This is a genomic window from Brachybacterium sp. EE-P12, from assembly GCF_003711805.1.
Classification (GTDB): Bacteria; Actinomycetota; Actinomycetes; order Actinomycetales; family Dermabacteraceae; genus Brachybacterium.
In genome coordinates this window covers 56,586-111,272 of sequence record NZ_QXCP01000009.1, presented here as the reverse complement: position 1 = coordinate 111,272, position 54,687 = coordinate 56,586, and the positions used below count along the sequence as shown (strand labels likewise).

Genomic DNA, 54,687 nt, shown 5'->3' with positions numbered 1-54,687 from the left:
GCGCGGATCGTGCGCAACCGCGCCAAGATCCGCGCGGCGATCACCAACGCGAACGCGACCCTCGCCCTGCGGGACAGGGGCGGGCTCGCCGACTTCGTGTGGTCCTTCCAGCCGGAGCGGACCCCGCGCCCCCGCACGCCCGCCGAGGTGCCCACCACCTCCCCGGAGTCCCTGGCCCTGTCGAAGGCGCTGCGGAAGGAGGGCTTCGCCTTCGTGGGGCCCACGACGATGCACGCCCTCATGGAGGCGGTGGGGATCATCGACACGCACCTGCTCGACTCGCACCGCCGCGGCAGCTCCGGCGTGTGGAGCTGATGGGGGACACCGCCGGCCTCGCCCGGCTGCGGGTGGACGCCTGCGGCGCCTTCGACCACGCCGCCGCCCTCGCGACCCTCGCCGCGCACGCCGTCGAGGGACTGCACCGCCTGGATCTCGCCGCAGGGACGTTCACCCGCCGGGTCGACGTGGACGGCGCGGAGCACCTGGTCACCGTGCACCTCGACGCAGGCGGGGCGAGCCTCGCCACCCCGTCGCAGGACCCGGCCGTGCACGCGGCGCTGCGGAGCCTCGTCACGCACTGGTTCGACCTCGAGGCGGACCTCGCCCCGGTCGATGCCCGCCTCGGCGCGGACCCGCTCTTCGCCGTGCAGGTGCGGGAGCGGCCGGGCCTGCGGATCACCCGCTTCCGTCAGCCCTTCGATGCCGTGATCTGCACCGTGCTCGGCCAGCAGGTCTCCCTCGCCGCCGGGAGGCTGTTCGCCGCCCGGCTCGTCGCCGCCTACGGCTCGGAGCCGACGGCCGACGGCACGAAGGCGACGGCGGACGGTGCGGAGCTGATGCCCGGCGGCGAGTCGCTGCGCGCCTTCCCGAGCCCGGCCGTGCTCGCCGCGGTGCCGACGAAGGAGCTGCGGGACGTGGTGGGCCTGACCGGCTCCCGCGCCCGCACGGTCCATGAGGCGGCGGTGCTGTGCGCGGAGCACGGCGGGGGAGCGGAGCTGCCGGAGCGCGCGGCCCTGGCCGGGGTGCACAGCATCGGCACCTGGACCCTGGACCACCTGGCGCTGCGCGCCGGCACCGACACCGATGCCTTCCCCGCGAGCGATGCCGTGCTGCGCCGCACCCTCACAGCGCTCGCCCCGGACGCGGGCTCCGAGCGGATCGCGTCCTGGAGCCCGTATCGGGGCTATGCCGCAGCGCGGCTGTGGGCCTTCGGACTCTGAACCGCGCTCGTCCGCGCCGCCGTCGGTGGGGGGGCAGACCGCAGCGGTCAGGCCTGCGCGCCCCGGATCAGGTCGGAGGCGCGCTCGCCGATCAGCATCGTCGTGATGTTCGGGTTCACGGCCACCAGCTGCGGCATCACCGAGCCGTCCACGACCCGCAGGCCGCTGACGCCCTTGACCCGCAGCTGCGGGTCCAGCGGCGACATCTCGTCGTCGGCCGCGCCCATGCGCACCGTCCCCGCCGGGTGGTAGACGGTGTTGTGGGTCTTCGAGACGTAGTCGGCGATCTCCTCGTCGCTCTGGACATCCTCGCCCGGGAACAGCTCCCGGCCCCGGTAGGCGTCCATCCCGGACTGGGCGACGATCTCGCGGGCCTTGCGGATCCCCGCCACCGCCACGCGCATGTCGTGCCCGTCCTCGTCGGTGAAGTAGCGCGGGTCGACCTTCGGCTTGTCGCGATAGTCGATCGAGCGCAGCCGCACCGTGCCGCGCGAGCGGGCGTGGGTGACGTTCGGCGTCAGCGCGAAGGACTCCGGGGAGGTGGGGTAGCCCTGGCGGCGGGTGTGCATGTCGAAGGGCACCGAGCCGTAGTGCATCATCAGGTCCGGCAGGTCCAGGCCCTCCTCGGTGGGGGTGAAGATCCCGATCTCCCACCACTGGGTGGACTCGCGGGTCATCGGCTGGGTCGACTCCCAGGAGATGACGGCCTCGGGGTGGTCCTGCAGGTTCGAGCCGACGCCGGGGGAGTCCACCCGCACCTCGATCCCGATCTCGCGCAGATGGTCCGCGGGGCCGATCCCGGAGAGCATCAGCAGCTTCGGCGAGTCGATCGCCCCCGCGGAGAGGATGACCTCTCGGCGGGCGTGCATGATCGAGGAGCGGTCGAAGGCGTTGTCGATGTACTCCACGCCCGTGGCCCGCTGCTCCTCGTCGAAGAGCACCTGCATGACCTGATGGCCGGTGAGGACGTGGAGGTTCTCCCGGTCGCGGATCGGGTGGAGGTAGGAGACGGAGGAGGAGGCGCGGGTGCCGTCGGCCTGACGGTTCACCTGGAACCAGTTCGCTCCGTTGACGACGGTGGCGAAGTCGTTGAAGCGGGCGCGGGGGATGCCGGCCTGCTCGCACGCGTCCAGCAGGGCGATGCCCAGCTTGTCGTCGGCCGGGGCGTCCATCAGCTCGACGGGGCCGGCGCTGCCGTGCCCGGCGCCCTCGCGGTCGCGGTTGTTCTCGAGCCGCTCGATGAGGGGCAGCATGTCCTTCGAGCCCCAGCCCTCGGCGCCGAGGCGCTCCCACAGGTCCATGTCCTCCGCCGGCGGGTGGAAGGCGATGCAGGAGTTGTGGGAGGAGCAGCCGCCGAGCACCTTCGCGCGCGCATGGCGCATGAAGGAGTTGCCGTTCTCCTGCGGCTCGATCGGGTAGTCCCAGTCCAGCCCGGACTCGAGCAGCTCGGGCCAGCGCTTCAGCTGCAGCACCTCGTCGTGGTCGAGGTCGTGGGGGCCCGCCTCGAGCAGGGCCACCTCGAGGCTCGGGTCCTCGCTCAGCCGTGCCGCGACGACGGCCCCGGCGGAGCCGCCGCCGACCACGATGTAGTCGTACTCGGCGATGGGGTTCTCGGACGTGAGGTCCTGGCTGGTCATCTCTCCTGCTTCCTGCTCGAGGGGTGGGTCGGTGCGCACGGCGGGGTGCGCGAGGGGTCGGTGCGCACGGCGGCGCGTCGCACGGTCAGTCCTTGCGGGGGAACCAGCCCGAGACGGTCGGCTCGGTGTTCTGGTAGATGTGCTTGGCCTCGGTGTACTCCTCGAGACCGGTGGCGCCGAGCTCGCGGCCGATCCCCGACATCTTGAATCCGCCCCACTCCGCCTGCGGGAGGTAGGGGTGGTAGTCGTTGATCCAGATCGTGCCGTGGCGCAGCGCGCGGGAGACCCGGTTCGCGGTGCCCGCGTCGGAGGTCCACACCGCGCCGGCCAGGCCGTACTCGGTGTGGTTCGCGATCTCGATCGCCTCCTGCTCGGTCGCGAAGGTCTCCACCGTGATCACCGGGCCGAAGCCCTCCTCGATCACGGCGGGGTTCTCGCGGGTGCAGCGGTCCAGCACCGTCGGGGCGTAGAAGAAGCCCTGCTCGTGCTCGGGACCGCCCCAGTGCCCGCCGGTGCGCAGGCGCGCCCCGGCCTCGACGCCGCGCTTCACGTAGTCGGTGACCTTGTCGCGGTGGGCCTTCGAGATCAGCGGGCCGGTCTCGGCCTGCTCGTCGAAGGGGCCGCCCATGACGATGCCCTCGGCGCGGGCGACGAGGTCGTCGACGAACCGCTCGGCGATCGACTCGTGCACGATCAGGCGCGTCCCGGCCGAGCACACCAGGCCCGAGTCGAGGAAGCCGGCGTTCAGCGCGTTGTCGAGCGCGGCCTCGTAGTCCGCGTCGGCGAAGACGACGTTGGGGTTCTTCCCGCCGAGCTCGAGGGCGACCTTCTTGATGCTCGTCGCCGCGGACTCGGCGATCTTCCGCCCGGTGACCAGTCCGCCGGTGAAGGAGACCAGGTCGATCTGAGGATGCGAGGACAGGGGAGCGCCGACGGTGCCGCCGTCGCCGAGGACGAGGTTCGCCACGCCCTTCGGGAGCCCGAGCTCCTCGAGCACCTCCATCATGAGGATGGTGGTGTGCGGGGTGAGCTCGGCGGGTTTGATCACGAAGGCGTTCCCGGCCGCGAGGGCGGGGGCGATCTTCCACGCGGCCTGCAGCAGCGGGAAGTTCCAGGGCGTGATCATGCCGCACACGCCGACCGGCTCGCGGACCACGCGGGAGATCACCGAGGCGTCGCCCGCATCGACCAGACGGCCCGGATCCTGGTCGGCGATCTTCCCGAAGTGGCGGAAGCACGAGGCGATGTCGTCCATGTCGCCCTCGGCCTCGACCAGGCGCTTGCCGGTGTCCTTCGCCTCGGCGCGGGCGAACTCGTCCTTGCGCTCGGCGAGCCGGTCGGCGACGCGCAGCAGGAAGTCCCCGCGCTGCCCGGCCGGGACGTCGGCCCACTCGCGGCGCTCGAAGGCGGCGCGGGCGGCGAGGATCGCGCGCTCGACGTCCTGGGCCCCCGCCTCGGAGACGACGCCGACCTCGGAGCCGTCGGCGGGGCAGAGGATGGTGCGGGTCTCGCCGGTGGAGGACGGCACCCAGGCACCGTCGATGAACAGGGTCGCGGGGCTCTCAGTCATGGCTCTCCTCGGTCTGGTCCTGCACGAGCCCGCCGTCGGGGCGGGCGTCGGTCGTCTCGGGGTCGACGTGATCGGCGTCGTCCCAGGTGTCCGGGGCGGTGACCGGGATCGTGCCGGTCGCGGTGCCGATCTCGTCGCTCATGGTCAGGTACATGATGTGCGCATCGTAGGCGTCCAGGACATCGCTGATGACCTGGTCCTTCGTATACCCCATGATGTCTCGTCCGCGCGAGCCGGTGCGGGAGAAGATCTCGATGCGGTAGTACACGTCCCGCACGGTGGAGAGGTTCGCGGCGAAGCTCGGCACCGAGTAGGCGACGGGGTAGGCCTGGTACTTGAAGTCCTCCGCGTCGGGGAAGGAGACGACCAGGTCGATGAACGGTACGCCGTGATCGGGATGGGCGCCGCGTTGGCAGGCGACGTCGGCCCCGAGGCTGCGCAGCTCGGAGGCGACCTCCTCCACCGCCGGGGTCGCGACCTGCTGGACGAAGGCCCGCGCCCGCGTCTCGTCGGCGTAGGACATGCGGCGCTGGAGGCGCTGCCGCCACGGGAAGCGGTCCTGGGCCTCGCCCCCGCGCACGCGCGAGGTGAGCATCCCCGGGAGCGCGGCGGTGCGGGCGTCGAGGTCCATCTGCTCGGTGCGCAGCACCTTCCACAGGCTGAACATCACCAGGTACACCAGGATCGACAGCGGCAGGCCCACCACCACGGTCGCGGCCTGGAGGGTGTAGACCCCGTCGATGAACAGCATCGCCAGGGTCAGTGCACCGGTGATCACGGCCCACACGATCCGCAGCCACGGCGGGCCGTCGGAATCGGTGGTGGACGCCTTCGAGGTCATGTTCGCCATCACCAGCGAGCCGGAGTCCGCGGAGGTGACGTAGAAGAACAGGCCCGTGATCACGGCGAGGGAGACGGTGAAGACCGCCCCCGGGTAGTGCTCGAGCAGGTTGAAGAAGCCGGACTCCGGCTGGTTCACGGCGAGGTCGAGGAAATCCCCGTCGGCCGCGAAGCTCAGCGCCGCGTTCCCGAAGATCGAGACCCAAAGCAGGATGAACGAGAACGGGATCAGCAGCACGCCGACGACGAACTGGCGCAGGGTGCGGCCGCGCGAGATGCGGGCCAGGAACAGGCTCACGAAGGGCGCCCACGCGATCCACCACGCCCAGAAGAACAGCGTCCAGTCCGCCATCCACTGGTCCGAGGGGTACTCGGCCGTGCCGTCGGTGTAGGCGAAGGTGTTCATCATCATCCCGGGGAAGCGGGAGAAGAAGTCGCCGATGTTCTGGACGAGGGCGTTGAGCAGCTGGTGGGTCTGCCCGCTGAAGAGCACCCACAGCATGAGCAGGATCGCCAGCAGCACGTTCAGCTCGGAGAGGCGGCGGATGCCCTTGTCCACCCCGGAGACGGTCGAGATGATCGTGATCAGCACGGCCAGGCCCATCAGCGCGACCTGCACCCCGATCGAGGAGGGGATGCCGAACAGCGCGGTGAGACCGAAGTTCAGGAAGACCACGCCGATGCCGAGGGAGACGGAGATCCCGAAGATCGTCCCGATCGTCGCGCCGATCTCCGCGGCATGGCCCACCGCGCCGTGGATGCGCCGCCCGAAGATCGGCGCGAGCGCCGACCGGATCGACAGCGGCAGGTGGTAGCGATAGGCGAACAGGCCGAAGGCCATGCCCATCAGGGCGTACATCGCCCAGCCCGGGATGCCGTAGTGGAAGATCGTCCAGATCGTCGCCATCCGCGCGGCCTCGTCGGAGCCGGCGGGTGCATCGGGCGGGGTCAGCAGGTTCGTGGCCGGGCCCGAGATGCCGAAGAACATCAGGTCCACGCCGATCCCGGCCGCGAACAGCATCGCCGCCCAGGTGAAGAGGTTGTACTTCGGGATCGAGTGGTCCGGGCCCATCCGGGTGCGGCCCACGCGGGAGAACGCGACCATCAGCACGAAGACGACCACGATCGTGGCGGTGGTGACGTAGTACCAGCCGAAGTTCGTCGCGATCCAGCCCATCGAGCCGAAGATCGCGGTCTCGGCGGCATCCGGCCAGATCGCCGCGAAGAGCACGAAGGCGATGATGATCGCCGAGGTGCCGATGAAGACGGGCCGATTGACGCGGGAGTGCGCGGGCCGAGCACCTCCCTCCTTCAACGGGCTGGGGGCGGGCGGGGCCTCGGCCATCACGATCCTCTCGGTCGACGCTCGGGACAGGGCCGGCCGCTGCACGGCAGGCCCACGGGGGAGATCCGGCTCGGCGAGCGAGGAGCGCTGTCCTGGTCGCCGACCGCGTTCGACATTAGGAACAGGGTGTCGGATCCTCCAGTCGTCCGCGTGTTTCGTGAGGAAAGTGTCACCCGGCTGCGCACGATTGCCAGGAACGTCCCGGAAGCGCGCTGACCTGCGCGGGCGTCAGGGCCGCCCGGTCCACGGCCCGGCGGGGCTCAGCCGGCGGCGGCCTCGAGCCGGGCGATGTCGAGCTTGGTCTGCGTCATCAGCTCCTTCGTCACCGCCTCGGCGTGCGGGCCGGCGAGCAGCTCCTCCAGCCGCCGCGGGATCACCTGCCAGGACAGCCCGAAGCGGTCACGGCACCAGCCGCACTGCGACTCCGCGCCGCCGTCGGTGATCAGCGCCGACCACAGACGATCGACCTCCTCCTGCGTGTCGACGGTGAGCATGATGGAGACCGCCTCGGACAGGGTGAAGTACGGGCCGCCGTTCAGCAGCGTGTAGGGCACGCCGCCGAGGACCAGGTCGACGGTGAGCGGCTGCCCGGTCATGTCGGGTCCGTCGGGCGGGCCGCCGCCCTTCTCGTAGCGGGTGGTGTTCAGGATGCGGGAATCGGGGACGAGGGAGACGTAGAACTCGGCGGCCTCCTCGATGCGGCCGTCGAACCAGAGACACGTGCCGACTGCAGTCATCGTGCGGTCCTCCTGCTCGGGGCGGGCCCGGCGGCCCGTCGTGCGCCCACGGTAGGGCGCGGCGTGGACGCCGATGTGTCCGATCCTGCGCACCTCGGGGGACGGCCCCTCCTCGACGCGGTGACAGGGCTACCGTGCACGGCATGGGCATCCACATGGAGAACGTCGGCATCGCCGTGCGCGACCTCGAGGAGGCGATCGCCTTCTTCACCGATCTGGGCCTGATCGTGCTGGGCACCGATACCGTGCAGGGCCAGTGGGCGGACACCGCCGTGGGCCTGGACGGCCACCACGTCCGGATCGCGATGCTGGGGGCGCCCGACGGGAGCGGTCGCCTGGAGCTGTTCGAGCAGCTCCACCCCGAGGCGCTCGAGACCTCCCCGACGCTCCCGCACGAGATCGGGATGCACCGTGTCGCCTTCCGGGTCGAGGACCTCGATGCCGCGCTCGAGACCGCCTCCCGCCACGGCTGCCATCCGCTGCGGGGCGTGGCGACCTACGAGGACGCGTACCGCCTGACCTACCTGCGCGGGCCCTCCGGGATCCTGGTCATGCTCGCCGAGGAGCTGGGCTCCAGCCCAGCAGCGGGCCCAGCCGCGTCGCCAGATCGGTGAGGATCTGCACGTAGTCCTCGTGGGTGAAGCTGAACGGGAGCGCGAAGGCGACCTCGTCGACCTCGCGGAAGCCCGCATGCGCCCACAGCTGCTCGGCGATCTCCTCGCTCGTGCCCACGATGTCCGGGGCGAACAGCATCCTGCGCGGACCCTGCGGGGTGCGGGTGCGGGGGAGGCGCTCGGCGACGTAGGCGCGGTAGCGCTCCGCCTGCGCGGCGGAGGCCGAGTCCGTGGGGATCACGACCAGGCCCTGGGAGGCGCGGGCACCGCCTGCGGCGCGGAAGGCACGGATCTGGGCGGCCTGGATCGCAGCGAAGTCCGGCTCCTCGCCCGGGCCGGGGAAGATCACGCTCGAGGAGAGCAGATGCAGCCCGTTCTGCCCGGCCCAGACCGCGGAGTCGAGGGAGCCCGCCCCGTACCAGAGCCGGTCCCGCAGTCCGGGGGAGTGGGGCTCGACGCGTGCGGAGAACTCCTCGACCACGCCCTGCTTCCCCTCGAGCTCCCGCACCCGCTCCCCGGCGAGGTGACGGGCCAGGCGCTCTACCCGGGCCTTGGAGAAGTCCTCGGCCTCGGCGGTGTGCGGGTACAGGGCGTCCTTGACGGTGTCGTACTGCATCGGGGTGCCGACGCTGACGCCGGGGTTGATGCGGCCGCCGGAGAGCACGTCCACGGTCGCGAGGTCCTCCGCGAGGCGCAGCGGGTTCTCCCAGCCCAGGGGCGTCACCGCGGTGCCGAGCTCGATGCGGGAGGTGCGCTGGCTCGCCGCCGCCATCACCGCGACGGGGGAGGAGATCCCGAACTGCAGGTGGCGGTGGCGCAGCCAGGCGCTGTCGAACCCCAGCTCCTCGCCCAGCTCGATCAGCGACAGCGTCGACTCGTGGCCCGGCGCCGGATCGGCGGGATCGAACAGGCCGATGGTGAGGAAGCCGAGGCGGCGCAGGGGACGGGGGCGATCAGGCATCGAGGGACCTTCCGGAGCGGGGCGACGAGCGCGGCGCGGGCGCCGTCATCCTAGTCCGCGCCGGCCCGCGGTCCGGGCCGTGCTCAGCGCCGGTCGAGGACCCGCTCGAGCGGGATCGTGCCGTCCTGCCACGGGGTCAGCGCCCACGCCACGAGGTACGCGCCCACGCCGAGGACCGGCAGCAGGAAGGAGACCAGCACGAGCGCGCGCATGATCCACACGTCGAGCCCGGTGAGGTCGGCGAGGCCGCCGGCGATGCCGCCGACCAGGCGCTGGGGACCGCGGCGGAAGCGGAAGCCGCGGAGTGTCGCGAAGAAGGTGTTCATGGGGACGAGGCTAGGCGGGCACGGGGCGGGCGGCACTGGTGCTGGCCCCCGGAATCCGCGCGGGGGAACCCGTCGGACGCGTCCTGTCCCGTCGCGCCGCACCCGGCCTGCTGCTATTCGCCTGCGGGCAGATCCTCCTCGCGCAGCCTCGGCTCGACCCGCTTGTCCGGGTGGTAGCCCGCTTTGTCGGCGAAGAAGGCGCGGATGCGGTCCATGTCCGCGCGCACGTCGTCGGTGACCTCCATGACCGGGCCGAGCCCGCTGGTCATCGTGGTGCGGTCCACGAACCCGAGGGTGAGCGGCAGGCCCGTCGCGCGCGCGATCCGGTGCAATCCGGACTTCCAGCGGGTGTGCGGCCCGCGGGTGCCGTCCGGGGTGATCACCAGGCCGAACACGGTGCCGGTGCGTATCAGGGCGATGACCTCCTCGACCACGCGGGCCGGGTCGCGGCGGTCCACCGGGATCCCGCCGAGGGCGCGCATCACGGGCCCCTTCCAGCCGGTGAACAGGTCGTGCTTGCCCAGCCAGCGCAGCTTCACCCGCAGCCGCCAGGCGATCGCCAGCATGAACACGAAGTCCCAGTTGGAGGTGTGGGGTGCGCCGACGAAGATCGTGGGCCGGTCCGGGGCGCGCTCGACGACGAGCCTCCACGGGCCCAGGGCCCAGAAGGCACGTGCGAGGAGCTGACGGATCATGGGCCGACAGTACGTGCCGGAGGGCTCCGCCCGGTGCTCATTCGCCTCGCGGCGGCCGCCGGGTCTGCTTGAGCTCGGCGCGGCGGCGCTTGGCGGCGAGACGACGGCGCCGGGAACCGGCCGTCGGCCGGGTCGCCCGGCGCGGGATCTCGGGGGCGACCGCCTCGCGCAGCAGGGCGGCGAGCCGCTCCCGCGCGGCCCGACGGTTCTGCCGCTGGGAGCGCTGCTCGGAGGCGGCGACCGTGAGCACCGTGCCCGCGGTGCGCGGGGCGAGCCGCGCCAGGACGCGGGCGCGCTGGATCTCGTCCAGGGCGGTGGTGGTGGCCAGGTCCAGGCTCAGCTGCACGCGGGAGTCGGCGGTGTTCACCCCCTGACCGCCCGGCCCGGAGGAGCGGGAGAACTGCTCGTCGAGCTCCGCGGCGGGAACGCGCAGGCCGTGGGGCGCTCCCGGGCCGGGATCCACTCGCAGGTCGTCCATGCCCCCAGTGTGCCGCGCCGGGGGTCTGGTCGTGGGGCCGAGGACAGGGCACGATGGCGGCATGGCTGATCCGAAGCAGACCCTGACCCCCGAGCAGATCGCCGACGCCGGGCTCACCGGCTGGCGCCATGAGGGCGAGACCCTCACCGCACGCTTCGCCACGGGCGACTTCGCGACCGGGCTCGCGTTCGTCAACCGCATCGGCGTCTCCGCCGAGGCGGCGAACCACCACCCCGACATCCTGCTGACCTATCCGGAGGTCACCGTGACCCTCTCGAGCCATGACGTGGGCGGGGTGACCTCCCGCGACCTCGCCCTCGCTGGGACCGTCAGCGCCCACGCGGAGGAGCTCGGCGTGGAGTCGGCCAGCGCATGATCGAGAACTCGAAGCTCACCGTCATCGGGGCCGGCGCGGTCGGCTCCAGCGTCGCCTACGCCGCGCTCATCCGCGGCTCCGCCCGCCACGTGGCCCTCTACGACATCGACGCCGCGAAGACCGAGGCCGAGGTGCTCGACCTCGCCCACGGCACCCTGTTCACCCGCGCCAGCGACATCATCGGCGGCTCCGACATCGGCGTCGCCGAGGGCTCCCACGTCGTGGTCGTCACCGCCGGCGCGAAGCAGAGGCCCGGCCAGACCCGCATCGAGCTCGCCGCGACCAACGCGCGGATCGTCGGCTCCATCGTGCGGGACGTGCTCGAGGTCGCCCCGAACGCGATCATCGTCATCGTCACGAACCCCTGCGACGTGCTCACGATGCTCGCGCACGAGGCCTCCGGCCTGCCGGCCGAACGGGTGTTCGCCTCCGGCACGGTGCTGGACACCTCCCGCCTGCGCTGGGAGATCGCCCGACGGACCGGCGTGGCACCCACCTCCGTCCATGCCCAGATCGTCGGCGAGCACGGCGACACCGAGTTCCCGCTGTGGTCCGAGGCCCGCATCAGCACCGTCCCGATCCTCGACTGGCGCGGCGAGGACGGCGCGGAGATGTTCACCCTCGAAGAGCTCGACCGGATCGCGGTGGACGTGCGTGAGGCCGCCTACAAGGTCATCCAGGGCAAGGGCGCGACGAACTACGCGATCGGCCTCTCCAGCGCCCGCATCGTCGAGGCCATCCTCGGCGACGAGAACGCGGTGCTGAACGTGTCCTCGGTGCTGCAGGACTTCCACGGCATCGACGGCGTGGCGCTGTCGGTGCCGAGCATCGTGAGGGCCTCGGGCGTTCACCCGATCCGCGAGACCCCCTTCGACGAGGCGGAGCTCGAGAAGCTGCGCTCGAGCGCCGCCGCGCTCGAGGAGGTCGCCGCGGGGCTGCGGGGCTGACGCCGCTGCGGTCAGGGGCGGCCCAGGAGCGTCAACACGAGGGCGGTCGCCGAGTCGGCGGAGCTCGCGTCGTGGAGGATCGGCTCGGGTGAGGCGACGCCGACGATCCATGCTGCGCAGCCGTCGGCCGCCGCCCTCGCGACCACGACATCGCCTTCGGGACGGTGGATGCGCAGCAGCGGGCGATGAGGATGCAGCGTCGTCCGGGACGCGATGTCGGGGCGCTCCTCGATGAGCGCATGCCGGATGCGGTCGCACTCGAGCCAGTCGCCGAAGGCGGAGGTCATGTCCTGGGTGAAGCGCATGGAAGGTCCTTCCGACGGGGCTCGGTCATGCCGGGGCCGACGGCGAGCGGGGTGGTGAGGGTGCGCGGGCGGCGGCGGGCCGGTTCGCGGTGTCCGGGCTCAGCTGGTCGCGATGGTCCAGGCGCCGGGCCGTTGTCGTCCACGGACCACAGGGCGACGTTGCTCGAGCCGTCGTGGGTGACGTGCGCATAGAACACGTCCTCGCCGAGCGGGTCGAGGATCACCACCTCGGAGCCGGTGCCGGAGAAGGACTGCGGCTCGACGGGCTCCGGCTCGGGCTCGGGGGTCGGCTCCGACTCGGAAGGGCCTTCGGTGCTCTCGGGCGATGCCGCTGCCGATCCGGTGGGCTCGGATGTGCCGGAGCCGGCGTCGTCCGGCCCTGCGTCCGAAGCCTCGGCTGCGACCTCGGACGTCGCGGCCTGCTCGTCGGTCGAGGCCTCGGGCACGACGCCGCACGCGCCGAGCAGAGCGAGCGCGGCGAGGGCGCTCGTCAGCCCGCCGGCCGAACGCCAAGGGGACCAACGGCGGATCGCGGTCGGGGACGGCAGGGAGGTGGTGCGCATGTCTGCTACTTCGCTGGGCCGGAAGGTGTCCGAGCATGTGGCGCACGCGCTCGGCCGACACCCCGCACCCTTTCCCGCCCTCGCTGTCGCAGGACGAGCTGCTCTTCGACGCGCGACAGATCGCCGCGTGGCTGGAGGCGACGGGCAAGGGCAACAACCCCGCGGCGCCTCACTCCGCCGCTGGCCACGGACGAGCTCGCGTTCTACGACGTCGTCTCCCAGAACCCCTCGGCCGTGGATGTGATGGGGGACGACACCCTCGCCCAGATCGCCCGGGAGCTCGTGGCCACCATGCGCCGCGACATCCGCACCGACTGGACCGTGCGCGACGACGTCAAGGCCAAGCTCCGCTCCTCCATCAAACGCCTCCTGCGCAAGTACAAGTACCCGCCGGACCAGCAGAGCGAGGCGATCGTGAACGTCATGCACCAGATGGAGTCGCTCGCGCCCCGGTACGCGGAGGAGCTGCGGGTCGCCTCGGCCTGACAGCGCGTGGCAGGCCCCGGTCCCTCCGGTGACGGCATCGTCCACAGGGGTCCGTCCGTGGACGGTGCGCCCCTCTACCATGGCATCACGGGCACAGCGTCGAGAGAGACCAGGACGGGAGGTCGCGCCGTGACGGTCCATGTGGATGTCGCTCCGACGATCCTCGAGTGGGCGGTCGAACGCGCCGGCTGGGACGAGGAGACTGCGGAGCGGAGGTTCCCTCAGCTCACCGAGTGGCGTGCCGGGACTCGCCGGCCGACGGTGAAGCAGCTGGAGCATTTCGCGAAGGCCACTCATGCGCCGTTCGGGCAGCTCTTCCTCTCCGCTCCGCCGGAGGAGCCGCTCCCGGTGCCCGACATGCGCACCCTGCGCGGCACAGGGATCACCCGGCCATCCGCGGACCTCCTCGATACGATCTACCAGTGCCAGACGCGACAGGGCTGGTTCCGTGACCACGCCCTGGAGAACGGGATGGAACCCGTCGCATACGTCGGCACGGCGACGACCGGGGACGACCCGGCCGCCATCGCGCAGAGGATGCGGGAGGTTCTCGGCGTCGACCCGAGGACCGAGCCTCCGGCCCCGAGCTGGAGGGCGGCGTTCCGCCTGCTGTCCGACCGCATCGAGGCGAGCGGGACGCTCGTGATGGTCAACGGTGTGGTGGGGTCCAACACTCACCGTGCGCTGCGTCCTGAGGAGTTCCGCGGCTTCACCCTGGCAGACGACCTGGCCCCGGTGGTGTTCGTCAACGGGGCGGACAGCAAGTCCGCACAGATCTTCACGCTCCTGCACGAGTTCGCGCACGTCTGGCTCGGCGGCAGCGCGCTCTCCGACGTCCTGCCCGGCGAGGATGGTGGTCATCCTGAGGAACGGTGGTGCAATGCCGTCGCCGCCGAGGCGCTGATGCCGCTCGAGAGCGTGCGTTCCGAGTTCCGAGGTGACCTCTCCGACGAGGGGCTCGACGCCCTGGCGCGTCGTTTCACCGTCAGCACGCTCGTGGTCCTGCGGCGGCTCGCCGACGCCGAACTGGTCCCATGGGACGGCTACCGGGAGCTGTACGCACAGCAGGAGGAGCGCGTCCTAGCGCTCTTCACCGAGGCGAAGGAGAACCGTTCCGGCGGCGGGAACTTCTACAACGTCCAGTCGCAACGCCTCAGCAGGCAGTTCACCCGCGCCGTGGTCGCGAGTGCTCGCGAGGGCGGGACCAGCTACCGCGATGCTTATAAGCTCCTCGGCACGAAGAAGCACAGCACCTTCGAGGAGCTCGCTGAACGGGTCGGGAACGGCTGATGCATCTCGTCGATGCGAACATCCTGATCGATGCGAAGAACAGGTACTACGCGTTCGACATCGCGCCCGGATTCTGGGCATGGCTCGAGCAGGCCCACCGGTCGGGTGAGCTGATCAGCATCGGTGCTGTCCGTGACGAGCTCCTCCAGGGAGACGATGAGCTCGCGGAGTGGGCTCGTGGGCACCCTGACTTCTTCCTCCCGGTCGATCAGCTCACGGTCCAGCACTTCCGCCCGCTCAGCGAATGGGCACGGCACCAGGACTACCGGCAGTCCGCTCTGAACGATTTCTCGAGCGACCGAGCAGACTACCTCCTGATCGCCCACGCCATCGGGCACGGAGACACGGTGATCACCAACGAGCAGCCGAGTCCACTCTCGAAGAAGTGAGTGAAGATCCCGGACGCCTGCGCTGCCATGGGAGTCGCGACCGCTGACATCTTCACAGTGCTCAGGAGGACAGGAGCTGCGCTCCATCTCCGATCTTCCACGGACGGGGAGTCTCGTGCCACGACCCGAGCGCCGACGATCCCCGGTCTCGACTGACATCGGATCTGGGCAGGTGAGCGCCCGCTCGTGACCCGCGGGTCTGTACGTCGGCCAGGCGACCGGCTAGGGTGCCGTGATCTGGCAGGACCCCGGAACACGACGACGTGCGGAGGACCTCATGAACCCCCAACCCCTCACCCTCTCCGCCGGAAGCCTCACCGCGGTCGGGGTGATCGTGGTGATCGCCCTGATCGCGATCGCGATGGCGCTGCGCTTCCGCACCGAGGTGCTGCGCGCTCGCACCGGGACCGAGGCGATGAACGAGGTCGCAGGCGCCGTGCAGGAGGGGGCGGCCGCCTACCTGCGCCGTCAGCTGCGCACCCTCGGCGTGTTCGCCGTGATCGCCTTCCTGCTGCTGCTCCTGCTGCCCACGCACGGCGCCGAGGGGACCGCAGGCTTGCTGCTGCGCGGCGCCCGCTCGGTCGCCTTCCTCGTCGGTGCCGCGTTCTCGGGCCTGATCGGCTATCTCGGGATGTGGCTCGCGGTGCGCGCCAACGTGCGGGTCGCCGCCGCCGCGCACGAGACCGGCCGCGACCCCGCAATGCTCATCGCCGTGCGCACCGGTGCCTGCGTGGGCATGGCGACGATCGGTTTCGGCCTGCTCGGCGCGGGCGCGGTGGTGCTGATCTTCCGCGGGAACGCCGCGCTCGTGCTCGAGGGCTTCGGCTTCGGCGCCGCGATGGTCGCGATGTTCATGCGCGTCGGCGGCGGGATCTTCACCAAGGCGGCCGACGTCGGCGCCGACCTCGTGGGCAAGGTCGAGCAGAACATCCCCGAGGACGACCCCCGCAACGCCGCCACCATCGCCGACAACGTGGGCGACAACGTCGGGGACTGCGCCGGCATGGCCGCGGACCTCTTCGAGTCCTACGCCGTCACCCTGGTCGCCGCCCTGATCCTGGGCCGCGCCGCGCTCGGCGAGGCCGGGATGGTCTACCCGCTGATCGTCCCCGCCAACGGCGTGATCACCGCCCTGATCGGCCTCTACCTGATCCGCCCGCGCAGCGGCGTCAGCGCGCTGACCTCCATCCGCCGCTCCTTCCTGCTCTCCGCGGTGATCTCCGCCGTGATGTGCACGATCGCCGCCTTCGTGCACCTGCCCGGCAGCTTTGCCGCGCTCGGGATCCAGGACGCGGGCGCCGCGATCGACGACCCGCGCATCGTCGCCGCCGGCGCCGTCGCGATCGGCATCGCCCTCGGCGTCGCGATCCTCTACCTCACCGGCTACTACACCAGCACCGAGGACCGGCCCGTGCGACAGGTCGCCGCGACCTCCCGCACGGGCGCCGCGACCGTGGTCCTCTCCGGCTTCGCCCTCGGCCTCGAGTCCGCCGTGTTCACGGCGCTCGTGATCGCCGCGGCCGTGTTCGGGGCGTTCCTGCTCGGCGGCGCCGGCGTGACGGGCCTGTTCGCGATCGCGCTCGCCGGCTGCGGCCTGCTGACCACCGTCGGCGTGATCGTCGCGATGGACACCTTCGGCCCGGTCACCGACAACGCCCAGGGCATCGCCGAGATGTCCGGGGACGTGGACGGCGAGGGCGCGCAGGTGCTCACCGAGCTCGACGCCGTCGGCAACACCACCAAGGCGATCACCAAGGGCATCGCGATCGCCACCGCCGTGCTCGCCGCGACCGCCCTGTTCGGCTCCTACACCGACGCGATCCGCGACGTGCTCGGGGACCGCTACCAGGACTTCCTCGCCCACTCGGTGGTCTTCTCCCCGCAGACCCTCGTCGGCGTGATCATCGGCGCGGCCGTCGTGTTCCTGTTCTCCGGCCTCGCGATCAGCGCCGTGGGCCGTGCGGCCGGGGCCGTGGTCTACGAGGTGCGGCGCCAGTTCCGCGAGATCACCGGGATCATGGAGGGCACCGCCAAGCCCCAGTACGGCAAGGTCGTCGACATCGTCACCCGCGACTCGCTGCGGGAGCTGGCCACGCCCGGCCTGCTCGCGGTCGCCGCACCGATCGCCGTCGGCTTCGGGCTCGGTGCCCCGGCCCTGGCCGGCTATCTCGCCGGCGCCATCGCCGCAGGCGTGCTCATGGCGATCCTGCTCGCGAACTCCGGCGGGGCCTGGGACAACGCGAAGAAGCTCGTGGAGGACGGGCACCACGGCGGCAAGGGCTCTGACGCCCACGAGGCCACGATCACCGGTGACACCGTCGGCGATCCGTTCAAGGACACCGCCGGCCCGTCGATCAACCCGCTGATCAAGGTGATGAACCTGGTCGCGGTGCTGATCGCCCCCGCCGTGGTGGGGATGAGCGCGCTCAGCGGCCAGGCCGATCCGCTGCGCTATGCGATCGCCGCCGTGGCCGTCGCTGCGATCGCGGTGGCCGTCGTGATCTCGATCCGCCGCGGCGTGGTGCTCGAGACCGACGACGAGCCCAGCACCGTCGACGCGCAGGGCGGCTGAGCCACGCGCGCTGAGACACACGCGCCGAGACGCCTCGGCCCGGCGTTCAGCCCGCGAGGGGACAGGGCTCGAGAGCCTCGAGCGCGAGTCGCGCCGCCTCGACAGGGGAGGAGGCCTCGCGCAGCACCGGGTCCAGGGAGCTGGCGACGCCGACGAGCCAGCCGCCCTCGCCGTCCGCCTCCTCGACGCGCGCCACGATCACCGGACCGCTCCCGCCACGAAGGACGCGCAGCAGCGGGCGCTCGGGGTCGAGCAGCAGCTCCCCCTCGAGCTCAGGCCGCTCCGCGAGGAGCGCGCGGCGGATCTGCTCTCGCTCGAGCCAGTCGCCGAAGGCGACTGCGAGGTCACGGGTGAACTGCATGGAGGATCCTTCCTCGGAAACCGGGGTCCGCAAGGACCCGGCGGGCGACGGCGGGGAACAGCCCGACCGCTCGGTAAGCGGCCTCATGGCAATTCTCGGACAGTGGTCCGACATCGGGGAGGGGGTTCGCTCCACCTCACATCGCAGAAGTGTGGTACTGAGACGCGATTCACGCGTGTGCGCGATCAGCAGGCGATGTCGCCCTCCACGAGCCCCTTGAAGCGGCTGCGATGGAACACCATCGCCCGGGCGGCCGGCGAGCTGTCGATCGCGAGCACCTCGAGCAGGGCCAGGTCGTGGTCGCCGGCGCGCATCTCGTCGTGCACCCGCACCGTCATCCAGGCCGGGGCGTCCTGCAGCACCAGCGCACCGCCCTCGTCGACCTCCACGTCGAGGCCCTCGAAGCGGCGGTCCCGGTCCGGGCCCGCGAGCTGCCGGGTGACGGCGCGCTGGCGGTCGCCGAGCACCGTCACGCCGAGGTGGCCGTGCGCGCGCAGCGCGGGCCAGGTGCGGGAGCTGTGCTGCACCGCGACCGAGACCAGCGGCGGGGCCAGGGATACCCCGACGGTGAAGGTCGAGGCCACGAGCCCGTGACGGATCCCGTCGATCTCGGCGGCGATCAGCACCACTCCCTGCGGGACATGGGAGAAGGCCTCACGGAGCGCGGTGTCGGTCAGCATGCTCCCGACTCTAGGTCTCGCGCCCCGCACACGCACGGCCGGGCCCGGTTTCTGGGACCCGACCGTCACGCAGCGTCATAGAAGCAGGTCAGCCCTCCGGCACCGCTTCGCTCATCGCGCTGATCTGGAAGGTCGCCCCCTCGGGGTCGGCGATGGTCGTGATCCTGCCGAAGGGGGAGTCGATCGGTCCGTCCAGCACGCTCCCGCCCAGCGCCCGCACCTTCTCCAGCGCGCCCTCGGTGCTTTCGACGCCGAAGTACACGCGCCAGCCCATCGCCTCCTCGGGCATCATCCCGGCCGCATCGCACAGGCCCCAGCTCGCGCTCTCGGGGCCCCCGTTCGTGGCGTAGCGGAAGCCGCCCTCGTCGCCGTCCATCTCCTCGGCCATCGGCACGAGCTGGGCGTCGAACACCGAGGTGTAGAAGGCGGAGGCGTCCTCGTAGCGGTGGGTCATGAGCTCGAACCAGACGGGGGAGCCGGGGGCGCCGGTGAACTCGAAGCCCTCGAGCTCGCGCGGCTGCCACATGCCGATCGCGGCGCCGACGGAGTCCACCGCGACGGCCATCCGGCCCGAGTCGCCGATGTCGTCGGCGGGGACGACGACGCCCCCGCCCGACGCGAGGGCCTTCGCCACCCGGGCGTCGACGTCCTCGACGGTGAGGTACACGCCCCACTCCGAGGACAGGGGAGTGCCTTCGGGGCAGGTCATCCCCGCCACCGACATCGCACCTCCCACGAGCTTCCCGTCGCTGCGGACGAGGTGGTAGCCGCCGAACTCCTCGCCGAGGTCCTCGAGCTCCCAGCCGAACAGTCCGGTGTAGAAGGGGGCCACCGCGGAGACGTCCTGCGCGGCGAGGTCGAGCCAGGCGGTGCTGCCGATCGGGCGGTTCATGGTTCCTCCTGCTGTCGTGGTCCCCGTCGCGGTCGTGGGGCCGGTCGTCGGCGGGGGTCGCCGCGGTGGCGCCGGCCGGGGAGGGCCGGGGCTCTCACGCTAGGCGCGCGGCGGCGGGCAGGTGTGTCCGATCCTGCGCTCTCAGGCGCGGCACAGCGACGGCAGCGCGGAGAGCATGGGCATGGCGCCGTCCAGCGTGGAGGTGCCGAAGTGCAGCGTGACCTCGGCCGGGCCCGTCAGCGGACGGGGGTGCGCCGCGACCATCGGGGCGCGCGGGGCGAGCATGTCCTGCGGATCGGCGCTCGGCGGCACCGCGTAGCCGAGCAGGAAGGGCGCGCCCTCGCACAGCGGCAGGTCGACGTGATCCACGCCCGTCACGAGCACTCCCGAGGCCGGCAGCCCGATGGGGGCGGGCCAGGGGTACCAGCCCACCCAGATCGAGGGGTCCCCGCGCCGGTCGGCGCCCTCGGGCAGCACCAGGGACGCGCGGACGCCGACGGGGTGCGGGCGCAGCAGCGCGAAGGGGCGCGGGGGTCGGTCCGCGACGGTCTGCGCGAGGCGGCGGAGCTGACCGGGTGCCACGCCGACGGTGCTGCGGAAGCGTCGGCTGAAGCTCGACAGCGAGTCGAAGCCCACCGCGCACGCCACGTCGATCACCGGGTCCTCGTCCGCGAGCAGTAGATCCTTCGCGCGCGCGATCCGCAGCGCGATCAGGTACTGGCCGGGCCCGATCCCGAGCCGTGCGCTGAACATCCGCGAGAAGTGGAAAGGGCTGTAGCCGGCGTGGTCGGCGAGGTCCGAGACCTGCAGCGAGGGTGCCTGCTCCCGGGCGAGGTCGACCACGGAGGCGAGAGCGTCCTCCGTCAGCCGAGATGTGGTCGCGGTCACGTCGACCAGTGTACGGAGGCGGCCGCGGGGTCGCCTCCATCGGCGCGGATCAGTCCTCGAGGACCGCCGCCCTCGGCTTCGAGCCGCGCAGGAAGAAGGCGCCGATCATGCCCGCCGCCGCGATCCCCGCGGAGACGACGAAGGCGACGTTCACGCCGTGGATCGCGCCGGAGGGGCCGTGGGTGGCCGGATCCAGCGCCGCCATGGTCATCACCGTGACCAGCACCGCGGTGCCGACGGAGGCGGCGATCTGGCGCATCGTGTTGTTCACCGCGGAGCCGTGGGGGATCAGCCGCTGCGGCAGCTGGTTCAGCGCCGCCGTGGTCACGGGCATGATCACCATCGCGGTGCCCAGCATCCGCACCGCGTTGACGATCGCGATGTACCAGAACGAGGTGTCCACGCTCAGGCGCGCCAGCAGCAGGCTCATCGCGGACAGCAGCGCGAAGCCGAGCACCGCGAGCACCCGCGCCCCGAAGCGGTCGAAGATCCGCCCGGTCACCGGCGACATCAGCCCCATCACGATCGCTCCCGGCAGGAGCACCAGACCGGACTCCATCGCGGAGAAGTCGCTCATGTTCTGCATGAACAGCGGGATCATCAGCATCCCGCCGATCATCGCCATGAACACCAGCATGCCCAGCACGGTGCCGAGGGTGAACATGCCGTTGCCCAGGATCCGCAGCTCCAGCAGCGGGTCCTCGAGACGCAGCTGCCGGCGCACGAACCACACCAGCGCCACGGCGCCCACGCCCAGCGGCGCGAGCACCTCCGGGCTGCCCCAGCCCGTGGAGCCGGCGGTGCTGAATCCGAACAGCAGCCCGCCGAACGCGAAGGTCGACAGGATCAGCGAGGGGACGTCCAGGTGCGGGTCGGTCTGCTCGGTGACGTTCTTCAGCGTGAGGTGGGCGAAGACCAGGGCGCCGATCGCGATCGGCAGCATCATCACGAACAGCACCCGCCAGGACCAGTGGTCCACGATGAAGCCCGACAGGGTGGGGCCGATCGCGGGGGCGAAGGAGATCACGAGCCCGAAGGTGCCCATGGCGGTGCCGCGACGGTCGATCGGGAAGATCGCGAAGAGGATCGTCTGCATCAGCGGCATGATCATGCCGCCGCTCGCGGCCTGGACCACGCGGCCCGCCAGCAGCACCGGGTAGACCGGTGCGACGGCGCAGATGATCGTCCCGAGCGCGAAGATCCCCATCGCCGCGAAGAACATCGTGCGGGTCGAGAACTTCTGGATCAGGAACGCCGTGGCCGGGATCATGATCCCGTTGACCAGCATGAACAGGGTGGTGACCCACTGGGCGGCGTTCGCGGTGATGCCGAAGTCCGCCATGAAGGCGGGCAGCGCCGTGTTCAGCAGGGTCTGGTTCAGGATGATCACGAACGCGCCCGCGAGCAGCACCGCCATCACGATGTTCGGGTTCGCGTCGACCGGGGCCGAGCCCCCGGAGCCTGTCGTCCTGCTGTTCCTCTCGCCGTTCACGGCGGGCACCTCACTCGTCTCGATCGCCACCTGGCCCCTCTCTGCTCGTCCGGCGCGAGGCTCTGCGCGCACGGCTCTGGCCGTGCGGCGTCCTCGGCCACCCCACGACAGTAGGTTGAAAGTTGCAGTCAGTGCAAGGTCGTGAGGGCGAGGCGAACGCCTCATCCGCTCCGGGAATCGCCTGTCCGGCGCACAATGGATCGGTGCCTGCTTCCCCCTCGACCCTGCTCGCGCGCGCCGATGATGCGACGGCGTCCCTCGCCCCCGGATACTTCGCCCTGGTGATGGCGACGGGGATCGTCTCCGTCGGCCTGCGGGACGCGGGCCTCTCCGGGGCGGCCCGAGCGCTCCTGGTCGTCGCCGCCGCCGGCGCGGCGGTGCTCGTCGTGCTCTCCCTGCTGCGCGGGATCCGGCACCGGGCCCGGATGCGCGCCGACGCCCGCAGCCCCGAGCGCGCCTTCGGGTTCTTCACCACGGTCGCCGCCGCGAGCGTGCTCGCCGTCGGCCTCCAGGCCGAGGGGGCCGGCCGCGCGGCGCTCGTGCTCCTCCTGCTGGGTGCCGCGATCTGGGTGGTCCTCGGCTACGTCCTGCCCTGGCAGGTGCTCATGGCCCGCGACGGCGAGCCGATCCTCGCCCGCACCGACGGGAGCTGGTTCGTGTGGTCGGTGGCCTCGCAGTCCCTCGCCGTGGGACTGTCCGGTCTGACGGCCGGCAGCGGCGCCGCCGCGGACCTGCTCGGAGTGCTCACCGTGATGGCCTGGTCGGTGGGGACGATCCTCTACGTCGGCATCGCCGTGCTCGTCATCCTGCGGATCGTGCACTTCGGCATCACGCCGGAGCAGTTCGAGCCCACCTACTGGGTCTCGATGGGCGCGCTCGCGATCGCCGTCGTCGCCGGGACGAGCATCTACGCGATGGATCCGGTGCCGATGGTGGAGGCGGCCCGGGGGCTGATCGGCGGGACCGTCGTGATCTTCTGGTGCTTCGCGCTGTGGCAGATCCCGCTGCTGGTCGGCGCCGGCGTGTGGCGCCACCTCGCCCACCGTGTTCCGCTGCGCTACCAGCCGACGCTGTGGTCGATGGTGTTCCCGCTGGGGATGTTCGCCGTCGCCTCGATGAAGCTGGGACGCACCGAGCACCTGCCCGTGGTCGAGGCCGTCGGGAAGGCGGGGCTCGCGGTGGCGGTGCTCGCCTGGGTCGCGGTCGCCGCCGGGCTCGTGCTCACCCTTGCGCGCGGTCTCGGCCCGGGGCGCCGCTGAACCGCCCGGCGCCCCCGACCTTCGCGGGCGCCCCGGTCGCGCCCACCGGCCGGAGCGCGCCCCCTCGCGGCGCGGCTCAGGCGACGCGACGGATGAGGATCCGCCACCGCTCCGGACCCTGGTCGAGGTACTCGGCGGAGTAGGCGTCGCCGTGCTTGGCCTGCAGCTGCATGAGCAGCGGCACCGGATCGTGCGTCGCGGAGATGATCATCCCGCCGCCGGGCACGAGCGACTCGACCGCGCCGAAGATCGAGGCATGGCGGATGGCATGCGGGATCGTCTGCACGTCGAGCTCGGGCAGGTCCCCGTCGTGCTCACCGCACGCGCATCCCTGCTGCTCGGGGTTCTGGTCCACGGCCTCCTCGCGCGAGCGCTGGATGCTGATGTCCGCCATGTCGACTCCTGTCCTCCGGGGCGCGGGACCTCCTGCCCGCGCACGTCTGGCGATTAGATTACATTCATGACCGTGGAAAAGAAGGAGAGAGGTCCCGCGGCGGCCGCCTCGCCCGGAGGCCCCCGGCGCAGCGCCGCCGGACGCCGCCACACCGCCGCCCGCGAGCAGCTGCTGCGCACCCTCGAGGCGCAGACCGCCCCCGTCTCGGTCACCGCGCTCAGCCGTGCCACCGGCCTGCACGAGAACACCGTGCGCGGCCACCTCGACCAGCTGCTGGCCGATGGGCACGCCACCCGCTCGCCCGCCCCCGCCGAGGGGAGGGGCCGGCCCGCCTGGCTCTGGCGCCCCACCCGCCACGGCCCCGCCTCGCCCTACGCCGCCCTCGCCGGCGTGCTCGCCGAGACCATCGCACGCACCAGCCCGCACCCCGCGGAGACCGCGCACGAGGCCGGGCTCTCCTGGGGGCGCCGACTCCTGCCCGACCTCCCCGCCGGCCCCGGTCTCCGCACCGACCGGGAGCGCGTGCTGCACGTGATGGAGGACCAGGGATTCGACCCGGCCGACGAGGGGGACCACATCGCCCTGCGCCGCTGCCCGCTCCTCGAGGCCGCCCAGCAGCACCCCGAGGTGGTCTGCGCCGTGCACCGCGGACTCGTCGACGCCCTCCTCGCCCCGGGGGACGTCGCTGCGGACCCCGGCGGTGACGCCTGCTCGCGACCCGCCGACAGCGCCGGGGCGCACCCTCCCGCGCGGTCCCGCGCCGAGCTCGAGCCCTTCGCCGCCCCCGGCATGTGCCGTCTGCGCCTGGGGCCGGCGTGAGATCCGCCGCCGGCCGCCGGCGCCCCTCCTGGCGGCTCGGCTGGATCCTCCCGGCCGGGCTGTCGCTGCTGGCGGGCCTGGACGCCGCGCTCCTGCTGCTGGACCTGCCCGCCCCGATCACCACCGCCCGCCTCCCGCTCGTGCACGGGATGCTGATGGTGCTGGGATTCGTCGGCACCCTCATCGCGCTCGAGCGCGCCACCGCTCTGGACCGCTGGTACGGCTATCTCGCCCCCGCCCTGCTCGGGATCGGGGGGATCTCGCTGCTGGCCGATCCGCTGCCGCTGCAGGCGGGCAAGATCCTGCTCGTCGTCGGGACCGCGGCGTTCACGCTGCTGTACATCCCGCTGTGGCGGCGCCAGCACGACCACACCGTGCTCACCCAGCTCCTCGCCACGGCGCTGGCCTGCGGCGGCGCGCTCCGCTGGACGATGGGGGCGGTCTTCGACGACGTGCTGCCGTGGCTGATCGGCTTCGTGGTCCTCACCGTCGCGGCCGAGCGCGTGGAGCTCGCCCGCATCACCCTCGGCCCCGCCGCGGGCCGACGGGTGCTGGTGCACGCCGGGACGATCGTCGCGGCCCTGCTGGTGGGGATCGCGCACGCCGAGGCCGGCGCCGTCCTGCTCGGCATCGCGCTCGCCGCGCTCGTGGTGTGGCTGGTCCAGCACGACGTCGCCCGACGCACCGTGCGCATCCCCGGCGCACCCCGCTTCATGGCCGTCGCGATCCTGTGCGGCTACGTGTGGCTGTTCACCGCGGCCGCCGTGCTGATGCTCGGCGGCAGGCCGGTCGGCGGCGCCTACGACGCGGTCGCCCACGCCGTGCTCCTCGGCTACGTGATCTCGATGATCATGGCGCACTCGACCACGATCCTCCCCGCGGTGCTGCGGATCCCGCTGCCGTACCGGCCCGCGCTGTGGGTGCCGCTGAGCCTGCTCCAGCTCAGCCTCGTGGTGCGGCTCGCCCTGGGCGACGCCCTGCAGTGGGTGCCCGCCTGGCAGATCGGGGGCACGCTCGGGGTGGCGGCCCTGCTCCTGTTCGTGCTGACCGCCGTGACCAGCGCGATCCTCGGCCCGCTGCGGTCCTCTCGCACATGATCGAGGACGGGCGGGGCGCCGGGTCCTCCCCGTGCCCCGCCCGCCCTCGGACGGCGAATCGGCGTCAGTCGACCGTGATCTCGCCCATCGGGCCCCAGCCGTCGCTGTCGATCTGGTGGGAGATGATCTGCGGCGTCGCGGTGAGGTACTGCGGGAACTCCTCCTGCATCTTCTTGAAGTGCGGGGAGTCGACGTGCGGGCCGGCGCCCTCGTCGGTGAACGCCTCGATGAGCACGTAGGTGTTCGGCTCCTTGACGCTGCGGGACCACTCGAACCACAGGTTGCCGGGCTCGGCGAGGGTGGTCTCGGTGAACTCGCTCGCGATCTCCGGCCAGCGGTCGGCGTACTCGGGCTTCACAGGGAACTTCACGTTGATGAGGATCATCGTCGGGGCCTTTCTGAGCGGTGGCGGGACCAGCCTGCCGTGTCCGGCGCAGGCGCGGTACCTCGATTCTCGCAGGGCAAGAACCGGTCCCCGGCGCGGCTCGGGCACAATGGGCGCCGGAAGGAGGGCGATGATGACCTCGAACGACGTCGGCGGCGCGGTCCAGGAGCAGGGCGGGCAGATCGCCCGGGCCCTCGCGGTGCTGGAGGCGGTCGCCGAGCACGGCAGCAGCACGGCGCGCGGCATCTCCGAGGCGACCGGATCCCGCTGCCCTCGGTGTACCGCATCGCCCAGGAGCTGATCCGCAGCGAGTATCTCGTTCACCTGCGGGCCGAGAAGCGCTTCGCCCTCGGCTACCAGCTGCACCACCTCGCCCCCGAGGAACAGGAGGAGCACCTCAGCACGGGGCCGCTGCGCGCCCATACCGACCGCACCCTCGTCGACCCCGCGCAGCTGCGCTCCCAGCTCGCCGAGATCGCCGAGCGCGGCATCGCCTAGGAGCACCAGGAGTTCGTGCCCGGCACCAGCTGCCTCGCCGCGACGATCAAGGCCGACGACGGGATGCTCGTCGGCACCGTCGCCGTCTCCGCCCCGGCTGGCCTGCACTGTGGCCGATCCACCCGGGGGCCGACCCGGCCTCGCCCCGACCGAATGCTGCAGCTGGACCTTTATCGGTCAGCTGAAGCGGTCCAGATGCAGCACCCGGTGTGGGGGAGCGGTGGGCTGCGGTCAGGCCTTGACGCAGATGACCGGCTTGTTCGCCTCGAGGATGATCTGCTGGGCGGAGGAGCCGAGGAAGAGCTTCGCGACTGCCGTGCGATGACGTACCCCGATCACGAGCGCGGAGACGTCCTCGCCCTCCGCGCGGTCGATGAGGTCGCCGGCGGGGGAGTGGCTGCGCTCGTCCGGATGCTCGACGGTCTCCCGGACCTCCCCGAGATCGGGGGAGGCGGCGTGCCTCCCCTCCAGCAGGAAGACCACGAGATCCTCGCCGCGGCGGCGCGCCTCCTCGATCCCGTAGCGATACGCGGCCTTGCCCTCAGGGGTGTCGGTGCCGGCGACGAGGACGGACATGAGCAGCTCCTTCACGAGGCGACAGGAGGCACCCTAATCGATCCGCGGCCCGCCGGACGAGAGTCCGACGATCATGCGTACACTGTCGGATCTGCTCGCCGGGGCGCAGGTCGCGGCGCGTTCCAGGACCACGACGAAGGAGACGTGCCATGGCACACGCGGACGTGCCGGCGCCGCCGCCGAACCCCACGCGCCGCCGAGCGCTCAGCATCGGATTCGGGGTGCTCGCCGCCCCCGTCATCGGCACCGCCGCCTACCAGTCGATCACAGCGAGCGCGGGCGGCACGAACGTCCGCTCGAACCTCACGCTGGTCGCCCCCGCCGCGGCCGGCGGCGGCTGGGACGCCTTCCAGCGCGAGATGCAGCAGGCCATGCGCTCGAACTCGCTGGTCGGCAACGTGCAGGTGGTCAACATCCCCGGCGCCGGCGGCACCATCGCCCTGGGCAGCGTCGCCCAGCTGGACCAGCCCAACACCCTGATGGTCGGCGGCACCGGCCAGATCGCCGCCCAGATCCAGTTCGACACCGCCTCCGTGATCACCGATGTCACCCCGATCGCCCGCGTCGTCGAGGAGTACGCACTGGTCACGGTGCCGGCCGACTCGCCGTACCAGGATCTCGACGAGCTCGTCCAGGGATGGGCGGAGAAGCCTGCGCAGTTGGCGTGGACCGGAGGGGGATCCTTCGATCAGCTGGTCATGACCGACCTCGCCCTGGCCGCAGGGATCGATCCCGGCCAGACCACCTACATCCCCTCCGACGGCGGCGGCGAGGCGATCCAGGCGCTGCTGAACGGCACCGCCCAGGCCACCGCGGGCGGCTTCGCGGACATGCACCCGCAGATCGAGTCGGGGCGACTGCGCGGGCTCGGCGTCGTGGCCCCTGAGCCGCTGGAGGGGATCGAGATCCCCGCGCTGGTGGATCTCGGCTACGACGTCACCCTCACCAACTGGCGCGCCATGTTCGCCCCACCGGTGGTGGACGAGGGAGAGATCGCCGAGCTCGAGGCCCTCCTGGAGGAGACGGTCGCGACCGCTGAATGGAAGGACGCCGTGGCACGAAACTACTGGAGAGAAGTCCCCCTGGGCAGCGAGGATCTCGTCGAGTACGTCGCCGAGGAGACCGAGCGGATCGCCGCGCTGTTCGAGGAGATCCGCGGATGAGCCCCCAGGATCCCGTGGAGCCCCCCGCGCCCGCCGGAGAGCACGGCTTCTGGCACGGCCGCTCAGCGCTGCTGATGCCCGGGCTGCTCGCGGCGTTCAGCCTGTTCCTGCTGATCGGTGCGTTCCTCGTGCCCGCCGCGGACACCGAGTTCCCCGGCCCACGCTTCGTCCCGGTGATCCTCGGCGGCGTCGGTCTGCTGCTCGCGGTGCTCCTGGGCGTCGGCGTGCTGCGCACCCCCGAACCGGTCGAGGAGACCTCCGGGCGCAGCTATCGCTCCCACTCCGACTTCGCGGCGCTGGCCTGGGTGGCGGGCGGCTTCCTCGCCTTCGCGCTGCTGATGCCGTGGCTGGGCTGGATCCTCGCGGGCGCGCTGCTGTTCTGGTGCACCGCACATGGATTCGGCTCCCGCCGGCCGCTGTTCGACATCCTGATCGCGCTGTTCCTCAGCTCGGTCATCTACCTGATCTTCGGCACCGGGCTGGGCCTGATCCTGCCCTCCGGGATCCTGGGAGGAGGGTTCTGATGGAGCAGATCGACCTGCTGATGCAGGGCTTCGCCGGAGCCCTCAGTCCGATGAACCTGCTCTGGGTGGTGGTCGGCTGCCTGCTGGGGACCGCCGTGGGCGTCCTGCCCGGGCTCGGATCCTCGATGGCGGTGGCGCTGCTGCTGCCCATGACCTTCGCCCTCGACCCCACCGCCGCGTTCATCCTCTTCGCCGGCGTGTACTTCGGAGGCCTGTTCGGCGACTCGACCATGGCGATCCTGCTGAACACCCCGGGGCAGGCCTCCGCCATCGCCTCGACCTTCGAGGGGCATCGCATGGCCAACGCGGGCCGGGCGCCGCAGGCGCTGGCCACCGCGGCGATCGGGGCCTTCGTCGGCGGCATGGTCGCCTCCGTGCTGGTCGTGTTCATCTCGCCCACGCTGGTGGCGCTCTCCTCCGCCTTCGGGCCCCCGGAGTTCTTCGCGCTGGCGCTGTTCGCGTTCATCGCCACCTCCTCGGTCGTGGCCGACAACGTGCTCAAGGGGCTCGCCGCCCTGGTTCTGGGGATCGGGATCACCATGATCGGCATCGATGGCGTCTCGGGACTGCCGCGCTTCACCCTCGGCTCCCCGCAGCTGTTCGACGGGATCTCGCTGGTCACCGTGACCGTTGCCGTGCTCGCCCTCGGCGAGGTCCTGTTCGTCGCCTCTCGGGTGCGTCGGGAACAGGAGGACCTGAGGGTCCGCGCCGGAGGCGGCCGCCCCTTCCTCAGCCGGCAGGAGCTCGCCGAGGCGGCACCTGCCTGGGCGCGAGGCACTGTGATCGGACTGCCCTTCGGCGTGATCCCCGCCGGCGGTGCCGAGGTGCCCACCTTCCTCGCCTACGAGGCTGAGCGGCGCCTGGACCGTCGTCGGAGGACCCCGAAGTTCGGCAAGGGCGCGATCCGTGGCCTCGCCGCGCCGGAGGCCGCCGGCAACGCGACCACCGGCATGGCGATGGGAGCCCTGCTGGCGCTCGGCCTGCCCGTCTCCGCGACGGCCGCGATCATGCTCGCCGCGTTCCGCCAGTACGGTCTGCAGCCGGGACCGCTGCTCTTCGAGACCAGCGCCGACCTGGTGTGGGCGCTGCTGGCGAGCTTCTTCCTGGCGATGGTCGTGCTGCTCGTGATCAACCTGCCCTTCGCCCAGCTCTGGGCGAAGCTTCTGCTGATCCCGAAGCCGTACCTCTACGGCGGGATCACCCTGTTCTGCGGGCTCGGGATCTGGGCCACCTCCGGTGCCGTCTTCGACCTGGTCCTGCTGCTGGCCATCGGCGTGCTCGGCTTCCTGATGCGCCGCTACGACTATCCGGTGGCGCCGCTGATGATCGGCATGGTGCTGGGCCCGCTCGCGGAGACCTCCCTGCGCGATGCGCTGCTGTCCTCCGTCGGCGATCCGCGGGTGCTGGTCTCCAGCCCGATCACGATCGTGATCTACGTGCTGCTGCTCGGCGTCGTCGCCCTCTCGGTCCGTACCCGGACCCGCCGCGACCTCTGAGGCGCACCGGTCCGGGGCTGTTCCAGGGCGCAGGACCCGAGTGCCGAGTGCTGCATCTGGACCGCTTCTACCTACTCTCAGGGGTCCAGATGCAGCACTCGTTGTGTGAGGGAGCGCGGCGGGAGGCGATGACCGGCCGGGTCAGGCGGCAGGCTGATCGCGGTGCCGCGGCTGCGTCACCTCACAGGTTGATGGTGACGTCCCCGGACTCGCGCAGCGACCCGGCGAGCTCGGTCGCCGCCTCGTTCTGCTGCTGGGTGGTGGCCTGCTCGGCGAGCTGGTCCTTGACCTCGTCGAAGGAGGGCATCTCCTCGCTCGAGGCGCCGGCCTGGGACTGCTGCTCGACCATGGCGTCGTACTGCTCCTTGAGCTCCTCCTCGGAGGGCTCGGAGACGTCGGCCTCCTTCTCGATGTAGCTCGTGATCGCGAACTGGGAGGCGGCGTCCTCGCGGACCTGCTTCTCGTCGATCCCCTGCTGCTCGAGCGCGGAGACGACCTCGTCGCCCGAGTCCAGGCCGCTCTGCTGGGCGATCTCGTCGAGGGTCGTGTCGACGTCCTCGTCGCTCGCCTCGATGCCGGCGTCGGCCGCGCCCTGACGCAGCAGCTCGTTGTTCACGAGCTGCTCGGCGACCTGGGACTTCAGCTCGTCCTGGTCGACCTCCGTCCCCGCGCCCGACTGCTGCTGCTGCATCATGAGCTGCTGGAACTGGGACTCGTAGGTCTGGACGAACTCGTCCTTGGTGACCTCCTCGCCGTTGACCTCCGCGACCACGTCGGGCACATCGGAGACGTCGGCCTCGGGCATCTGCTGGTCGCCGGCCGCGGCGCCGCCGGAGTCGGACGCGGCCGCCTGGCCGCCTCCGTCGGACGCCTGCGAGGGATCGTCCTGCCCGCCGCTGCAGGCTGCGGTGAGCCCGAGCGCGGCGGTCAGGGTGAGCGCGGCGAGCGTGCGCCGCAGGGCTGAGGTGCTTCGGACCTTCACTGTGCCTCCTGGAGTCGATGGCGCGGGCGACGCTACGCCCCGAACCCGGGGGACGCTTTGCGGAACCGTTCAGGAAGCGGGGTGCGTCGCCGCCGACGTGGGCCGAATCACGAAATGGTAACGGTCCGTGCCGTGCCGGCCGCGCCGCACCCCCGGGCACGTCGCGCAGAGCCCGAGGGCCCGCGCGCCCCTCGGCGCGCGGGCCCTCGGCGGGGACCTCCGGTCACTCGAGCTTCTCGAGCGCGTAGACCGTCATGGCATCGCGCACGTGCTCGGCGAAGGCCCGGCCCTCGACCGTGAAGGTCGCTGCGAAGCGCGGGTCGGCGACGTACATCTCGCCGATCCCGACGAAGGCCTCGGCGCCGGGCTCCTTCCCGCCCCAGCCCGCGCCGATCCAGGCGTGCAGCCGGGCCGTGAGCGCCTGGACCTCCTCGTGCTCTGCGGGCAGACCCCGCGCCGAGGTGTCGGCGAAGCCTGCCACCAGGGCGTCGAGCTCCTCGCGGAAGCCCTGCTTCTCGGCGTCGCTCAAGGCACGCCACCAGCGGTCGGAGTCGGCATAGGCCTGCTCGCCCCACCGCCGCTCGACCTCCTCGCGGTGCTGCGTGTGGTCGAATCCGTCGAACATCGTGTCCGTCATCAGCTCTCCTCCTGTCTCGAGAATCCGGATCGTGGAACGCACCGAGGCGGCGATGCGGGCCAGCCGCTGCTGCTCGCTCTCGAGCTGCTCGGCATGCGCCCGCAGCGCGGTGGCGGGGTCGACCCTCTCATCGAGGACGCGGCCGATCTGGGGCAGTCCGAGCCCCAGCTCGCGCAGGACCAGGATCCGCTGCAGGCGCAGCAGAGCCTCCCGGTCGTAGAAGCGCAGCCCGCCGTGCCCGATGCGGCTTGGCACGAGCAGCCCCACCTGCTGGTAGTGGCGCAGGGTGCGACTCGTGACGCCGGTGCTGCGGACGACCTCCTGGATCGACCACTCCTGCGACGGATGCTGCGACGTTCCCATGGCTCCTCCTCCCGTCGGTCCTCCTCGGTGCACGATCGATCATGGCGCTTGACGTCGCGTCAAGCGCAAGGGGAGAGCAGACGACGATGCCCGCCGACCGTGACGGGCACGGCCGGCGGGCGTCGGGGCGGGGAAGCAGCTGCAGAAAGGGGCGTCAGGCGACACGGCGGGCCGCAGAGCGTCCCGGTGTGCTCTCCGACGCCCTGTTCTGCAGGCCGGCCACTCTCAGTACCCGATGGAGCGCAGGTACTCGCGGGAATCGCGGATGGCGTCGATCGGATCGCGTCCGTAGGTGTCGTCCTGCTCGATGAGGAAGTACTCGGCGCCGGCCTCCTCCGCCGCGGGCAGCAGCGCGGGCCAGTTCATGTTGCCCTGGCCCACTTCCGCGAACTGCGCGAGGGAGAGGAAGATCCCGTAGAACTCCTTCATGTCCATCTCGCCGGCCTCGGAGCGCTTCACGGCCTCCTCGGGCATCGGGGCCACGCGGAAGTCCTTGACATGGATCAGCTTGCAGGCGCCGGAGTAGGCCTCGAGCATGTCCAGCGGGGCCATGCCGCCGCGCTGGACCCAGTGCAGGTCCACCTCGAACAGCAGCGAGGGGGCGACCCGTCGGACGATGTCGAAGATCCGCTCGCCCTCGAACTGGATGAGGTCCACGTGGTGGTTGTGGTAGCAGAGCGTGACGCCCTGCTCGGCGAGCCGGGCCGCGTAGGGCTCGACCGACGCCGCCCACTGCTCGCAGGCCTCCTTCGAGGTCATCGCGGAGAAGGGCATCATGCCGATGCGCAGGAACCGCGCACCGGTCTTCCGGCAGGCCTCGACGGCGCGGTCGAACTCGGTCTCCAGTGCGAAGCCGTTGCCGCCGGGGGCGATCGAGGCGCTCATCGCGGCGGTCTCGACGCCGAAGTCGGCCTTGCCGCGCACGAGGTCGTCGATCAGCTCGTCGGTCATCTCCACCTGGGAGACCTCGACCGCGTCGATGTCGAGCTCGCGCACCTGGCGCAGCACCTCGTACATCCCTTTCTCGTTGATCTGGTCCTTGAGCATCATCAGCTGGAGTCCGAGGACGGGCATGGGTGTTCTCCTTCGAAGGTCGTGGTGGGGCGTGGCGTCGAGCAGGGGTCAGGAGCGGGTGGGGAACTTCCCCTCCTCCTCGATGCGCTGGTTGAGCTCGGCGAGGTACTCCTCGGAGGGGTAGTCCACCAGGTCGATCTCGCGGCCGGTCCAGGCCGACAGCTGCATGCCCGAGGCCAGGCGCACTCCGTTGATCCCCTCGGCGCCGTCGGCGATGAGCTCCGTGCCGTCGTTGATGTGGGCGGCGAAGTTGGTCAGGACGTCGATGTGCTGCTGACCCCAGGCCGACTCGTACTCCTTCTCCTCCGTGGTGTAGACGGAGGTCGGGTCCATCTCGCCGCGGAACAGCTTGGCCACGTCCTGCATCGTCATCTGGTCGCTGAGGCTGCGCTCGTCCTCGGACAGGCGATGGATGGTGACCTTCGAGGACTTGTCGACGACGACCTTGCCCTTGTCGAACAGCAGCTCGAGGCGGTCGGTGCCGATGATGTCGTTGGTGGAGGTCATGAAGTGGCCGGTGACGCCGTCCCCGAAGTCCACCAGCGCGTTGACCTCGTCCTCGGTGGCGATGTCGCGCTGGAAGCCGAAGGCCAGCTTCGCGAAGACCTTCTTCGGGGTGCCGCACAGCCACTGCCACAGGTCCAGCTGGTGAGGGGCCTGGTTCACCAGGACGCCGCCGCCCTCGCCGCCCCAGGTCGCGCGCCACTCGGACTGGTCGTAGTAGCCCTGCGGGCGCCACCACGAGGTGATGATCCAGGAGGTGTGGCGCAGCGCGCCGAGCTCGCCGGAGTCGATCAGCGCCTTGAGATCCGTGTAGACGGGGTTGGTGCGCTGGTTGAACATGATCGCGAAGGTGGTCTCGGGGTGCTCCGCCGCGAAGGCGTTCATCTCCTCGACCTGCTTCGTGTACACGCCGGCCGGTTTCTCGGTGAGGGTGTGGATGCCCTTGCCCAGCGCGGTGATCGTCATCTCGGGGTGGAGGTAGTGCGGCACGGTGGTGACCACCGCGTCGACGTCGCCCGAGTCCAGCATCGCGAGGTAGTCGTCGTAGAAGGGGGTGTCCGGGTGCTTCTCCGCGGCGAGGTCCTTCTTCGCGGGGTCGACATCCGCGATCGCGCCGAGGGTCATGCCCTCGATTCTCTCGTCGGCGAGCAGCCCGGCGTACATGCCGCCCTGGGCGCCGAACCCGATGATGCCGAGGCGGACGTTCTTCTCCGACATGGTGTCTCCGTTCTGTGGTGGTGACGTGCTCCCTGGACGGGAGCGATGGATGGGAGGGATCGGGGGCGAGGAGCGGGGGAGGGGACGGCGACCAGCGCGGAAGGCGTTCTCCGGTCCCTACGACCCTATACGCGTCGCCGGCCTCGCGACCGGGGCCGGCGACGCGCTGAGGTCAGGCCTGCTCGGGGTCGGCCGCGGCCGCCGCGGCGTGGCGCTCGGCGAGGATCGCCACGTTCTCCTCGACCCGCTTCTTCGACAGCGGATACCAGAAGATGATGGCCAGCAGCGAGGCCAGCAGCAGCAGGGCGGGCACGAGGGTGCCGAGCATGTAGATGCCGTCGAGTACGGACTCGGTCTGCGTCACGCCGCCGGACTGGTAGCCGATCCAGCCGAGCGCCCAGCCGGTGAGGCCACCGGCGATCGCCTGGCCGAGCTTGCGGGACCAGGAGTACATGCCGTAGACGGTGGCGTCGTTGCGCTCGCCGGTGCGGATCTCCTGCAGGTCGATCGCGTCGGTGATGAACGCCCAGATGAGGACGTTCAGCGCGGCGATGCCGAGCATCAGCAGGGCGTAGCCGAGCATGAAGACGTAGGGGCTGTCTGTCCGGATCACGAAGAGCACCACGCCGGAGGCCACGCCGAGGGCCAGGCCGACGGCGCTCACCTCCTTCTTGCCGAAGGTCTTGGCGAGCTTCGAGGCGACGGGGACCAGCAGCAGGGTCGGGGCGAGGCCCACGAAGTTCACGATGCTCAGGAGCTGACCGTTGTTGAAGTACTCGTTGAGCATGTAGGGCATCATGCCGCTGAGCGTCATGTTGGCCACCAGCATGAACAGAGCGGTGGCGATCAGGCCGGTGAGACCACGGTTGGTGATCATCGAGCCCAGCGCCTGGCCGAGGCCCTGGCGCTCCTCCTTCGCCTTCGGCGGGGTCGAGATGCGCTCCTCGACGTTCACGAAGCACAGCAGATAGCAGATCACGCCGAGGGCGGCGCAGCCGAGCGCGGCCCACATCATCCGGGTCCCGGACATCTGCGACTGGCCGGCGACCTGGACGAACACGACCAGGGGCAGGAAGACGGAGATCGCGATGTTCGCCAGGGTGCCGCCGAGGGCGCGGAACACCGAGAGCGACGCACGGTGGCCGGGATCATTGGAGATCACCGACGCCATCGAGCCGTAGGGGATGTTGATCAGGGTGTAGAAGACCGAGCCCCACAGGATGTAGGTGGTGATCATCCAGGCCAGTCGCGTGCCGTAGGCGCCGTCGACCACGAAGGGCGAGAACATGAGGAAGGCCATGACGGTCACCGGGATCATGATCCGCAGCAGCCAGGGCTTGAACCGTCCGGAGCGGCCGGGCCTCAGGGTGTCGATCAGTCGCCCGGCGCCCACGTCGGTGAACGCGTCGAGGATGCGCGCGACGAAGAGCAGGGTGCCCACGTGCGCGGCGCTGATGCCCATGACGTTCGTGTAGAAGATCAGGAAGAACGTGGACTGCAGGAGGAACGTGAAGTCGTTCCCCCAGTCGCCGAACATGTAGCCGAGCTTGTCCCGCCAGCCGAACGGTCTGACGTCCTTCTTCTCGGCGGGTGTGACTGCGGTGGTGCTCATCGTCGTAGCTCCTTGGGGCTCATCCTTGAGGCGCGAGAGCGGCGTGCGCAGGGTGCGGGCGGCTCTGATCGCGGTGCTCTCCGGGGACCGGTGAGGCGGGGCGCAGCGAGTCTGGCCAGAGCCGGCGGACGATGGCCATTGTTGCCAGAAGTTGCAGGGGAGGAGGTGGGGCAGGGCTCCTCGGCCCACCGGTGACGGCGTGCTCACCTGCATCGATGTCGAGTCCGCGGCGACGAGAGGTGGGTCACAGCCTGGAGCTCATGGCCGTCCAGGTGGACAGTTGCCATTGGTTGCCGACGGGGGTGCGACTCGGGGTGGGGCGTTCGTCGAGTCTTGGGGTGGGTTGTCCGTCGAGCTCCGCGCACGACGACGGACGGCCGGGCCGCCCACGAGGGGCGGCCCGGCCGTCCGGGATGGTTGCGGCGGTGCCGCAGGTGGTCATCGCCCCGGCAGGGGCGGACGCGGAGGGATCAGTAGAGGTTCAGGAAGGCCTGCAGGACCTCCACGGTGTCCCCGTCGATCTCGTCGGAGCCGTTCTGCTCGGCGCCGATCTCGTGCTGGAGGCCGGCGACGGTGTTCGCGCCGATCTTGCCGTCCTGCGAGGTCTTGGCCCAGGCCTGGAGGGCGAGGGTGGTGTCCTCGTCCATCTCGCCGGTCTGCTCCACGCCCAGCCAGTCCTGGAGCGCGGTGATGGTCTTCGGGCCCATCTTGCCGTCGACCTCGAGGGTGCCGGCGACGGAGAGGTCACCCGAGGCCTTGGAGCCGGGCTCGCCCGCGGACTCCTGCGGGGCCGGGGCGGACTCCTGAGCCGGAGCCTCCTGCTGCGCGGGCTCCTCCTGCTTCTTCTCGGTCTCCTTGGTGAAGCCGTTCTCGTCGCAGTTGTTCGGGATGCCGTCGCCGTCGCAGGTCCAGTCGCCCTGGGGCTCGGAGCTCTCACGGCTCTCGCGCTCGGTCGAGCGGTTGGCCTGCTGGTCCGAGTCGCGGGCCTCGGGAGCCTGCTGCTCGTCCTGCTGCTGCTCCTGCTCCTGCGGGGCCTCCTGCTCGGAGGAGTCGTCCTCCGCCGCGGGGGCGCCCGAGGTGTCGGCGCCGCCGCTGAGCGGGCCGCCGCAGTTGGGCCAGGCGCCCGCGCCCTGCTCGGCCAGGACGCGCTCGGCGACCGCGATCTGCTGGCTCTTCGAGGCCTGGTCGGCGCTCGAGGCGTACTCGGTGCCGCCGAAGCCCTCCCAGGTCTGCTGGGAGAACTGGAGGCCGCCGTAGTAGCCGTTGCCGGTGTTCGTGGACCAGTTGCCGCCGGACTCGCAGGCGGCGACCTCGTCCCAGCCGGTGGCGGCCGAGGCGGAGGTGGTGGTCGCGGCGATCATGCCGGAGGCGACGACCGCGCCGCCGGCGAGGGCGACTGCCGAACGGCTCAGCCCGCGGCGCAGGGCGACGGTGCGCGGGGTGCGCTGGGCATGGGTGCTGTGCTTGGACAAGGGGTCGTCCTCTCACATCGTGGGTGGCCGGTCGGCGCCGCACGGGCGCGGCCCGGCCTCTTCGGACGTCGGCCACCGTAGGGGGATCCGGGCCCCTCGGGGCAAGCACCTCGGCGCGGATCTGACCAGGATTTGACCCGCCCACATCGTGGGGATGACTCGGGTGCCGTCCCGGTGCGGGGCGCTGACCGGCGATGACGCGGCAACGCTCCAGGGCTCGGCGAGGCGGTGTGAGTCATGGCGCGTCCTGTGGCGCGGCTCACGACGCTCAGGCGTCGGCGGGAGGGGCGAGGGCGGCTGCTGCGGCCTCGCGATGCTGCTGCTCCCCGGTCTCGAGGGCGTACAGCCCGTAGGCGAGCGGAGAGGCGGAGAACATCTCCTCGCAGTGCTCGCCGAGGCGTGCGTGCACGGTCCCGCCGCCGTCCGTGTAGGCCGCGAGCGCGGCGTCGAAGGCCTCCGGGGGCGCGCCCGCCCGGTGGAACATGAAGTCCCTCGCCGGATCGCCGACGGCCGCGGTGGTCCAGTCCAGCACCGCGCTCAGCCGCTCTCCCTGCACGAGGGTGTGGCCGGGGTAGATCTCCCCGTGGGTCAGGACGCTGCGGTCGGGCCAGTAGGAGTCCTCCGCCAGCCACGACTCCCATCGCTCCCGCAGCGCGGGCGCGATCTCGAAATGCTCCGCGACGCGCGCGAGGTCAGCTCGCCATCCCTCGCGCACCTGGGCGGGGGTGTGCGCGGGGATCCCCGTCGCCGCCGCCTCGACCGGGTCCACGGCATGGAGCTGCGCGATGAAGGCGCCGAGCGTGCTCGCGAACTCGGTCGAGGCCATGTCCACGTGCCAGTCCACGGCCCCGTCCGCGCGGACGGTCAGGCCCGGGGTGCCGGGGAGGAGGGGATAGGCGATGAGCCGCTCCGTGCTGATCCGCCAGTCCGGGACCGCGACGTCCAGGCGTGGGGCGAGGAGGGCGAGAAGCCGACCCTCGATCGCGGCGCGGGGCAGCACCTCCGCCCGGCGCGGGATCCGCAGCACCCATCGCTGCCCGTCCCGCGCTCGGGCGAACGCGACGCGGAAGTCGAGCCCCACCTCCTCGGTGCGCAGGGAGTCGGGCACGAGGTCGAGCCCGTGGTCGGCGGCGAGGGCGAGCAGCTCCTCGAGGTCGGCGGGCGGGGGAGTCTCGGTCATGCGGGCAGTCTGCCGGATCGCCTCACGGACGTCAGCCGAATATGCGCGGTCCGCTCGCTGCCCCCGTCGTCCGGTCGGCGCGGTTCCGTGAGCCCGCGGACTCGCCCCGCCGCCCCACGTACGCTCGGTCCATGCGAGGGGTGCGAGGAGGCATCGGACCCGTCGCCGGGTCGGCGCTCGCCGCGCTCGCCATGGTGACGGCGGCGCACCTGGCCGCGCAGCTGCGCGGTGCCTGGGCGGTCGCCGACGCGACCCAGGTGATGCTGATGCCGCTGCTGCTCGTCGTCCTGCTCGCGGGATCAGCGCCTCCTCGCGGCCGCCTGGTGGGCCTCTTCGCCCTGGGGCTGGTGCTGTCCTGGGCGGGGGACGCCGTGCCGCGATTCCTGGAGGGGCAGGGCCAGTTCCTCGCCATGCTCGGCAGCTTCCTGCTCGCCCAGCTCGTGTACGCGATCGCGCTGTGGCCGCTGCGCAGCGACTCGCTGCTCGCAGGCGTCGGCGCACGTGCCGGCTCCCTGCGGGGCGACCGCGCCCCGGGCGAGGACGGCGCGGCCGGCGGTCCGCGGCGCGGCGCCGTCCTGCGCCGGGCCGCGATGGTGCCCTACGCCGTGGCGGGGCCGGTGATCGTGGTGCTGTGCGCCCCTGTCGCAGGGGCGCTGCTTCCCGCGCTCGGGCTCTACGCCGCCGCGATCTGCACGATGGCCGTGCTCGCCACCGGGCTCGGCCGACGCGGGGTGATCGGGGGAGCGCTGTTCGTGGTCTCCGATGCGCTGATCGCCCTGGACACCTTCGACGTGCTCACCCTCCCCGCCCACGCCTTCTGGGTGATGCTCACCTATGTCGCCGCGCAGCTGCTGCTGGTGCTCGGCGTGCTGGACCGTGAGGGGCCCCGGTGCGGAGCCGGAGCTCGGGTCGAGGGATGAGACGTGGTCATCCGGTGGCGCTGGGCGTACCAGTACGACGATATAGGCGTACCGGGACGCCCTGCGCCAGCACCTGACCACGCCCGGTCCGGGGAGAGGGGGCGGCCCGGTCCGGGGACAGGATGGGCCGGCCCAGCGGGATGCGGCTCAGCCCCTGCGGGCCTCGGCGTGCTCGGCGCGAGCCTGCTCGCGAGCGCGGCGCTTGGCCTCCTTGGTCGCCCGCAGCTCCGCCTCCTCGGCGAGCGTGATGACGGACCCGCCGGGATCGGTCGCGACGGTGCCGTCGGCGTGGGTGACCAGGAGGCCGTCCGGCTGCTCGTCGGAGCGCTCGCCGCGCTCGTTGAAGGCGAGACGCGCCTCGTGGACCCGGTGGGCGTCGGCGAGGAGCTCACGCACGGCGTGCTCGCCCTCGATGATGTCCTCGTGCTTCGCGGGCAGACCGTCGACGATCTTCTCGTGGGCGAGCATCTTGTCGTACATCGCATCCCGCTCCTGCTCGAAGGAGCGGTAGGTCATCTCGAGATAGGCGCGGGCCTCGTGGTGGGCGTTGTTCACCGCGGCCTGCGCCCGACCCTTCGGCGACACCAGGGAGGCGAGGACGGTCACCGTCAGCACGCAGATGATCACGCTGAGGGAGAAGGCGGTGGTGATCTCGGGGACGGCGTGCACGGCCTCGCCGCCGTTGACGAAGGGCAGCTCGTTCTCGTGCAGGGCATGGACGACGAGCTTCACACCGATGAAGGCGAGGATGAGCGACAGGCCGTAGGAGAGGTAGACGAGGCGGTCCAGCAGCCCGTCGATGAGGAAGTACAGCTGGCGCAGGCCCAGCAGGGAGAAGACGGTCGCGGTGAACACGATGTAGGTGTTCTGGGTGAGGCCGAAGATCGCGGGGATCGAGTCGAGCGCGAAGAGGATGTCGGTCGCGCCGATCGCGATCATGACCAGCAGCATCGGGGTGAGGACGCGCTTGCCGTCCTCGATGGTGAAGAACTTGTCGCCGTCGTACTCGTCGGTCGCCGGCAGGACCTTCTTCACCAGGCGCACGAACACCCCCTCGGACTCCTCCTGCGGACCCTCCCGGAGCTCGTCGCGGATCATCTTGACGGCGGTGACCAGCAGGATCGCGCCGAAGAGGTAGAACGCCCAGGACAGGTTGTCGATCGCCGCGGCGCCGAGGGCGATCATGCCCGAACGGGCGATGATCGCGAAGGTGATGCCGAACAGCAGCACCTTCTGCTGGTCCTCACGGGGCACGGCGAAGCCGCTGATGATGATCAGGAAGACGAAGAGGTTGTCGACCGAGAGCGCCTTCTCGGTGACGTATCCGGCGAAGTACTCGGTGCCCATGTCGACCCCGCCGACCACGAGGACGACCACGCCGAAGGCGAGGGCGACGCCGACGTAGAGCGCAGACCACACGGCCGCTTCGCGCAGGCTGGGGATGTGCGCCTTGCGCACGTGGAAGATGTAGTCGAAGGCGAGGAGACCGAGCACCACGATGATGGTGACGGCCCAGATCAGAGGGGAGACGGTCATGGAGGACCTTCCGGGTCGCGAGGCGGACCCGGGTCTCTCCACCCGTCAGGACGATCGACGGGCCGCTGCGCCCGAGGGACCGTTCGGCGGTCCCCGTGATGACGTGCGCAGCGCGGCGGATACTCCCCCGTTGCCGTCCGCGATTCTACACGGGGCACCTGCGTGCCCGGGAAGGGCCTGTGAGGCCCGACCCTTCCCGGGCGCGGCGCTTCGCGGGCGCGGTCCCTCAGCGGTCCTCGACCGCGTCCTCGAGCTCGTCCTTGGTCATGGTCGAACGACCCTCGACGTCCTGGCGGCGGGCATCCTCGTAGAGCTGCTCCTTCGTCCGACCTTGCGCACCGCTGTGCGAGCGCTCGCCGCCGCGCTCGGAGGGGGACTTGTCCTCGAGAGATGTGCGGCTGGCGTCGTCGGACTCGCCCTCCTGGGCGCGGGTCTTGTTCACGGTCCGGGCGGCGATCTCCTCCGCCTCGTCCTCGGAGACGCCCTTGTCGAGCTGGCTCTCCTTGATGTGCTGGTACTGCCGTTCGCGCTTCGCGCTCCATGACTCGGGCATGTCCGATGCTCCTTCTCCTGCAAGGGTGCGTTCTTGCTGCCGGTGGACCGGTCCTCCCATCCTGTCGCGCTGGCGCGCGGAGTCGAGGGCGTGGACCGAACGGTCCGGGGCCGACGGGGCGGGCCCCGCCCCGTCGGCCGCCCGCCTCTCACTCGCGGGCGTGGTCCCGCGACATCGAGCCGATGCTGTTGGACGGGGTGGCCTCGTCCTTCCAGCGCAGCAGCGCCCCGACGCCCTCGGGGATCCCGAGCGTGTCCTCCTGGAGGGCGGAGATCGCCGCGTCGGTCGACAGCGCGCCGCGCAGGAGCTCCTCGATCCCCTCGGGCTCATGGCCGGTGACGAACACGAGCTCGTCGACCTGACCGCGGCCGAGCGCCTGCGCGACCTCGGCGGCGCCTCCCACCGAGGCGCCGTCGCGCGCCTGGCTCTCGCGGAAGCGCTCGGCGAGCTCTGCCTGGCGGGCGGCGATGAACTCGTGCGTGGCGCGGGTGAGCGCCTCCCGGAAGGGCCCGCGGTCGAGCGCCGCCCCCCGGCTCCCGCCTGGGACCTCGATGAGCCGCTCACGGGTCTCTCGGCCGAGCGCCTCGCGCAGCAGTCCCATCGCCCGCACATCGCCGCTGAGCATCACCATGTCCACGGAGTGCTCGCGCAGCGTCCGCTCGAGCGCGGCCGCGACCGCGTCGGCATTGCGCTCCCAGGAGTCCTCGACCCGGGCCTCGAAGTTGTCCGCCCGCCAGCCGTGCTGCGGACCGCCGCCGACGCTCGCCTTGTGCAGCACGTCGTGACCGCCCTCGACCTGACCGTCCTCGCCGAGGCCGTTGGGGCCGTGGGCGATGGAGGGGTTCTCGGGGGCCCGCAGGCGCAGGTCCGCCCCGGCTCGGTCCACGACCACCAGCAGCTGGCTCACGGCGAAGGGGACCAGCTGCAGCAGCGGCAGCAGCTGTGGGAACTCGCCGCGGTGCGAGGACTCCTGCAGCGGCGGCGCCGGCAGCACCCGGTCCACGAGGATCCCGTCGTCGGTCGCGAAGACGGAGCGTCCGTGCCGGCCGCCGAGGCGGGAGGGGCTGAGGACGGCCTCCTCGATCTGCGCGAGCACCCGCTCCGGGGCGCCGTCCGCCGTCAGCCGCGAGCGCATCTGCGCCCAGCGGGCCTCGAGCTCGCTCGCAGACTGCGGGTCCGTGCGCGTGGTGTCGAGGTGGACGGAGACGAAGGGGCCGGTCTCGTCGGTGACTGACGTGAGCCAGGGCAGTTTCACAATGGACCTCCAGGTGCTCGACGTGCGGGGACGACCGTGCTCCCAGCTCGGCCTCATCGCCCCGCCTGGGTCCGTTCAACCTTTGCACGCGGGTTCGGTCACCGCAAGCAGGATCGGTCCGACCGGCCCGGTCACTGCGCCGGGCCGGCGGCGGCGTGGTGCCGGCCGATCGGGAGCATCAGCGGGGTGCCGGAGACGGGGTCGATGATGATCCGGCTGTCCAGTCCGAACACCTCCCGCACCCGCTGCTCGGTGAGCACCTCGGCCGGGGCGCCGCTCGCCGCGACCGCGCCGCCGGAGATCATGACCAGCCGATCGCCGTAGCGGGCCGCGAGGTTCAGGTCGTGCAGCACCATCACCAGGGTGATCCCGCGCTCACGGTTCAGGTCGGTGAGCAGGTCGAGCACCTCGACCTGATGGCTCACGTCCAGGAAGGTGGTGGGCTCGTCCAGCAGCAGCAGGTCGGTGTCCTGGGCGAGGGCCATCGCGATCCACACCCGCTGTCGCTGCCCGCCGGAGAGCTCGTCCACCGGCCGCTCGGCGAGCTCCGCGGTGCGTGTCGCGTCCAGCGCCGCGGCGACGGCCTCGTCGTCGGCGGCGGACCAGCGGGAGAAGATCCCCTGGTGGGGATGGCGGCCGCGCCCGACGAGATCGGCGACCGTGATCCCCTCAGGGGTCAGCGGCGACTGGGGCAGCAGCCCGAGCACCCTGGCCAGCCGCTTGGCGGGCAGGGAGTGCACCTGCTCGCCGTCCAGCAGCACCTGGCCGCGGCGCGGTGCCAGCAGACGCGACATGGAGCGCAGCAGCGTGGACTTCCCCGAGGCGTTGGCGCCCACGATCGCCGTCACCCGGCCCGGCAGCAGATCGAGGTCCAGGCCCTCGATCACGGTGCGCTCGCCGTAGCCGAGGGTGAGGTCCTGGACCTGCAGGGTGTGGTCGGCGGTCACAGGGAGCTCCCTCGACGGTTGACACGGATGATGAGGTACAGCAGGTAGGGGGCGCCGAGCACGCCCGTGACCACGCCCACGGGATAGCGGGTCCCGGTGGCGAACTGGCCCACGAGATCCGCGACCAGCACCAGCAGCGCGCCGACGGCGGCCGCGGGCAGCAGCGGCGAGCTGCCGGGGCCCACGATCCGTGCGGCGATCGGCCCGGAGAGGAAGGCGACGAAGGCGATCGGTCCGCTCGCGGCGGTCGCGAAGGCGATCAGGCCCACCGCGGCGACGACCACGATCAGGCGGGTGCGCCCCACTCGCACCCCGAGCGCCTGCGCGGCGTCGTCCCCGAGCTGGGTGGTGCGCAGCTCCCCGCTGCGGCCGAGCAGCACCGGTCCGAGGACCACGAGCGCCGCGAGGACGGGCAGCGCCTGCTCCCACGTGGAGTTGTTCAGGCTCCCGGTCAGCCAGCGCAGCGCCTCCTGGAGGTCCCACTGGCCCGCCTTCGAGAGCACCCAGTCGGTGAGGCTCGTGAGCATCGCGGCGATGCCGATGCCCACCAGGATCAGCCGGGTCCCGACCACGCCGCCGCGGTACGAGAGCAGGTAGATGACCAGCGCCACCAGCAGTCCGGCCACGATGGCCAGGAGCGAGACCGCGGGCCCCGACAGGCCCAGGATCACGATGCCGAAGGCCGCCGCCGCGCTCGCCCCCGAGGAGATGCCGATGATGTCGGGGCTCGCCAGCGGGTTGCGGAGCATGGTCTGGAAGGTCACGCCGCCCAGGCCGAAGCAGGCGCCGGCGAGCACGGCGAGCACGGCGCGGGGGAGGCGCAGCCTGCCCACGGTGAAGCTCGCCCCGGGCACGTCCTGCCCGAGGAGCACGGCGAGGACGTCCGCCGGCGGGTGGAAGGTGCGCCCCACCATGAGGCTCAGGCAGAAGATGACGAGGATCGCCGTGCCGAGCGCGCCCAGGGTCAGGAGGGTGCGACGGCCGCGCCGGCGGCGCACCGCGACGACCCGCTCGAGGGTGGTCGGGGCGCTCACAGGTGCGCCAGCTTCTGACGGCGCACGATGGCGATGAAGAACGGAGCGCCCAGCAGGGCGGTGACGATCCCGACGTCCAGCTCGTCGGGCCGGGCCACGATCCGGCCCACGACGTCCGCGGCGGTCAGCAGGGCGGAGCCCGCGACGGCGCTGAACGGCAGCAGCCAGCGGTGGTCCGAGCCGATCAGCAGACGGCAGGCGTGGGGGACCACGAGGCCCACGAAGCCGATCGGGCCGGTCACGGCGGTCGCCGCCCCGCACAGCACGACCGCGCCGAGGGAGGCCAGCGCCCGGGTGGCCATGACCCGCTCGCCGAGCCCGGCGGCGAGCTCGTCACCGAGTGCGAGGGTGTTCAGTCCGCGCGCGCTGAGCAGGCACAGCACCGCACCGGCCGCCAGGAACGGCGCCACCTGCTGGAGCGAGGCGTAGGTGCCGCCGCCCACGCCGCCGATCTGCCAGGAGCGCACGCTGTCGCCGATGTCGGAGCGGGGGAGCACCACGGCGCTGATGAACGAGCTCAGGGCCGCGCCGGTCGCCGCCCCGGCGAGGGCGAGCTTCAGCGGGGTGGCCCCGCCCTGCCCGAGCGAGCCCAGGACGTAGACCAGCACCGCGGTCAGCGCCGCGCCGAGGATCGCGACCCAGATGTAGCTCGAGGCGGCGGTCAGACCGAACCCGGCGATCCCGACCACCACCGCGAGGGAGGCGCCGGTGTTGATGCCGAGGATGCCGGGATCGGCCAGCGGGTTGCGGGTCACGCCCTGCATCACGGCGCCCGAGACGCCGAGCGCGGCACCGGCGAGGACGGCGAGCAGCGTGCGGGGGATCCGCTTGGCGACGGCGGCGGGGCCGAACCCCTCGGTGGATCCGGTGAACGCGGCCAGGATGTCCGCCGGTCCCACGTCGCGGGAGCCGATCGTCACCGAGCAGGCGGCGACCAGCACCAGCGCCGCGAGGAGGAGCAGCAGGCGGAACGTGCGCGCCCGGGAGGTCCGCCGCAGGCGGGCGGCGGTCCTCCCGGGGGCGACGGGGGCGGTCGTGGTCATGGGGCGGCGGACGTCCTCGGCGGAGCGGGTCAGGCGGAGGCGTCGGCCGCGCGCTCGAGCTCGACCAGGTAGTCCTCGAGGATGTACGAGATCGCGAGCGGCGTGGGGTTCGCGGCGGTGCCCAGGGGGCTGTCGCCGGGGAGGTGCACCACGGCCCCGTTCTTCACCGCGGGCATCTGCGAGAGCAGCGGGTCGGCCTGCAGCGCCTCGACGAGCGCCTCGTCGCCGTAGGTCACGATGATCTCGACGTCGTCGAAGACGTCGGCCTGCTCGGCGCTCACCGAGGAGGAGAACTCCTCCGTCTCGGCGGAGGCGTCCTGCACGCTCTTCGCGATCGTCATGCCGAGGTCCTCGAAGAACATCGTGCGGGTGTCGTGGGCGGTGTAGAAGTTCACCGTCGAGAGGTCGGTGGTGTCGACGTGGGTGAGGAACATGACGGACTTCCCCTCGATCGCCGGGTGCTTCGCGACGGCGTCCTCGATCTCCCCCTCGAGCTCGGCGATCAGCGCCGCGCCGTCCTCGACGCGGCCCATGCCGGTCGCGTTGGCGGTGATCATGTCCCGCCAGGAGGTGCCCCAGGCGACCTCGGGGAAGGGGATCGTGGGCGCGATCTCGCTGAGCGTGTCGTAGTCCTCCTGCGTCAGCCCGGAGTAGGCGGCGAGGATCACGTCGGGGGCGGTGTCGGCCACGCCCTCGAAGTCGATCCCGTCGGACTCGTCGAAGAGCACCGGCGGCTCGGCGCCCAGCTCCTCGAGCTTCGCCTCGACCCAGGGGAGCATGCCGTCGCCGTCGTCGTCGCCGAAGTTCGCCGCCGCCATCCCGGCGGGGACCACGCCGAGCGCGAGCGGGACCTCGTGGTTCGCCCAGGCGACGGTGGTGACCACGTCGATCGAGGCGGGGACCTCGGTGCTGCCGAAGGCGTGCTCGAGAGTGGTCGCGCCCTCACCGCCCCCGTCGCTCCCGGCGCCGGAGGCGTCCTCGGGGCCGGAGGAGCTCTGCGAGGAGCAGGCCGCCAGGGCGGCGGCGAGGGCGACGGCGGAGCCGGCGAAGGCGCGGCGGGACAGGCGGGTCATGGGGTCCTCTCGGGACGGGCCGGCGCGGGGGATCCCTGCGCGGTGGAGCGGGGCGGTGCCGCGACGGCCGCATCAGGGCCGGACCGCGTGCACTTAGGGTTGCCTCACCGAAGCTACGACCCGGTGCCGGTGTCCGCAACTGTGCGGAGACGACAGCTGCTTGCGCGGAACGGACACCGCGGCCTGCGCGGAGGGGTGGCGCTCCGGCCGGTCGAGGCGGCGGAAGGGAGAGGTCTCAGGAGGCCCGCGCGGCTGGTTCCGCGAGGGCGGGGGAGTCGTGCGCGGCCGGCCCCGCATGCCGGTAGGCGCCCGGCGTCATGCCCGTGACCCGCCGGAACGCCGCGGTGAAGGCGCTCGCGGAGCGATAGCCGACCTGTCCGGAGACGTCCTCGATCCGCTGGCCGGCGCTGAGCAGGGCCACGGCCCGCTGCGCCCTCGCGGTCGCCGCCCAGGAGCGGAAGCCCCGGCCCGTGCTCGCCTCGAAGGCACGCGTGAGTGTGCGTGAGCTCACGCCGAGCCGGCCCGCCCACTCCTCGAGCGTCGTCGGATCGGCGGGATCGGCCGTGAGCGCCTCGACGATCGGGGCCAGGAGAGGGTGGTCCGGCACGATCAGCGGCAGCTCCCGCGGGGAGGGGCCGAGGACGTCCAGGATCATCGCCTCGGTGAGCTCCCGAGAGCGCGGGGAGAGCCCCTCGGCCAGGGAGCGCTCGAGCAGCAGCTGCAGCAGCGGGGTGATCTCCACGGCGACGGGCCGGGACGCGGGGGCGCTGGTCCGGGTGATCGAGAACTGGGCGGCCAGATGCCGCACGCCCGCCGGGGTGAAGCCGCTGTGGGGGACGCCGGCGGGGATCCACAGACCCACTCCCGGGGAGATCGTGTGGACGCGCGCGCCGATCCGCGCGGTCGAGGCGCCGTGCTCGTTCCACAGCAGCTCGTGCGTGGGATGGGAGTGCTCTGCCCAGTAGGTGTCCGTCTCGATGACCTCGCGGCCGGCGAGGATCGTGTACGGCACCTCGACGTCGCCGGCCTCGTGGCGGGGCAGATCACGGCGACGGGCGGGGCGTGCGCCGAGAACCGCGGCGGACCAGCGGGCGGCGGCGTCGTGGACTCCGGGGGCGCGCGAGGACATGGCGTCACGGTAGCCGGACCGCGCGCCGGCGCCCGTGCGCCGCTCGGCTCAGAAGGTGAAGCCGCGGAAGAGCAGCAGCGCGAGGCCGAGGCCGACGACGAGGTTCACGAGCGTCGCCGCCGCGAAGACGACGATCGGCTTCCAGCCCGACTCCCGGATGCTCGAGGCGTTGAACTCCAGCCCGATCGAGACGAAGGCCAGGGTCAGCGCCCAGGTCTGCAGCTCCTTGGCGGCGTCGAGCCGCGGCTCGAGCACGTCGGCCGGCAGGGACTCCGCGAGCACCGTCGCCACGACCGAGGCGAGCAGGAAGCCGAGGACGAACTTCGGGAACCGCTCCCAGAGCATCGCGAGCGAACGACGGTCGCCGAGACGCCGCGTCCCGGCGACCGGACCGGCACCGGTGCCTGCGTTCTCCTGCCCCGCGGCAGGTGCCACCCGGAACGCGAAGTACAGCGTCAGCAGCACGGCGACGATGCCCAGCAGCGCGTTCTGGGTGACCTTGACGATCGAGGCGATCTGCAGCGGCTGCTCCCCGGCCACGGCGCCCGCGGCGGTGACCGCGGCGGTGGTGTCGATGTTGCCGCCGATCCACGCCCCGGTGACCGCGGGAGGCAGTCCCATCAGCCCTGCGAGCCAGGGCAGGAGGAAGATCGAGGGCACCGCGAAGACGATCACCAGGGTCGCGGTGTAGGCGAGCTGCTCCTTCTTCGCCTCCACGGCACCGGCCGCGGCGACCGCGGCCGAGACCCCGCAGATCGACAGGGCCGAGGCCAGCAGGGCGCGCAGGCGATCGTCCAGGCCCAGCAGGCCCGCGAACCACCAGGTGAAGGCGAAGACCACGGTGATCAGCAGGATGGCCTGGAGCACGGCGGGGCCGGCCGCCCGCACCACGATCGCGAAGTTGATCGTCGCGCCCAGCAGCACGAGCCCCACCTTGATGAACAGCTCCGTGCGGAAGGCGGCGGCCATGCGGCGGCGCACCCCCGTCAGCGAGAGCACGGCGTTGCCCGCGAAGCCGAGCACGATCGCATAGACCGGGTACTCGATCGACTCGGCGACCTGCCCGACGGCCGTGCCCGCGGTGAGCTCGGGGACGAGGTCGGTCAGCAGCGAGACGAGCCAGCCCAGGCCCACCACGATGACGAGGCCCGCGAGGGTCCAGCCTGCCGTCGCGCCCGCCGCCGGGGCGGGGGAGGTGCCCGTGCCGTCGGGTGCGTCCCCCTGCACGGTGCCGGTGCGTCCCGCGGCGCTCACGGGATCAGCTCCGGACCGATCAGCCCGACCATGCAGGCGGTGAAGAGGAGCAGTCCCACGAGCGTGGCGATCCAGTCCTCGCCCAGGGAGAACCGCCTGTGGTCATCGGGGTGGTCGGGGCGCTCGCCGCTGCTGCTCACCGTGCTCTCCTCGAGTCTCGACATCTGCCGGCACCTGCCGGGCATGCTGGCACTGTAGGTCATCGGCCGGGCGGGGTCTGGGGCGCGAGCGGCACCGTCGCAGGCCGTCGCCGTCCCGTCGGGCTCCGGTCAGCTCTCGTCCACGTGGCGGACACCCGCGCTGCGGGCGACCACGCGCCAGTCCTCGGCGAGCGAGGCCACGGAGGCGTGGGCGTTCAGGCCGCTGGGCTGGGGGACCACGTGCAGGTCCACCGCCTCGGGCCAGCCCGGGACGGTCGACGGGTCCTGGCGGCCCAGCCGTGCCTTCGGCAGCGAGTAGGCGGTGCGGAAGGCGGTGATCCCCGCGATCGCGACGGTCCGGGGCCGCAGGTCCGCCAGGCGCTCGATCAGGCGGTGCCCGCCCTCGCGCAGCTCCTCCCGGCTCAGCTCGTCGGCCCGCACCGTCGCCCGTCCCAGCAGGTTCGTGATCCCGATGCCGCGCTCGTGCAGGTCCTGCTCGTCCTCGGGGTCCAGGCCGCGCGAGGCGTCGACCAGGCGGGTGGTGAGACCGGCGCGGTGCAGGGAGGGCCAGAACCGGTTCCCGGGCCGGGCGAAGGGGGCGTTGACCGCCGCTGTCCACAAGCCCGGGTTGATGCCCACGATCAGCAGGCGCAGGTCCTCACCGCGCGCGGGGTCGGGCAGCACGTCGTCGATCGACTCGGGGTCGGGGGTCGCGAAAGCGGCCAGCTCCGCCCGGGTGGGTCGGCGGCCGTCGAGAGGGGAAGGGCGCCGGGTGTTCATCCCGGCACTCTACGACTCGCGCCGTACCCTGGGGACATGCACCGAGGCGAGGCAGGACGACTCCAGGTGATCGCCGGCCCGATGTTCGCCGGGAAGACCGAGGAGATGCTGCGACGCGTCCACCGGGCACGGCTCGCGGGCCGACGGGTGGAGGTGGTCGGGCACCGGCTCGACGTCCGCGGCGGTGCGGACCGGCTCCGCACCCACCTGGGCCGCAGCGTCCCCGCGCGGATGCTCGCCGATCCCTCGGAGCTGCTCGCGCTGCGAGGGGGCGACGGCGCCGGCACGCCCACGAGGGATGGCGCGCAGGCAGGCGGCCTGCCCGAGCTGCTCGCGCTCGACGAGGCGCAGTTCTTCGGCCCCGAGCTCGTGCCGGTGCTCGACCGTCTCCTCGAGGACGGGTGCGACGTGGTCGTGGCGGGCCTGTGCCTGACCTACGACGGCGAGCCCTTCGCCCCGCTGCCGGAGCTGATGGCCCGCGCGGAGGAGGTCGTGAAGCTGACCGCGGTGTGCACGGTCTGCGGGGCCGACGCCGCCTTCCACATCCGCCTCGCCGACGACGGCGCCGACCCCCTGCGCCCCACCGCCGCTCAGGTGGGCGGCGGCGAGTCCTACCGGGCGAGGTGCCGCAGCCACCGCGACCCGTCCCTGCCCGAGCCGCGTCTCGGGTGAACGGGACGCTCGGCGCGTCCGCGCCCTGCACGCCTCGCTCGGACCAGGGCTCCTGCTCGGTACCCTGGCGCGCATGATCCTCACCCCGGACCAGGCTCCCGTCGGCTCGCCGCACCGCCGCGAGGTCGCGGCGGACCCTGCCCCGTCGGCCGCGCACGACGCCGGTCCGTCGGCCGTGCGCTACGCCGGGGCGGCGGGGGAGCGCGCCGAGCAGGCCCTGCCCGCCGCCGCACTTCCCGGCGGCCTCCTCGGCCGCACGATCGCGCCCGGCGAGGTGCTGCGCTGGTTCGTCCGTCCCGCCCTCGACGAGGCCCAGACCTGGGGCGCGACCCATGTGGCCCTCGATCTCGTCCTCGAGGACGGCACCCGCCTCTCGACGCTCGAGCCCCGTGACCAGCACGGCAGCCTCGCGACCGCCCGCGGCCTCGGGGAGGCGAAGATCCTCGTCGCCGACCAGTGGAACGACGTCCAGGTGGGGCTCGAGGCGCTCGTCGGCCGCACGATCGCCGAGGTGCTCGTGGTGCTCGACGCGCCCGAGGACCCCGAGGCGCACCTGCTGGAGGACCCGTCTGACGAGCCCGGCGAGGCCGCGCCGACCGAGCCGCTGCACGGGTGGATCGATGGTGTCTCCCTCGCCGAGGCGCCCGCGGACCCGCCGCTCGAGGACCCCGTCGCCTGGGTCGACACCCGGCGCGGCACCCACTCCGTCCACGAGTTCTCCCGCGGGAACACCCTGCCGATCACCGCCCTGCCCAACGGCTTCGCGAAGTTCACCCCCGCGACCGACGCCCGCACCCGTCGCTGGATCTACCAGTACCACCGCACCCACCTGCAGGGCCTGTCCCTCACCCACCAGCCGAGCCCCTGGATGGGCGACCGCCACCAGCTGGTGATGATGCCGCTGCTGGGCGAGGCCCCGGACGCGAGCCCCGCCGCGCGCGAGCGCGCCTTCACCCATGCGGCCGAGACCGCCCGCCCCGACCTCTACGCCGTGCAGCTCGAGGGCGGGATCGGGATGCGCCTTGCCCCGACCGACCACGGCGCGATCTGCGAGATCACCCTCCCGGCGGAGGACGGTCCGGGCCACCTCCTGCTCGAGGGCGTCGACGCGCACTGCCGCCTCGACGCCGCCGGCGCCGTCTTCGACGGCCGGGTCGAGGGCTGGATCGACGCCTCCCCGGCGGAGGGCTACGACCGGGCCGACGGGGCGACGCGCATGTTCGTGCTCGCCGAGGTCGACCCCGCGCCGGTGGGCGTCTCGCGCGCGGCCGGCGACAGCGGCGGCAGCGTGCTCAGCTTCGCGCCCGGCACCCACGCGGTGACGGTGCGTCTGGTGACGAGCCTGCTGGGCCAGGAGCAGGCCCGACGCACCTTCGCGCTCGAACTGGCCGGGCGCCGCCTCGACGAGGTCCGCGAGGAGGCCCATGCCCTGTGGATGCGCCGGCTGCAGGTGATCGAGGCGCCCGGCGCGACCCCCGCCCAGCGCCGCACCCTGTGCGGGAACCTCTACCGCCTGAACCTCTACCCCTCCTCCCACTGGGAGAACCGCGGCACCGCCGAGGTGGTCGAGCCGGTGCACGCCAGCCCTGTGCTCCCCACCCGCGGCCAGGCCACGGACACGCGCACCGACGCCCAGGCGGTGCCGGGGACGATGTACGTCGATCACGGCTTCTGGGACACCTACCGCACCGCCTGGCCCGCCTACGCGCTGCTCTACCCCGAGCTCGCCGCGGAGCTCGCCGACGGCTTCGTCCAGCAGTACCGCGAGGGCGGCTGGATCGCCCGCTGGTCCTCGCCCGGCTACGCCGACTGCATGACCGGCACCAGCAGCGACATCGCCTTCGCCGACCTGCAGGTCAAGGGCGTGCAGCTGCCCGATCCCGAGGCCGCCTACGAGGCCGCTCTGCGCAACGCCACCGTCGCCCCGCCCCTCCCCGAGGTGGGGCGCAAGGGCGGGGAGACCGCCGTGTTCCGCGGCTGGGTCGCGACCGACTCCGGGGTGGGCGAGACCGTCTCGTGGAGCCTCGAGGCGCACATCAACGACGCCGGCATCGCCGCGCAGGCGGCGCTGCTCGCCGAGCGGGCCGAGGCCGCGGGGGACGCGCAGCGCGCCGAGCGGCTGCGCGGCGAGTCGGCCTATCTCGCCGCCCGCAGCGCGAACTACGCCCTGCTGTTCGACCCGGAGACGGAGTTCTTCCGCGGTCGCCGCTCCGACGGTGCCTTCGACGTGCCCGCCGAGGAGTTCGACCCGCTGGAATGGGGCGGGGACTTCACCGAGACGAACGGTTGGACCTTCGCCTTCCACGCCCCGCACGATCCCGAGGGCCTCGCCGGGCTCCAGGGCGGACGCGACATGCTGCGCGGCCGGCTCGAGCAGTATCTCGACACCCCCGAGCGGGCCGACCGGCGCGGCACCTACGACACCACGATCCACGAGATGGTCGAGGCGCGAGCGGTGCGGATGGGCCAGTTCGGGTTCTCGAACCAGCCCGCCCACCACCTCCCCTTCCTCTTCCACCACGTCGGCGCCCCCGAGGAGGCCTCCCGGATCGTGCGGGAGGTGCACCGCCGCCTGTTCGTCGGCGAGCAGATCGGGCAGGGCTACCCGGGCGACGAGGACAACGGCGAGATGAGCGCCTGGTGGCTGCTGACCGCGCTGGGGCTGTACCCGCTGCAGCTCGCCACCGGCCGGTACCACCTCGTCGCCCCGCTGTTCGAGACCGTGCATGTGAAGCCGCTGGGCCGAGAGGGCTTCACCGTCACCGCCCGCGCCGAGGGCGGGGCCCCGCCCGGGACGGAGGACTTGTGCATCACCGGGATGCGGGTGCGGGGCGAGGCGCACGAGGACTCGTGGATCGAGCACACGCAGCTGCACGGGGAGATCGAGGTGGAGCTCGCCGCCGCGCCGAGCGGCTGGGGCGGGATCCCGCCCTCGCCCACCGCGCCGGGGGAGCGGCCGCAGCCGCTGCGGGACCTCTTCGCCGCCGACCCCGCCGATCCGCTGCTGGACGACGACGCGCGCACCGAGCTCGCCCTGGACACCGCGAGCGCCGTGATCGACCTGCCCGAGCTCGGCGAGCCGATGCAGGCCCGCTTCCTGACGCTGACCTCCGCGCAGACCACCGGCGGCGATCCGATCGCGTGGCGGCTCGAGGGCTCCGAGGACGGCGAGAGCTGGACGGTGCTGGACGCCCGCTCCGCGCAGCGCTTCGAGTGGCGGCGGCAGACCAGGCCCTTCGAGATCGCCTCGCCGCGGCCGTGCACCCGTCACCGGCTGGTCGTGACGACCTCCGAGGGGCCGCTGCGGCTCGCCGAGCTCGAGCTGCTGGCCTGAGCCGCGCGCCGCACGAGCCCGCCGCGGCCCGAGAGCGGTGTGCCCGCGCGACGGTCGACCATCACCCACGGCAGCGTCATCGCCGCCCACACCGCCGCGATCAGCATCGCCTCGACCAGCAGGTACTGCGGCCACGGACCGAGCAGGTCCAGGATGCTGGGCCCGGCCGGGGCACGGTTGAGATAGCCGTAGTTCGCGCCGGTCAGGGCGTTTCCGGTGACGGCGATCACCGCCCAGGCCACGGTGGCCGCATAGGCCAGGCCGTACCCGCGCCAGGTGGGCCGGTACCCGAGCCCCCACACCAGCACGACGGGGGCGAGCACCCCGGCGGCGTGCGCGATCCAGTACTCGACGAACTCGAGCGGCACCCACACGAAGTAGTTCAGGTCCGGGGTCAGCACCGACTGCATGTTCAGCGTCAGCCCCCAGAACCAGGTCACCACCACCGCCCAGCGCGCCTGCGTGATCAGCGCGATCGGGACCAGGAACCGCAGCGCGTCCGAATAGTGCAGTGGCAGGGATTCGTCGAGGTTCCACGCCCAGGGTGCGAAGCCCCAGGACGTCCAGAGCACCGCGTTCGCCAGCAGCGCCCAGCCCGCGG

Annotated in this window: 56 protein-coding genes and 1 pseudogene (2 of these 57 running past the window's edge); 20 read left to right on the top strand and 37 right to left on the bottom strand. The window is 72.0% G+C overall.

Annotation, left to right across the window (positions count from 1 at the left end):
- Positions 1–315: the 3' portion of a DNA-3-methyladenine glycosylase I gene (locus tag D1648_RS12685; protein ID WP_122942418.1), read on the top strand. Its footprint begins 288 nt before the window's first position; only the last 315 of its 603 coding nucleotides appear in the window; its start codon lies beyond the left edge, outside the window; the stop codon is at positions 313–315.
- Positions 315–1,220 carry a DNA-3-methyladenine glycosylase gene (locus tag D1648_RS12680; RefSeq protein ID WP_122942416.1) on the top strand — a complete coding sequence of 302 codons (906 nt, stop codon included), beginning with the start codon at positions 315–317 and terminating at the stop codon, positions 1,218–1,220. Before D1648_RS12685 ends, D1648_RS12680 begins: the two co-directional genes overlap by 1 nt.
- Before the next feature lie 47 nt (positions 1,221–1,267).
- Here the strand turns inward: D1648_RS12680 and D1648_RS12675 are convergent, their stop codons facing one another.
- The 4 genes from D1648_RS12675 to D1648_RS12660 all read right to left on the bottom strand — a co-directional run bounded on the left by D1648_RS12675 (position 1,268) and on the right by D1648_RS12660 (position 7,349).
- Positions 1,268–2,857 (bottom strand): GMC family oxidoreductase, encoded by a 1,590-nt coding sequence (locus D1648_RS12675; protein ID WP_122942414.1) that lies wholly within the window; start codon positions 2,855–2,857, stop codon positions 1,268–1,270.
- 85 nt (positions 2,858–2,942) lie between these two features.
- A complete protein-coding gene (locus D1648_RS12670; protein ID WP_122942412.1) occupies positions 2,943–4,427 on the bottom strand; it encodes an aldehyde dehydrogenase family protein in 1,485 nt (494 codons plus the stop codon).
- Positions 4,420–6,612, bottom strand: a complete 2,193-nt coding sequence (gene betT, locus D1648_RS12665) for a choline BCCT transporter BetT (protein WP_122942410.1) — start codon at positions 6,610–6,612, stop codon at positions 4,420–4,422. The genes D1648_RS12670 and betT overlap by 8 nt, the downstream gene beginning before the upstream one ends.
- A 260-nt stretch (positions 6,613–6,872) precedes the next feature.
- Entirely contained in the window at positions 6,873–7,349 is a 477-nt protein-coding gene (locus D1648_RS12660) for a VOC family protein (RefSeq protein ID WP_122943296.1), read from the bottom strand.
- Positions 7,350–7,492: 143 nt separating this feature from the next.
- Between D1648_RS12660 and D1648_RS12655 the strand changes: the two genes are divergently transcribed.
- Positions 7,493–7,963: a VOC family protein gene (locus tag D1648_RS12655; RefSeq protein WP_122942408.1), complete on the top strand. Its 471-nt coding sequence runs from the start codon at positions 7,493–7,495 to the stop codon at positions 7,961–7,963.
- On the opposite strand, the gene D1648_RS12650 is transcribed toward D1648_RS12655, so the two are convergent.
- The 4 genes from D1648_RS12650 to arfB all read right to left on the bottom strand — a co-directional run bounded on the left by D1648_RS12650 (position 7,899) and on the right by arfB (position 10,423).
- Entirely contained in the window at positions 7,899–8,924 is a 1,026-nt protein-coding gene (locus tag D1648_RS12650) for an LLM class flavin-dependent oxidoreductase (protein WP_122942406.1), read from the bottom strand. The genes D1648_RS12655 and D1648_RS12650 overlap by 65 nt on opposite strands.
- A gap of 83 nt (positions 8,925–9,007) precedes the next feature.
- Positions 9,008–9,250: a PspC domain-containing protein gene (locus D1648_RS12645; RefSeq protein WP_122942403.1), complete on the bottom strand. Its 243-nt coding sequence runs from the start codon at positions 9,248–9,250 to the stop codon at positions 9,008–9,010.
- Between the two features lie 113 nt (positions 9,251–9,363).
- Positions 9,364–9,945 carry a 1-acyl-sn-glycerol-3-phosphate acyltransferase gene (locus tag D1648_RS12640; RefSeq protein ID WP_122942401.1) on the bottom strand — a complete coding sequence of 194 codons (582 nt, stop codon included), beginning with the start codon at positions 9,943–9,945 and terminating at the stop codon, positions 9,364–9,366.
- 37 nt (positions 9,946–9,982) lie between these two features.
- On the bottom strand, positions 9,983–10,423 hold the full coding sequence (gene arfB, locus D1648_RS12635) for an alternative ribosome rescue aminoacyl-tRNA hydrolase ArfB (protein WP_122942399.1): 441 nt from the start codon (positions 10,421–10,423) through the stop codon (positions 9,983–9,985).
- 61 nt (positions 10,424–10,484) lie between these two features.
- On the opposite strand from arfB, the gene D1648_RS12630 reads away from it, so the two are divergent.
- Entirely contained in the window at positions 10,485–10,799 is a 315-nt protein-coding gene (locus D1648_RS12630; RefSeq protein ID WP_122942397.1) for a 4a-hydroxytetrahydrobiopterin dehydratase, read from the top strand.
- Positions 10,796–11,746 (top strand): L-lactate dehydrogenase, encoded by a 951-nt coding sequence (locus D1648_RS12625; RefSeq protein ID WP_122942395.1) that lies wholly within the window; start codon positions 10,796–10,798, stop codon positions 11,744–11,746. The genes D1648_RS12630 and D1648_RS12625 overlap by 4 nt, the downstream gene beginning before the upstream one ends.
- Positions 11,747–11,757: 11 nt before the next feature.
- On the opposite strand, the gene D1648_RS12620 is transcribed toward D1648_RS12625, so the two are convergent.
- Positions 11,758–12,051, bottom strand: a complete 294-nt coding sequence (locus tag D1648_RS12620; protein WP_122942393.1) for a hypothetical protein — start codon at positions 12,049–12,051, stop codon at positions 11,758–11,760.
- Positions 12,030–12,614 (bottom strand): hypothetical protein, encoded by a 585-nt coding sequence (locus D1648_RS18270; RefSeq protein WP_241155528.1) that lies wholly within the window; start codon positions 12,612–12,614, stop codon positions 12,030–12,032. The genes D1648_RS12620 and D1648_RS18270 overlap by 22 nt, the downstream gene beginning before the upstream one ends.
- Before the next feature lie 171 nt (positions 12,615–12,785).
- On the opposite strand from D1648_RS18270, the pseudogene D1648_RS18265 reads away from it, so the two are divergent.
- The 4 genes and pseudogenes from D1648_RS18265 to D1648_RS12600 all read left to right on the top strand — a co-directional run.
- A pseudogene (locus D1648_RS18265) lies at positions 12,786–13,100 on the top strand (type I restriction enzyme endonuclease domain-containing protein); the annotation flags it as partial.
- A gap of 129 nt (positions 13,101–13,229) precedes the next feature.
- Entirely contained in the window at positions 13,230–14,390 is a 1,161-nt protein-coding gene (locus tag D1648_RS12610) for an ImmA/IrrE family metallo-endopeptidase (protein ID WP_122942389.1), read from the top strand.
- Positions 14,390–14,779: a DUF4411 family protein gene (locus tag D1648_RS12605; RefSeq protein ID WP_241155486.1), complete on the top strand. Its 390-nt coding sequence runs from the start codon at positions 14,390–14,392 to the stop codon at positions 14,777–14,779. Before D1648_RS12610 ends, D1648_RS12605 begins: the two co-directional genes overlap by 1 nt.
- Before the next feature lie 277 nt (positions 14,780–15,056).
- Positions 15,057–17,351 carry a sodium-translocating pyrophosphatase gene (locus tag D1648_RS12600; RefSeq protein ID WP_122942387.1) on the top strand — a complete coding sequence of 765 codons (2,295 nt, stop codon included), beginning with the start codon at positions 15,057–15,059 and terminating at the stop codon, positions 17,349–17,351.
- 46 nt (positions 17,352–17,397) lie between these two features.
- On the opposite strand, the gene D1648_RS12595 is transcribed toward D1648_RS12600, so the two are convergent.
- The 5 genes from D1648_RS12595 to D1648_RS12575 form a co-directional block, all read right to left on the bottom strand.
- On the bottom strand, positions 17,398–17,712 hold the full coding sequence (locus tag D1648_RS12595) for a hypothetical protein (RefSeq protein ID WP_122942384.1): 315 nt from the start codon (positions 17,710–17,712) through the stop codon (positions 17,398–17,400).
- A 185-nt stretch (positions 17,713–17,897) separates the two neighbouring features.
- Positions 17,898–18,392 (bottom strand): flavin reductase family protein, encoded by a 495-nt coding sequence (locus D1648_RS12590; protein WP_122942382.1) that lies wholly within the window; start codon positions 18,390–18,392, stop codon positions 17,898–17,900.
- Positions 18,393–18,480: 88 nt separating this feature from the next.
- The gene (locus D1648_RS12585; protein ID WP_122942380.1) at positions 18,481–19,284 is read right to left on the bottom strand and encodes a VOC family protein; all 804 of its coding nucleotides are present in this window, start codon (positions 19,282–19,284) and stop codon (positions 18,481–18,483) included.
- 141 nt (positions 19,285–19,425) lie between these two features.
- Positions 19,426–20,172 (bottom strand): helix-turn-helix transcriptional regulator, encoded by a 747-nt coding sequence (locus D1648_RS12580; protein ID WP_122942377.1) that lies wholly within the window; start codon positions 20,170–20,172, stop codon positions 19,426–19,428.
- Between the two features lie 49 nt (positions 20,173–20,221).
- The gene (locus D1648_RS12575) at positions 20,222–21,664 is read right to left on the bottom strand and encodes an MDR family MFS transporter (protein ID WP_305038013.1); all 1,443 of its coding nucleotides are present in this window, start codon (positions 21,662–21,664) and stop codon (positions 20,222–20,224) included.
- A gap of 203 nt (positions 21,665–21,867) precedes the next feature.
- Between D1648_RS12575 and D1648_RS12570 the strand changes: the two genes are divergently transcribed.
- Positions 21,868–22,923: a tellurite resistance/C4-dicarboxylate transporter family protein gene (locus D1648_RS12570; RefSeq protein ID WP_122942373.1), complete on the top strand. Its 1,056-nt coding sequence runs from the start codon at positions 21,868–21,870 to the stop codon at positions 22,921–22,923.
- A gap of 76 nt (positions 22,924–22,999) precedes the next feature.
- On the opposite strand, the gene D1648_RS12565 is transcribed toward D1648_RS12570, so the two are convergent.
- Positions 23,000–23,317, bottom strand: a complete 318-nt coding sequence (locus D1648_RS12565) for a DUF2249 domain-containing protein (protein ID WP_122942371.1) — start codon at positions 23,315–23,317, stop codon at positions 23,000–23,002.
- A gap of 66 nt (positions 23,318–23,383) precedes the next feature.
- Between D1648_RS12565 and D1648_RS12560 the strand changes: the two genes are divergently transcribed.
- Both D1648_RS12560 and D1648_RS12555 read left to right on the top strand, forming a co-directional pair.
- Entirely contained in the window at positions 23,384–24,136 is a 753-nt protein-coding gene (locus tag D1648_RS12560) for a metalloregulator ArsR/SmtB family transcription factor (RefSeq protein ID WP_122942369.1), read from the top strand.
- Positions 24,133–25,233, top strand: a complete 1,101-nt coding sequence (locus D1648_RS12555) for a hypothetical protein (RefSeq protein ID WP_206424809.1) — start codon at positions 24,133–24,135, stop codon at positions 25,231–25,233. Before D1648_RS12560 ends, D1648_RS12555 begins: the two co-directional genes overlap by 4 nt.
- A 64-nt stretch (positions 25,234–25,297) precedes the next feature.
- On the opposite strand, the gene D1648_RS12550 is transcribed toward D1648_RS12555, so the two are convergent.
- Entirely contained in the window at positions 25,298–25,618 is a 321-nt protein-coding gene (locus D1648_RS12550) for a putative quinol monooxygenase (RefSeq protein ID WP_122943291.1), read from the bottom strand.
- A gap of 133 nt (positions 25,619–25,751) precedes the next feature.
- Between D1648_RS12550 and D1648_RS18260 the strand changes: the two genes are divergently transcribed.
- Together D1648_RS18260 and D1648_RS18255 are read left to right on the top strand one after the other, a co-directional pair.
- Positions 25,752–25,919 carry a hypothetical protein gene (locus D1648_RS18260; RefSeq protein WP_241155485.1) on the top strand — a complete coding sequence of 56 codons (168 nt, stop codon included), beginning with the start codon at positions 25,752–25,754 and terminating at the stop codon, positions 25,917–25,919.
- Positions 25,895–26,116, top strand: coding sequence for an IclR family transcriptional regulator C-terminal domain-containing protein (locus tag D1648_RS18255; protein ID WP_241155484.1), 222 nt, complete (start codon positions 25,895–25,897; stop codon positions 26,114–26,116). Before D1648_RS18260 ends, D1648_RS18255 begins: the two co-directional genes overlap by 25 nt.
- A 231-nt stretch (positions 26,117–26,347) precedes the next feature.
- Here D1648_RS18255 and D1648_RS12540 read toward each other — a convergent pair whose 3' ends face one another.
- Positions 26,348–26,692: a universal stress protein gene (locus tag D1648_RS12540; RefSeq protein WP_122942366.1), complete on the bottom strand. Its 345-nt coding sequence runs from the start codon at positions 26,690–26,692 to the stop codon at positions 26,348–26,350.
- Positions 26,693–26,841: 149 nt separating this feature from the next.
- On the opposite strand from D1648_RS12540, the gene D1648_RS12535 reads away from it, so the two are divergent.
- From D1648_RS12535 to D1648_RS12525, 3 genes are read left to right on the top strand one after another with little or no spacing between them, the layout of a single operon-like run.
- Positions 26,842–27,855, top strand: a complete 1,014-nt coding sequence (locus D1648_RS12535; protein ID WP_122942364.1) for a tripartite tricarboxylate transporter substrate binding protein — start codon at positions 26,842–26,844, stop codon at positions 27,853–27,855.
- On the top strand, positions 27,852–28,379 hold the full coding sequence (locus D1648_RS12530) for a tripartite tricarboxylate transporter TctB family protein (protein WP_122942362.1): 528 nt from the start codon (positions 27,852–27,854) through the stop codon (positions 28,377–28,379). Before D1648_RS12535 ends, D1648_RS12530 begins: the two co-directional genes overlap by 4 nt.
- Positions 28,379–29,875: a tripartite tricarboxylate transporter permease gene (locus D1648_RS12525; RefSeq protein WP_122942360.1), complete on the top strand. Its 1,497-nt coding sequence runs from the start codon at positions 28,379–28,381 to the stop codon at positions 29,873–29,875. Before D1648_RS12530 ends, D1648_RS12525 begins: the two co-directional genes overlap by 1 nt.
- A 181-nt stretch (positions 29,876–30,056) precedes the next feature.
- Here the strand turns inward: D1648_RS12525 and rdfA are convergent, their stop codons facing one another.
- The 7 genes from rdfA to mphO all read right to left on the bottom strand — a co-directional run bounded on the left by rdfA (position 30,057) and on the right by mphO (position 38,416).
- On the bottom strand, positions 30,057–30,857 hold the full coding sequence (gene rdfA / locus D1648_RS12520; RefSeq protein ID WP_122942357.1) for a rod-determining factor RdfA: 801 nt from the start codon (positions 30,855–30,857) through the stop codon (positions 30,057–30,059).
- 223 nt (positions 30,858–31,080) lie between these two features.
- Complete coding sequence (locus D1648_RS12515) at positions 31,081–31,857, bottom strand: MerR family transcriptional regulator (RefSeq protein WP_122942354.1); 777 nt, start codon at positions 31,855–31,857, stop codon at positions 31,081–31,083.
- A gap of 225 nt (positions 31,858–32,082) precedes the next feature.
- Positions 32,083–32,931, bottom strand: a complete 849-nt coding sequence (locus tag D1648_RS12510; RefSeq protein ID WP_122942352.1) for a sugar phosphate isomerase/epimerase — start codon at positions 32,929–32,931, stop codon at positions 32,083–32,085.
- Between the two features lie 48 nt (positions 32,932–32,979).
- Positions 32,980–34,152: a Gfo/Idh/MocA family protein gene (locus tag D1648_RS12505; RefSeq protein WP_122942350.1), complete on the bottom strand. Its 1,173-nt coding sequence runs from the start codon at positions 34,150–34,152 to the stop codon at positions 32,980–32,982.
- A 172-nt stretch (positions 34,153–34,324) separates the two neighbouring features.
- Positions 34,325–35,764, bottom strand: a complete 1,440-nt coding sequence (locus D1648_RS12500) for an MFS transporter (RefSeq protein ID WP_122942347.1) — start codon at positions 35,762–35,764, stop codon at positions 34,325–34,327.
- Positions 35,765–36,234: 470 nt separating this feature from the next.
- A complete protein-coding gene (locus D1648_RS12495) occupies positions 36,235–37,236 on the bottom strand; it encodes a transglycosylase family protein (protein ID WP_122942345.1) in 1,002 nt (333 codons plus the stop codon).
- Positions 37,237–37,504: 268 nt separating this feature from the next.
- On the bottom strand, positions 37,505–38,416 hold the full coding sequence (mphO, locus tag D1648_RS12490; RefSeq protein ID WP_122942342.1) for a macrolide 2'-phosphotransferase MphO: 912 nt from the start codon (positions 38,414–38,416) through the stop codon (positions 37,505–37,507).
- 131 nt (positions 38,417–38,547) lie between these two features.
- On the opposite strand from mphO, the gene D1648_RS12485 reads away from it, so the two are divergent.
- Positions 38,548–39,336 (top strand): lysoplasmalogenase, encoded by a 789-nt coding sequence (locus D1648_RS12485; protein ID WP_206424808.1) that lies wholly within the window; start codon positions 38,548–38,550, stop codon positions 39,334–39,336.
- A 147-nt stretch (positions 39,337–39,483) separates the two neighbouring features.
- Here the strand turns inward: D1648_RS12485 and D1648_RS12480 are convergent, their stop codons facing one another.
- From D1648_RS12480 to D1648_RS12435, 11 genes are all read right to left on the bottom strand, one after another.
- Complete coding sequence (locus D1648_RS12480) at positions 39,484–40,872, bottom strand: TerC family protein (RefSeq protein WP_122942340.1); 1,389 nt, start codon at positions 40,870–40,872, stop codon at positions 39,484–39,486.
- Between the two features lie 226 nt (positions 40,873–41,098).
- Entirely contained in the window at positions 41,099–41,425 is a 327-nt protein-coding gene (locus D1648_RS12475) for a plasmid stabilization protein (RefSeq protein ID WP_122942338.1), read from the bottom strand.
- Positions 41,426–41,573: 148 nt separating this feature from the next.
- Positions 41,574–42,680, bottom strand: coding sequence for a Vms1/Ankzf1 family peptidyl-tRNA hydrolase (locus D1648_RS12470; protein ID WP_122942336.1), 1,107 nt, complete (start codon positions 42,678–42,680; stop codon positions 41,574–41,576).
- Between the two features lie 131 nt (positions 42,681–42,811).
- Positions 42,812–43,627: an ABC transporter ATP-binding protein gene (locus D1648_RS12465; RefSeq protein ID WP_122942334.1), complete on the bottom strand. Its 816-nt coding sequence runs from the start codon at positions 43,625–43,627 to the stop codon at positions 42,812–42,814.
- On the bottom strand, positions 43,624–44,661 hold the full coding sequence (locus tag D1648_RS12460; RefSeq protein ID WP_122942332.1) for an iron chelate uptake ABC transporter family permease subunit: 1,038 nt from the start codon (positions 44,659–44,661) through the stop codon (positions 43,624–43,626). Before D1648_RS12460 ends, D1648_RS12465 begins: the two co-directional genes overlap by 4 nt.
- A complete protein-coding gene (locus tag D1648_RS12455) occupies positions 44,658–45,704 on the bottom strand; it encodes an iron ABC transporter permease (protein WP_122942330.1) in 1,047 nt (348 codons plus the stop codon). Before D1648_RS12455 ends, D1648_RS12460 begins: the two co-directional genes overlap by 4 nt.
- Before the next feature lie 29 nt (positions 45,705–45,733).
- Complete coding sequence (locus D1648_RS12450) at positions 45,734–46,777, bottom strand: iron-siderophore ABC transporter substrate-binding protein (protein ID WP_122942328.1); 1,044 nt, start codon at positions 46,775–46,777, stop codon at positions 45,734–45,736.
- A 235-nt stretch (positions 46,778–47,012) separates the two neighbouring features.
- Positions 47,013–47,906 (bottom strand): AraC family transcriptional regulator, encoded by an 894-nt coding sequence (locus D1648_RS12445; RefSeq protein ID WP_122942326.1) that lies wholly within the window; start codon positions 47,904–47,906, stop codon positions 47,013–47,015.
- Positions 47,907–47,954: 48 nt separating this feature from the next.
- Entirely contained in the window at positions 47,955–49,160 is a 1,206-nt protein-coding gene (locus D1648_RS12440; RefSeq protein ID WP_241155483.1) for a YeiH family protein, read from the bottom strand.
- Positions 49,157–49,300: a hypothetical protein gene (locus D1648_RS17920; RefSeq protein WP_164518709.1), complete on the bottom strand. Its 144-nt coding sequence runs from the start codon at positions 49,298–49,300 to the stop codon at positions 49,157–49,159. Before D1648_RS17920 ends, D1648_RS12440 begins: the two co-directional genes overlap by 4 nt.
- Before the next feature lie 129 nt (positions 49,301–49,429).
- The gene (locus tag D1648_RS12435) at positions 49,430–50,080 is read right to left on the bottom strand and encodes a mismatch-specific DNA-glycosylase (RefSeq protein ID WP_164518714.1); all 651 of its coding nucleotides are present in this window, start codon (positions 50,078–50,080) and stop codon (positions 49,430–49,432) included.
- 36 nt (positions 50,081–50,116) lie between these two features.
- Between D1648_RS12435 and D1648_RS12430 the strand changes: the two genes are divergently transcribed.
- Positions 50,117–50,752, top strand: coding sequence for a thymidine kinase (locus tag D1648_RS12430; protein WP_122942324.1), 636 nt, complete (start codon positions 50,117–50,119; stop codon positions 50,750–50,752).
- A 73-nt stretch (positions 50,753–50,825) separates the two neighbouring features.
- Positions 50,826–54,086, top strand: coding sequence for a GH92 family glycosyl hydrolase (locus D1648_RS12425; protein ID WP_122942322.1), 3,261 nt, complete (start codon positions 50,826–50,828; stop codon positions 54,084–54,086).
- Here D1648_RS12425 and D1648_RS12420 read toward each other — a convergent pair.
- A protein-coding gene (locus D1648_RS12420; RefSeq protein ID WP_122942320.1) for a TIGR02206 family membrane protein crosses the window boundary here: on the bottom strand, positions 54,020–54,687 show its 3' portion. Its footprint extends 148 nt past the window's final position; the window shows 668 of its 816 coding nt (coding positions 149–816); its start codon lies off the right edge, out of view; the stop codon is at positions 54,020–54,022. The genes D1648_RS12425 and D1648_RS12420 overlap by 67 nt on opposite strands.

Coding starts and splice junctions, on each gene's coding strand:
- D1648_RS12680 (WP_122942416.1), top strand. CDS start 315: ATGGGGGACACCGCCGGCCTCGCCCGGCTGCGGGTGGACGCCTGCGGC.
- D1648_RS12675 (WP_122942414.1), bottom strand. CDS start 2,857: ATGACCAGCCAGGACCTCACGTCCGAGAACCCCATCGCCGAGTACGAC.
- D1648_RS12670 (WP_122942412.1), bottom strand. CDS start 4,427: ATGACTGAGAGCCCCGCGACCCTGTTCATCGACGGTGCCTGGGTGCCG.
- betT (WP_122942410.1), bottom strand. CDS start 6,612: ATGGCCGAGGCCCCGCCCGCCCCCAGCCCGTTGAAGGAGGGAGGTGCT.
- D1648_RS12660 (WP_122943296.1), bottom strand. CDS start 7,349: ATGACTGCAGTCGGCACGTGTCTCTGGTTCGACGGCCGCATCGAGGAG.
- D1648_RS12655 (WP_122942408.1), top strand. CDS start 7,493: ATGGGCATCCACATGGAGAACGTCGGCATCGCCGTGCGCGACCTCGAG.
- D1648_RS12650 (WP_122942406.1), bottom strand. CDS start 8,924: ATGCCTGATCGCCCCCGTCCCCTGCGCCGCCTCGGCTTCCTCACCATC.
- D1648_RS12645 (WP_122942403.1), bottom strand. CDS start 9,250: ATGAACACCTTCTTCGCGACACTCCGCGGCTTCCGCTTCCGCCGCGGT.
- D1648_RS12640 (WP_122942401.1), bottom strand. CDS start 9,945: ATGATCCGTCAGCTCCTCGCACGTGCCTTCTGGGCCCTGGGCCCGTGG.
- arfB (WP_122942399.1), bottom strand. CDS start 10,423: ATGGACGACCTGCGAGTGGATCCCGGCCCGGGAGCGCCCCACGGCCTG.
- D1648_RS12630 (WP_122942397.1), top strand. CDS start 10,485: ATGGCTGATCCGAAGCAGACCCTGACCCCCGAGCAGATCGCCGACGCC.
- D1648_RS12625 (WP_122942395.1), top strand. CDS start 10,796: ATGATCGAGAACTCGAAGCTCACCGTCATCGGGGCCGGCGCGGTCGGC.
- D1648_RS12620 (WP_122942393.1), bottom strand. CDS start 12,051: ATGCGCTTCACCCAGGACATGACCTCCGCCTTCGGCGACTGGCTCGAG.
- D1648_RS18270 (WP_241155528.1), bottom strand. CDS start 12,614: ATGCGCACCACCTCCCTGCCGTCCCCGACCGCGATCCGCCGTTGGTCC.
- D1648_RS12605 (WP_241155486.1), top strand. CDS start 14,390: ATGCATCTCGTCGATGCGAACATCCTGATCGATGCGAAGAACAGGTAC.
- D1648_RS12600 (WP_122942387.1), top strand. CDS start 15,057: ATGAACCCCCAACCCCTCACCCTCTCCGCCGGAAGCCTCACCGCGGTC.
- D1648_RS12595 (WP_122942384.1), bottom strand. CDS start 17,712: ATGCAGTTCACCCGTGACCTCGCAGTCGCCTTCGGCGACTGGCTCGAG.
- D1648_RS12590 (WP_122942382.1), bottom strand. CDS start 18,392: ATGCTGACCGACACCGCGCTCCGTGAGGCCTTCTCCCATGTCCCGCAG.
- D1648_RS12585 (WP_122942380.1), bottom strand. CDS start 19,284: ATGAACCGCCCGATCGGCAGCACCGCCTGGCTCGACCTCGCCGCGCAG.
- D1648_RS12565 (WP_122942371.1), bottom strand. CDS start 23,317: ATGGCGGACATCAGCATCCAGCGCTCGCGCGAGGAGGCCGTGGACCAG.
- D1648_RS12560 (WP_122942369.1), top strand. CDS start 23,384: ATGACCGTGGAAAAGAAGGAGAGAGGTCCCGCGGCGGCCGCCTCGCCC.
- D1648_RS12550 (WP_122943291.1), bottom strand. CDS start 25,618: ATGATCCTCATCAACGTGAAGTTCCCTGTGAAGCCCGAGTACGCCGAC.
- D1648_RS18260 (WP_241155485.1), top strand. CDS start 25,752: ATGACCTCGAACGACGTCGGCGGCGCGGTCCAGGAGCAGGGCGGGCAG.
- D1648_RS12540 (WP_122942366.1), bottom strand. CDS start 26,692: ATGTCCGTCCTCGTCGCCGGCACCGACACCCCTGAGGGCAAGGCCGCG.
- D1648_RS12535 (WP_122942364.1), top strand. CDS start 26,842: ATGGCACACGCGGACGTGCCGGCGCCGCCGCCGAACCCCACGCGCCGC.
- D1648_RS12530 (WP_122942362.1), top strand. CDS start 27,852: ATGAGCCCCCAGGATCCCGTGGAGCCCCCCGCGCCCGCCGGAGAGCAC.
- D1648_RS12525 (WP_122942360.1), top strand. CDS start 28,379: ATGGAGCAGATCGACCTGCTGATGCAGGGCTTCGCCGGAGCCCTCAGT.
- D1648_RS12515 (WP_122942354.1), bottom strand. CDS start 31,857: ATGGGAACGTCGCAGCATCCGTCGCAGGAGTGGTCGATCCAGGAGGTC.
- D1648_RS12510 (WP_122942352.1), bottom strand. CDS start 32,931: ATGCCCGTCCTCGGACTCCAGCTGATGATGCTCAAGGACCAGATCAAC.
- D1648_RS12505 (WP_122942350.1), bottom strand. CDS start 34,152: ATGTCGGAGAAGAACGTCCGCCTCGGCATCATCGGGTTCGGCGCCCAG.
- D1648_RS12500 (WP_122942347.1), bottom strand. CDS start 35,764: ATGAGCACCACCGCAGTCACACCCGCCGAGAAGAAGGACGTCAGACCG.
- mphO (WP_122942342.1), bottom strand. CDS start 38,416: ATGACCGAGACTCCCCCGCCCGCCGACCTCGAGGAGCTGCTCGCCCTC.
- D1648_RS12485 (WP_206424808.1), top strand. CDS start 38,548: ATGCGAGGGGTGCGAGGAGGCATCGGACCCGTCGCCGGGTCGGCGCTC.
- D1648_RS12480 (WP_122942340.1), bottom strand. CDS start 40,872: ATGACCGTCTCCCCTCTGATCTGGGCCGTCACCATCATCGTGGTGCTC.
- D1648_RS12475 (WP_122942338.1), bottom strand. CDS start 41,425: ATGCCCGAGTCATGGAGCGCGAAGCGCGAACGGCAGTACCAGCACATC.
- D1648_RS12455 (WP_122942330.1), bottom strand. CDS start 45,704: ATGACCACGACCGCCCCCGTCGCCCCCGGGAGGACCGCCGCCCGCCTG.
- D1648_RS12450 (WP_122942328.1), bottom strand. CDS start 46,777: ATGACCCGCCTGTCCCGCCGCGCCTTCGCCGGCTCCGCCGTCGCCCTC.
- D1648_RS12445 (WP_122942326.1), bottom strand. CDS start 47,906: ATGTCCTCGCGCGCCCCCGGAGTCCACGACGCCGCCGCCCGCTGGTCC.
- D1648_RS12435 (WP_164518714.1), bottom strand. CDS start 50,080: ATGAACACCCGGCGCCCTTCCCCTCTCGACGGCCGCCGACCCACCCGG.
- D1648_RS12430 (WP_122942324.1), top strand. CDS start 50,117: ATGCACCGAGGCGAGGCAGGACGACTCCAGGTGATCGCCGGCCCGATG.
- D1648_RS12425 (WP_122942322.1), top strand. CDS start 50,826: ATGATCCTCACCCCGGACCAGGCTCCCGTCGGCTCGCCGCACCGCCGC.